We start from the raw sequence: 54729 nt of genomic DNA, 5'->3' as shown, positions 1-54729 counted from the left end.
GCGCAGCCGACGGCAGCCTGCAGAGGCGTCGTCGACACGCCATGGCCGAAGGCGATGGTGAACGAGTTGACCTGTTTCCAGACCTTGGGTTCGGTCGGGCGGGCGACTTCCGGCAGTTCGGTCTGCATCCTGTCCAGAATGCCGAGGCGGTGCAGGAATTCGCGGTGCCCCTCGATGCCGACCAGTTCGGCCTCCCTGGCCGACCCGATGTTGGACGAATAGAGGAACACTTCCGGCAGCGACAGCACCCGGTTCTTGCCATGGAAATCGTGGATGGCCTGATGGCCGACCCGGATCGGATGCGACGCGTCGAAGCGGCTGTTCATCGTCGCCTTGCCCGAATCGAGCGTCATGGCCGAGGTGAAGCTCTTGAAGGTCGAGCCCATCTCGTAGAGACCGGCCGACATACGGTTCAGCCGGTCTTTTTCCTGGGCGTTGTACGGATTGTTCGGGTCGAAGTCCGGCACCGAGGCCATGGCCATCACTTCGCCCGTCTTGATGTTCAGCACGACGGCGCCGGCGCCCAGTGCGCGATAGCGCTCCAGGCCGGCGGCGATCTCGTCGCGCACCACATGCTGGACGCGCAGATCGATCGAAAGCTTGACCGGCTTGAGATCCTTGGCCACCGCGAGCCCCGACGCCTGCAGGTCGCTCAGCCCCTGCTCGTCGATATACTTCTCCATGCCGGAGATGCCCTGGTTGTCGATGTTGGTGAGGCCGACGATATAGGACGACGTCTCGCCGCTCGGATAGAAACGGCGCTTTTCGGTGCGGAAGCCGAGGCCGGGAACGCCGAGCGCCATGATGTCGGATTGCTGCTTCGGCGTCAGCTGCCGCTGCAGCCAGACGAAGCCGGCGCCACTCTTGAGCTTGCGATAGGTCTGCTCGTAATCGATCTCCGGCAGCACCGTCGAGAGTTTCTCGATCGCTTCGTCGGCGTCGACGATGCGGCGAGGCTCGGCAAACAGCGACGCCGTCTTGATGTCGGTCGCCAGCACCTCGCCATTGCGATCCACGATATCCGGACGCGATGCCGTGACCCGGTTCTCCGGGCCGCCGGAAAGATCGGGATTCTGCATGCCGAGATAGACGAGCCTGCCGGCAATGGTCGAATAGATGGTGAAGAACACCGCCATCGTCATGACGATGCGCGTCTTGGCCTTGCCGCCAGTCGCCTTGCGCGCGGCGTCGACGACGATCGAGCCATCCTCAGCCTGCTTCTTCCGGCGCTTCAGCAGGTTGCCGATCCTTGGAAGCCCACCGATCATTGAACGGTGCTCCCGGTGACCACCGGATCCTTGTCTTCAGATGGCTCCTTCCCGGAATTGTCGGCCATGCCGCCAAGCCGCTGCGAGGAGAGGTCCTCGATGGTCAGGGGTTTCACGGGGATGTCGTCGAGGCTGCCGATCTGGTGCGCGTTGACCGGTTCGAGCCCGAGCTGGCTCTTATAGACATCGGCAAGCTTCTGCAGCCGCGACGGCTGGGTGAGCAGGCTCCAGTCCGCCTTGAGGAGATCGATCGTCTCTTCCTCGTAGTGGATCTGCGCCTGGATCTTCTGCACAGCCGCCTGTTGTTCTTCGGCTTCGCGCTTCGTCTTGTAGGTCAGGGCGGCGGCCGAGACCATGACGGCGATCAGGACTATGTCGCTGGTACGAAACACGTGCTCACCTCTCTCCCGGCCGCTCGACGGCGGGAAGCTTTGGAAGGCCGAAAATCGAAAAGTCGCCGGCGCGCGCCGGGGCATCGGTGCGTATCGCCGCGCGCAGCCTGGCCGAGCGCGCGCGCGGATTGGCCTCCGTCTCGGCCTCTCCCGGCGTCACGCCGCCGCCGGCCTTGCGGAAGGTGGCAATGCGCACGGGCGCGTCGGGCATATGCCGCGAGCCGCTGGCTGCTTCGGAACGATCGGCGATGAAGCGCTTGACGATGCGGTCTTCCAGCGAATGGAACGTCACCACGGCCAGCCGTCCGCCGGGCTTGAGCACCCGTTCGCCGGCAAGCAGCGCCCGCGCCAGTTCGCCAAGCTCGTCATTGACGAAGATGCGCAGCGCCTGGAAGACGCGCGTGGCCGGATGGATCTTGTCCTTCGGCGCGCGGCCGATATGGGTGGCGATGGCGTCGCCCAGATCGAGCGTGCGCTCGAAAGGCCTCTTCTCGCGCCGGCTTTCGATCATGCGCGCGATGCGGCCGGCATGGCGCTCCTCGCCGAGAAAGCCGAAGATACGCGCAAGGTCGCCCGCCTTGAAGGTGTTGACGACATCGGCGGCGGAGAGACCCGCCTGCGCCATGCGCATGTCGAGCGGCCCGTCGGCGCGAAACGAAAAGCCGCGCTCGGCTTGGTCGAGCTGCATGGAGGAAACGCCGATGTCGAGCACCACGCCATCGGCGCTCTCGACATGCTCGTCCAGCGTCGAGAACGGCGCCTGGACAAGCCTCAGTCGGCCGCCTGCCCGTTCTTCGAGCGCCCTGCCCGCCGCGATTGCGTCCGGGTCGCGGTCGATGGCAACGACGGAAGCGCCGCGATCGAGGATGGCGCTGGTGTAGCCGCCGGCGCCGAATGTCCCGTCGACGATCGTCTCGCCGGCCTTCGGTGCGAGCGCGTCGAGCACCTCGGCAAGGAGGACCGGAATGTGACGGGCCAGTCCGCCAACGGCGTGAGGGTCATCGCCGTGGCCAGCCATCATTCCGATCGCTCCCCGGGCTTCGTCCCCTGCCGAAGCTGCAAAAGCCTGGCCCGCGCCTGCGCCCCATAGGCGGCAAGCCGTCCCGGCTCCCAGACTTGAAAGAAATTGCCGCGGCCGACAAAGGCCACCTCGTTCGAGATGCCCGTATGCTCGCGGATGAAATCGGTCATGGTGATGCGGCCGTCCTGGTCCAGCTTCAGAAACGTCCCGTCGCCATGGCAGAAGAACGACATGTCGTCCGCCGTCTGCAGGAACGGGTCCTCCAGCGCGATCCGCTGCTCGTAGCGGTCGAGCAGGTCGAGCCCACCGACATCCATCGCCGACAGGTCCAGGCAGCGCAGCGCGTAGAGTTCCGAATAGCCGCGTTTCTGCACCACGGCGCGGAAATGCGCCGGAACGGACACCCGTCCCTTCGCATCGATCCTGCTCACCGTGTTCGACAGAAACCGGTCCAATAGACTCTACAGCCGCTGGCGCCGCTGCACCCCTCATGTTGTTCTCCGCGCCCTCGCCGCGCTTGCGGCAAATCGCTTCATTCACCGGGGCGAAAACCGACAAACGCACAGCCGCCGCGGCTGCCCGATTGGCGTACGCTTCACCCTGACGCGGAACGAAAGCTTGATGATGCGAATGGGATATCATGGGGCACTATGGGCGTCAACGGGAATAGGTATCACAAACGCGCACCACAACCACAAAGCGCAGGCTGAAGGCACGTCTCGTCTTTATCGTCTATTAAGCCTAACGAAGCGTTTAGAGCCCTCTGGCCCAAAAAGACGCGGCTTGATGCGCACAGCCGGCGCGCATAGCGTCCGTTGAGGTTTTCTGCCCTAGCCAAGGATCCAACTGATGTCCGACACTGCGAAGTCACGCGCCGCGACACTTGCCCATCTGCGCAGCGCCGATTTCGCCAAGGGCGATCCCATCCCCTTGCCGCTGACCATGGCTTCGATCTTCCACGCGCCGGGCGACGCGACGGGCTTCGATCAATACGGCCGCTTCAGCAACCCGACCTGGCATGCGGTCGAGCATGCGCTTGGCCATCTGGAAGATGCGCAATGCGTTGCCTTCCCGTCGGGAATGGCCGCGATTTCCGCGGCTTTCTTTGCACTCGTCAAATCGGGCGACCGCATCCTGTTGCCATCGGACGGCTATCACACGACGCGCGCGCTGGCCGAGCGTTTCCTGAAACCGCTCGGCGTCGCTTATGACGTAAGGCCGACGGCAAGCATGCTCGATGGCGGCTTCGCCGGCTACCGGGCGGTCTTCGTCGAAAGTCCGTCGAACCCGCGGCTGGACATCTGCGACATCACCGCGGTCGCCAAAGCCGTGCATGCGCAAGGGGGGACCTTGATCGTCGACAACACGACCATGACGCCCTTCGGCCAGCGCCCGCTCGACCTTGGCGCGAACATTGTGGTTTCGGCCGACACCAAGGCGATCAATGGCCATTCCGACGTGCTCTTCGGCCATGTCGCCAGCCGCGATCCGGACATTGTCGCCAGGGTGAAGGATTGGCGCGAGACGGCCGGCGGCATCCCCGGTCCGTTCGAGGCCTGGCTCGTGCATCGCGGCCTCGAAACGCTGGAAGTGCGCTTCGACCGCATGTGCTCGTCGGCCGAAACGATCGCGCGCCGCCTGAAGGACCATCGCGCCGTCAGCGGCCTGCGCTTTCCGGGACTCGAAGGCGATGCCTCGCACAATCTGGCGCGCGCCCAGATGGAGCGCTTCGGCTTCCTGATTTCCTTTGAACTCGCCTCCGAAGAACAGGCCGAGGCGTTCATCGACGGCTGTCGGCTTATCGAAGCGGCAACGTCCTTCGGCGGCGTGCACACATCGGCGGAGCGGCGCTCGAAACGCGGCGATGCCGTGCCGCCCGGCTTCGTTCGCCTGGCGATCGGCTGCGAGCCGGTCGAGGAACTGTGGCAGGCGATTGAGGCGTCGCTGGATAGGATCGGCGCCTAGCCTGCCCATCACGTCAGATCGCCAGCCTCGATTTCGCGCCGGCCATGAAGGACGCGGAGAATTTGGACCGTGTCCTCGCCGACACGGTAAAAGGTGAGATATTCGCCAACGATGAGATGGCGAATGCCCGGAGCAATATCGTCGCGTAAGGGACCAGATGACGGATAGATGGCGAGTTGCTGCCAACGGTTTTCGATGCGATCGAGCAATCGGTCCGCTGCGGCTTCGCTATCGCGCGCAACATACTGCCAGATCGCGATCAAATCCTCTTCGGCGTGCGAGGTTCGAACGATGCGCAGCAAGTGTCATACCGCTCCGCCAGACCGAAAGCGCTTGCGCGCCTCAGCTTTGATTTCTTCCATAGATTCGAACCGGCCGGGCCCGCTGTCGATCCCCTCCTGCACCAGTTTCCGCAGCTCTTCGACGCTGTAGCCGAGCAGATCGCGCCGCTCCTTCCATTGCCTGAGCGCATCGCGGATCACTTCGCTGGCCGAGGCGTATTCGCCAGCCGCGACCACATCGTCAACCGCGGCTGCCAGCTCCGGCGAAAGTGTGATGCTGCGTTTGTCGACCTGGCCCATGATGCGCTCCTGTTCCTCCTTCAAGGTACGATTTAATCGCACCAGCTTCAAGGAACAGGTCATCGCGTTCAGGGCGATTGCGCCGCACGTTGAATCAAAAGGCCCGCCTTCCGGCGTAACCTTCTGATTTCGTGCCGCTACCGCACTTTGGAAAAATGCCAGCTGGCCTGTAAGCCGGGTTCTGTATGGCCCTCACCTTGCGGCGAGAACGTGGCGGCCATTCATCTTGGGCGCATGTTGCCATGCGCCTCACGCAACCTACCCGGACGGTGGGCCGGAAACAGCCCTCGAAGGTTTCCCCTCGCACCGCCCCTATTCGGTTTTGCTCCCGGTGGGGTTTGCCCTGCCGCTCCTGTCGCCAGTCGCGCGGTGGGCTCTTACCCCACCCTTTCACCCTTGCCCCGGCAAATGCCGTGGCGGTTTGCTTTCTGTGGCACTTTCCCTGGGGTCGCCCCCGCCGGCCGTTAGCCGGCACCGTGTCTCCATGGAGCCCGGACTTTCCTCACCCGCAACCTTTCGGTTCTCGCGGGTGCGGCCGCCCGGCCAGCTGGTAAGCGCGTATAAAGGTGTTCCCGCCCGAAAACGCAAACGAAAAAGCGCCCGGATGCGCGGCGGTTTGGGACAACGACGTGCACGAAGCAGATACGCGTTGCCCAAATCCACTTCGGTGGGCCGGCTTAAGCCGGCGAACCCAGCGCCGCCATCTGCACCTTCACCTTGCTGCAATAAGCGGCCGAAACCGGATTCATCCGCCTGGCGCCGTGACCGGCATTGTATTTCAGGATTGTGCCGCAGGTGGTGCCGCCGCCGAGACCCTGCGCCATCGCAAGATACTTCATGCCGAATTTGATGTTGGTGTCGGGATCGAACAGTCCCTTGGTCGAACCGGTATAACCCATCATGCGCGCCGTGGCCGGCTTGATCTGCATGAGGCCGATCTCGCCGGCGCTTCCGACCATGCTCGGCCTGTAGTTGCTTTCGATCTTGATGACGGCTTTGGCCAGCGACACCGGCACGCCGTAGCTTGCGGCATAGCGGGCAACGATCGCCGAATATTGGCCCCCGCCGGCCGCGGCGGGTGCCGCCGGTGCGATCTTGCCGGTGTTGATCGAAGCGGTCGTGGTCAGATCGATCGCCTTTCTGCCGCGTCTGGCACGCTTAGCCGTCGATTTCCCCGCCCTGATCGCGGCGGCTTTCTGCACCTTTGCCGGGGCTCTCTTGATCTTTGGCGTTTTGCTGCCCGGTACAGCCTTGCTCGTTAAGGGGGCAGCGGCAAGGCCATTATCCGCCCGAAGGCTTAAAGGGGCGCTGCTTGCCGGATTGAAGGCAAAACTTATCACTCCGGCAGCAACAGCTGCCGCTACAACGGTCAATTTTTGCATGTAGTCCTGTTCTGTTAGAACCGCGCGAAGAACTTCTCGCAGTTGTGCCAATTCAACATCGGATCATCCGGGGGGATAGATGCCCGACGACTTGCGGGAGAGGCATTTGAAGGCGGAATTGGCGGCAATGAAGGCGACGCAATTCACTTTAAATGACAGATTGTAATTTAAGGAACTTATCGCGACCCTTTGGCGGGGGCTGCCTTTACGGAAGCGAGGAGCCTTTCCAGCGTGCGGAGCGTCGAATTGTCCGCTGCACCATCCACCAGCCGCCGCCGGAAATGTCGCTGGAAGGCCGCTACCACGATTTCCGTCCGCTTGTCGTAGACACCCGACATCTCGACGCCATAGCCATAGAGCGCCAGCATCGATTGCAGCGCCTCGACATCGGCGCCTATGTCGCCGGCCTTGAGTGCGGCGCCGGGCTTTATAGGCGCCGCCGGCACGAGGTGGCCGACGCCCGCCACGAACAGCGCCTTCCACGGAAATTTTTCGCCAGGGTCGACCTTGCGGCCCGGGGCCACGTCCGAATGCGCGAGCACCCTTGCCGCGGGGATCGAATAACGGTTCACGATGCCCGCGCACAACTCGACCACGGCATCGATCTGTCGCTTCGGAAAAGCCTTGTAGCCCAGCGAATGCCCGGGGTTGACGATCTCGATGCCGACCGAACAGGAGTTGATGTCGGTACGCCCGAGCCAGGAACTCTTGCCGGCATGCCACGCCCGGTCGCTCTCGCGTACCATTTGGACGATGCGGCCGTCCTCATGAACGAGATAATGCGAGGATACTTCGCTCGCCGGGTCACACAGCCACGCCTCGGCGCCGGCCCCGCTTGCCATGCCGGTATAATGCAGCACGATCATGTCGGGTCGAAGCGTCTCGCGGCGCGGACCGAAATTCGGCGACACCCGGACCTCGGCGCCTGGCTGGTCGGGCAGGAACCCGCTCATACGTGTCTGAGGCCCCGCTCGATCATCTCATAGGCGGCGTTGATCGCCGCGACCCTGGTCGTGGCGATCTTGATGAATTCCTGCGGCAAGCCGCGTGCGATCAGCCTGTCGGGATGATTGTCCGAGATGAGCTTGCGGTAGCGTTTCCTGATCTCCTCGAACGGCTTGCCGCGCTCGATGCCCAGAACGACATAGGGGTCGGCGGCGCCGAGATCGACGTGCCGCGACAGGATCGCTTCGTAATGCGCCTCGTCGATCCGGAAGATCTCGGCGATGCGATGCAGGAACTGACCCTCATGCTCATGAATGAGGCCATCCGCCTTGGCGATATGGAACAGGCCGTCGAGGATATCTTCCAGCATCATGCAGTTGGCATGGCCGGACCCGCAGAGCTGCGCCATGCGCTGGGCATAGATCTCGAAGCCGGCGACGTCCTGCTTGGCGATGTCGTAAAGCCGCGCCACGTTGCGTGTCTCGCTCGGCGGCACTTCGAAGATTTCCTGGAAGGCGCGAACCTCATCCTGCGTGACGATGCCGTCGGCCTTGGCCATCTTGGCCGAGAGCGCGATCATGGCCACGGAGAAGGCCACGCGCCGGCGCAGATCCGGATCGCCCGAAAACACGGTGCGCACGGCTTCCACGACATCCGCGACGCCCGAGGACGCCGACGACGAAACACGAGCGATGAAGTCGCCAAGACGGTCCCAAATCGACATGCCGGCTTCATAGTGCGAACCGGGCGGTTCTATCAAGCCTGGACGATGCCGCAGGCGATCCGCTGCGCGGGATCGAGGGCGAAAAGGGAAGGCCGGCAAGGCCGGCCTTCCTCGATATTGTCTGTCAGGCTCTTACTGCGCAGGCGCGGCAGGAGCCGGATTTGTTGCCGGAGCCGGTTCAGCGGGCTTCGAAGCGTCGGGCGAAGCCGGCTTCATGGGCTGCTCGTTGGCCGGCGGATTGGTGCTTTGCGTGGTGGTATTGTCGGTGCCGGTGCCACTGTCGCTGCAAGCCGCGACCCCCAGCAGGGCGAGCGCCGAAACAGACGCCAGAATGAGCTTCTTCATGATATCTCTCCTTCAACAGACGCTCACATTTCGGTGAGCGGTCGCAAGAGAAATGCATCAGCAGGCCCGCCGGTTTCGTAACGTTGCATTTCCATGTGTAACATCAACTTGCGATTGCTGGCGCCGAAATCCCGAACTAACAGAACATACGCTCGAAGACATGGTGGATAAGCAAAATGCCGGCAGCCGTGGGGACTGGGAAATGGGACTTCTGGATCGACCGCGGTGGCACCTTCACCGACGTCATCGGCCGTGACCCGCAAGGCCGGCTGCATCCCCGAAAACTCCTGTCCGAAAATCCCGAGGCCTATGCGGACGCCGCCATCCAGGGCATCCGCGACCTGTTGGGGTTGAAAACCGGCGCCGCCATTTCCGCAGACGCGATCGGCGACGTCAAAATGGGCACGACCGTTGCCACCAATGCACTGCTCGAGCGCAAGGGCGACCGCGTCCTGCTGCTCATCAGCAAGGGTTTTCGCGACGCATTGCGCATCGCTTACCAGGCGAGGCCGGACATCTTCGCCAAGGAGATCATCCTGCCGGAGCAGCTTTACGAGCGCGTCATCGAGATCGACGAGCGCGTGCGCGCCGACGGCTGCGTCGAGCGCCTGCTCGACATCGCGGCCTGCCGCCCGGCGATCGAGCAGGCCAAGGCCGACGGCATCGACGCGGTCGCCATCGTCTTCATGCATGCCTGGAAATATCCGGATCACGAAAAGGCCGTGGCAAAAGTCTGCCGCAAGATCGGCTTCAGCCAGATATCGGTCTCTCACGAGGTCTCGCCGCTCATCAAGCTGGTCGGCCGCGGCGACACCACCGTGGTCGACGCCTATCTGTCGCCGATCCTGTCGCGCTATGTGCAACGGGTGGCCGGCGAACTTGGCGCCGGACCGCGCCTGATGTTCATGATGTCGTCGGGCGGTCTTACCGCCGCCGACCTGTTCCAGGGCAAGGACGCGTTGCTGTCCGGCCCGGCCGGCGGGGTCGTCGGCATGGTCGAGACGGCGAAGCTCGCCGGCTTCGAAAAGGTCATCGGCTTCGACATGGGCGGCACCTCGACCGACGTCGCACATTATGACGGCGAATACGAACGCGCCTTCGACACCGAGGTCGCCGGCGTGCGCATCCGCGCGCCAATGATGCGCATCCACACCGTCGCCGCCGGAGGCGGCTCGATCCTGCACTATGAAGCGGGCCGCTTCCGCGTCGGTCCGGATTCCGCCGGCGCCAATCCCGGCCCCGCCGCCTATCGGCGCGGCGGTCCGCTTGCCGTCACCGACGCCAACGTCATGCTCGGCAAATTGCAGCCCGATTTCTTCCCGGCGATCTTTGGTGCGGGCCAGGACCAGCCGCTCGATGTCGGCACGGTTGGCGAAAAATTCGCCACACTTGCCGCCGAAATCGGCGACGGCCGGACGCCTGAGGCGGTGGCCGAAGGTTTCGTCACCATCGCCGTCGAGAACATGGCTAACGCCATCAAGAAGATCTCGGTGCAGCGCGGCTACGACGTCACCGAGTATCTCCTCAACTGCTTCGGCGGCGCCGGCGGTCAGCATGCTTGCCTGGTTGCCGATGCGCTCGGCATGGAAGCCGTGCTCATCCACCCCTTTTCGGGGCTGCTTTCCGCTTATGGCATCGGCCTCTCGTCGGTCTTCGCCTCGCGCCAGCAGGCGCTGCTGGAGCCGCTCGCGGACGCATCCAGGCCGGCGATCGAAAATCTCATAGCCGCCCTGCGCGGAGTTGTGGTCGCCGAACTTGTGTCTCAGGGCATCGCCGAGAGCGGGATTACCGCCAGGCCAATCCTCCAGATCCGCTACGATGGCACCGACACGACTCTGCCGGTGAATTTCGAGCACGGCTCGATCCTGCGGGCGAAGGACGATTTCGAGGCCGCGCACAAGTCGCAGTTCGGGTTCGTCTATGAAAACAAGCCGATGATTATCGAGGCTGTAGGGGTGGAGGGCAGCGATGCCGGCGGCGCGGGCCGCGCGGAAACCGAAGCGGAGTTGCAGGATCTTGCCGTTGTTCCTTCCGAGAAGCGGAAAATATTCGCCGAAGGCGAATGGCGCGAGGCCGGCGTCTTCCGTCGCGAAGCCCTTGGGCAGGGCAACAAAGTTGCCGGCCCAGCCCTGATCATCGAACCCAACCAGACCGTTGTTGTCGAACCGGGCTGGCAGGCCGAGATCACCGCAAAGGACCATATTCTCCTGCGCCGAACGAGCAAGAAACGACGGCAGGCCGCACTCGGAACCGAGGCCGATCCGGTGATGCTTGAGGTCTTCAACAACCTCTTCATGTCGATCGCCGAGCAGATGGGCGTGACGCTGCAGAACACCGCCTATTCGGTCAACATCAAGGAACGGCTCGATTTTTCCTGCGCCGTGTTCGACCGCCATGGCGCACTGGTCGCCAATGCGCCGCACATGCCGGTGCATCTGGGCTCAATGGACCGCTCGGTCGAAACCGTCATCCGCCTGAATTCGGCCGACATCCATCCCGGCGACGTCTTCGCCCTCAACGCGCCCTATAATGGCGGAACGCATTTGCCCGACATCACCGTGGTGACGCCTGTCTTCGACGATGCGCGCAAGGAGATCCTGTTCTGGGCTGCCTCGCGCGGCCATCACGCCGATGTCGGCGGCACCGCGCCCGGCTCGATGACGCCGCTTGCGACAACGGTCGATGAGGAAGGCGTGCTGTTCGACAATTTCCGCATCGTCGACCGCGGCCGCTTCCGCGAGACGGAGCTGGAGACGCTGCTGACCGACCACCCCTACCCCGCGCGCAATCCGGCCCAGAACACCGCCGACCTGAAGGCACAGATCGCCGCCAACGAAAAAGGCGTGGCGGAGCTGCGCAAGATGGTCGCGCATTTCGGGCTCGAGGTCGTCGAGGCCTATATGGGCCATGTCCAGGACAATGCCGCCGAGAGCGTGCGCCGCGTGATCGAGCGGCTCCCCGACAGCGCGGCATACGAATACCCCACCGACACCGGCCAGGTGATCAGGGTGAAGATCACCGTCGACCGGCAAAAACGCGAGGCGACCGTCGATTTCACCGGCACGTCGCCGGTGATGAAGAACAACTTCAACGCGCCGGAGCCCGTCGCCCGCGCCGCCGTGCTCTACGCCTTCCGCGTTATGGTCGAGGACATGATCCCGATGAATGCCGGGTGCCTGAGGCCGATCAACATCGTCATCCCCGAAGGCTCGATGCTGAAGCCCGCCTACCCGGCCGCCGTCGTCGCCGGCAATGTCGAGACCTCGCAGCACGTCACCAATGCGCTGTTCGGCGCGATGGGTGCGATTGCCAACGCGCAAGGCACGATGAACAACCTCACCTTCGGCAACAAGAAATACCAGTATTACGAGACGATCTGCTCCGGCTCGCCGGCCGGCCGGATGAATTCGGGATGCGGCTTTGCCGGCACGTCCGGTGTCCATACCCACATGACCAATTCGCGCCTCACCGACCCGGAAGTGCTGGAACTGCGCTTCCCCGTCGTATTGGAGGACTTCCACATTCGCGAGGGCTCCGGCGGCAAGGGCAAGTGGAACGCCGGCGACGGCACCAGGCGCACCATCCGCTTCCTCGAAAAGATGGAATGCGCGATCCTGTCCTCGCACCGCAACCGGCCGCCCCAGGGCCTCGACGGCGGCGGCGATGGCGAGGCGGGCTCGACCAAGGTCAGGCGCAATGACGGATCGGTCGACGTCTTGAAGGCCTGCGACCAAACCACGCTCGATGCCGGCGAGACCGTCATCGTCACCACGCCGACGCCGGGAGCCTTCGGAAAAGCGTGAAATCAACGTCAGCTTGCCGTCAACAGGCTGTCACCTGCCTGTCATGCCGCTGCGCTACCCGCTTGCGCCAACGCAAACGGGGAATCACCTTTCCATGTCGGACGTATCCGGAGAACTCGTTTATCGTCGAGGCAAGGAAGTCGGAAAGGCGGTCTACCAGAACCGGGCATTGTCGAAGGACGGCATTTCCGAGCGGTTGTTCGCCTTTCTGTTCTCCGGCCTCGTCTATCCGCAGATCTGGGAAGACCCGGATGTCGACATGGAGGCCATGCAGCTCGGCGCGGGCCACCGCATCGTCACAATCGCCTCGGGCGGCTGCAACATCCTGGCCTACCTGACCCGCTCGCCGGCCAGGATCGATGCCGTCGATCTCAATGCCGCGCACATCGCGCTGAACCGCATGAAGCTGGAAGCGGTGCGCCACCTGCCGTCACAGGGCGATCTCTTCCGCTTCTTCGGCGCCGCCGGCACCAGCCACAATTCGGATGCCTATGATCGCTTCATCGCGCCGCATCTCGATGCGGTCAGTCGTCACTATTGGGAGCGCCGCAGCTGGCGCGGTCGTCGCCGCATCTCGGTCTTCGACCGCAACTTCTACCAGACCGGCCTGCTCGGCCTCTTCATCGCCATGGGCCATCGCGTCGGCAAGCTGTTCGGTGTCGACCCGGCCGGCATCATGAAGGCCGAGAACATCGGCGAGCAGCGCCGTTTCTTCAACGAGGAGCTGGCGCCTGTTTTCGACAAGAAGCTGTTGCGCTGGGCGACGTCGCGGAAAGCCTCGCTATTCGGCCTCGGCATCCCGCCGGCGCAATACGACTCGCTGATTACGTCTGGCGACGGCTCGATGGCGAGCGTGCTCAAGGCGCGCCTTGAAAAGCTCGCCTGCGACTTTCCGCTCAAGAACAATTACTTCGCCTGGCAGGCCTTTGCCCGTCGCTATCCGCAACCTGGCGAGGCAGCGCTGCCCGCCTATCTGGAACAGAGCAACTACAAGACGATCCGCGCCAACATCGATCGCGTCGCCATCCACCACGCCAACCTGATCAAGTTCCTGGCTGCCAAGGATGCGGGCAGCGTCGACCGCTTCGTGCTGCTCGACGCGCAGGACTGGATGACCGACGACCTGCTCAACGCACTGTGGACCGAGATCACCCGCACGGCCTCGGCTGGCGCGCGCGTCATCTTCCGCACCGCTGCCGAACCGAGCCTCCTGCCCGGCCGTGTCTCCAGTTCGCTGCTCGACCAGTGGGCCTACGAGAGCGATGCCTCACGCGAATTCTCCGCAAAAGACCGCTCGGCCATCTATGGCGGCTTCCACCTCTACGTGAAGCGCGCCGCATGAGCACGACGGAACTGCCGGCCAGCCATGCCGAACTGATGGACGGCGTCTACCGCTGGCAGCGCCACATCTACGACCTGACCCGCAAATACTACCTGCTCGGCCGCGACCGGCTGATCGACGGGCTGGACGTGCCGCAAGGCGGCACCGTGCTGGAGCTCGGCTGCGGCACCGGCCGCAACATCGTTCTCGCCGCCCGCCGCTACCCGGACGCCCGCTTCTTCGGTTTGGATATCTCGACCGAGATGCTGGAGACGGCGAACGCGACCGTCGCTCGCGAAGGTCTCACGGACAAAGTCAACCTCGCACACGGCGACGCCACCGATTTCGACGCCAAGGCTCTCTTCGGCATCGAGCATTTCGACCGGGTCTTCGTCTCCTATTCGCTGTCGATGATCCCCGGCTGGGAGAAGACCGTATCGGCTGCCCTGGCCGCGCTCGCGCCCGGCGGCTCGCTGCATGTCGTCGATTTCGGCCAGCAGGAAGGCCTGCCACGCTGGTTCAGGGCGTTGCTGCGCGGCTGGCTGCGGAAATTCCATGTCACGCCGCGCGCCTCGCTGCGCGACGTGCTTGAATCGGAATCCGAGCGCACCGGCGCAACCTTCCGTTTCAGAACGCTTTATCGCGGCTATGCCTGGCTGGCGGTGATCAAGATCGCCCACTGAATTTCGCAATTTGAGGCGCCTGTGGCTGTATCGAACGCAATTAACTGAACAATTGCACCCATGACCCAAGGAGTGGTACACTGACCCTGCTTGGAAACATGTGATGATCGTTGGATTTAGAGATGGATGGCTGCGAGCCTTCTTCGTGGATGATACCCACTCCGGCAACATTCCGTCCGATCTCGAAAGCCGCTTGTTTCGCAAGCTCCAGATGATCGACGACGCTGCTACCGACCAGGATTTGCGAGTGCCGCCCAGCAACCACTTCGAAAAGCTGCGCGGCAATCTCGAAGGCTTTCATTCCATACGGGTCAACAAGCAATGGCGGTTGGTTTTCCGCTGGGATGGCGGCCGGGGTGAGGCGTCGGACATCTACTTGGACGACCACAGCTATAAGTGAGGTGAGACATGTTGATGACCGCACGCAAGCCCGCAACGGTTGGGGAAATCCTCACGGAAGAATTCATGCAGCCGCTCGGTCTGACGCAGGCCGCTTTGGCCGAGGCGATGGGAGTCCCGCGCAAGCATGTGAACGAATTGTGCAACGATCGCCGCAGCATTACCGCAGCGACCGCTCTCATTTTGGCGCGGGTGTTCGGCAACAGCCCGGATTTCTGGCTGAACGTCCAGCGCCGCAGCGATCTTTGGCAAGTCATGAACTCGCCTGACGAGCGGGCGCGCGTGGATCGCGCCAAACCTTTGCCGACCGCCGCATAGAGGCCGGCGATTGACCGCCACGCCTCTAATGGAGCGCTTTTGCGAGCGCCCCAACCATCGCTTGTGGACGATAACCGAACTTGCCCGGCGTCAATCCAAGCCGCACCACCACCAACTGCTCCGACGGAATGATCGCCACCGTCTGGCCGTCATGGCCCTCCATCCAATAGGTGTCCTTGGGCAGGCCTGCAGCGACGCCTGCGCCGGGATTTTCCTCATCGCCCGGGCCTTCGATCCAGACCTGGCCTTTGCCGTACACCTTTGAAGCCGGCGCGGGCTCCCGCATCCAATCGACGAAACCGGGGGGCAGGATCTGGTTGCCATTCCAGGTCCCGCCCTGCAGCAGGAACTGGCCGAACCGCGCCCAGTCATGCGCCGTCGCGTAAAGATAGGACGAGCCCACGAAAGTCCCCTGCTCGTCGGTCTCGAGCACCGCGCTGTGCATACCGAGCGGCTCGAATAGCGCCGTGCGCGGCCAGGCCAGCGCCTTGGCCTTGTCGCCGATCGCGTCCTGCCACAGGCGCGACAGCATCACCGCGGTGCCGCTCGAATAGGAAAACGCCTTGCCGACCTCGCCGCTCAGCGGCTTGGCCTCGGCGAAGCCTGCCATGTCCGGCTCGAGATAGAGCATGCGCGTCACGTCGGCGACGTCGCCATAATCCTCGTTGAATTCGAGCCCGCTCGACATCGCCATCATGTCGGCAAGGCTGATGGCGGAGCGCCCATCGGCCTTCCACGGCGCGAACAGGCCCTTGTTGTCCATGGCCATCTTGCCGTCCTTGACCAGCGTGCCGACGATCGCGGCATTCACCGTCTTGGTCATCGACCAGCCGAGCAGCGGCGTCTTGGTCGAAAAGCCCTCGCCATAACGCTCGGCGACGACGCGCCCGTTTTTCACCACAACGATCGCTCGCATACCCGTACCTGCCATGGCGGCATCGTCGACGATCTTCGCCACGTCCGGGTTCTGGGAAGCGTCCACGCGCTCGCCATCGGGCCAAAGCGCGTCCGGCTGCGCCGGCGTGGAGGCCGCGGCGCGCAGCGACGTCTGCCTTGCCTTGCCGGTGTCACCATCGGGAAGCGACGCGCAGCCGACGCCGTCGCGCTCGACCGCGACGCTCTTGCCCAGAACCCAGAACAGGCCGGCCGAAACCAGCCCCCTCTCCTTGTCGACGGAGACCTTCATCAGCTTGAGCAGCGGATGGCCCGGCGCCTGCACGTCGACAGCCAGCACCTGCTTGGCGTCGCGGCCGGCGATGAACACGTTCGAGCACACGATCTTGGCCGAATAGCCGGAACCGACACGGATGAGTTCCGGCGGGGCGAAATAAAGCCAGGCAACAAGCGCGACCACGGCCAGGATCACAAGGCCAAGCAGCCATTTGATGAACTTCACGACAGCCCGCATCATTCCGCCCTTTGGAGTCTTCGGCTCGATTTATGTCATCGATTTGCCGCCATTGCTTCCGCAAAATCATCGGTGTTGTCGAGCGCCGTCAATGGATTATCAACCATGTTCGGCGATCAACGGAGGAGCCGGATAGTCTCGTGGGGCGACAATCCGGAAGGGGCTTGCGCAAGCGACCACCACCAGTGAAGGACCCATCAGCGGCCGGCTGAACCCGGCTTGGGAAATGCCATGCGCCGTCTTGCGGCCATCCTGATGCTTACGCTGCTGGGCGCTTGCTCCACGGTGGACGATCTTTCGCCATTGTCGCCGTCTACGCAGACGGTGGCCGTGCGCGCGCCTAAATTCGAGGACTCAAAGCCGCATGAATGGGACAGCGGCGCGCCGTGGAATTACGCCATCCACGGCACGGATGTCTCCAAATACCAGACCTCGGTCGACTGGCCGACGGCCAGGGCCAGCGGCATCTCCTTCGCCTTCATCAAGGCGACCGAAGGCGGCGACCGCTTCGACGAATATTTCAACGAGCACTGGTCGCGCACCAGGGCCGCCGGAGTTCCGCGCGCGGCCTATCATTTCTTCTATTTCTGCACGCCGGCCGAAACCCAGGCGCGCTGGTTCATCGCCAATGTCCCAAGGGACCCGTCGGCGATGCCGCCGGTGCTCGACATGGAGTGGAACCCGAAATCGCCGACCTGCAGGCTGCGCCCCGATCCGGCCACTGTGCGCAGCGAAATGACCGTCTTCCTGCAAATGGTCGAGCGCCATTACGGCAAGAAGCCGATCATCTACACCTCGCTCGACTTCTTCGACGACAACCAGTTGGCGACCTTCCGCGGCTATCCCTACTGGCTGCGCTCGGTCGCAGGCCATCCGCGCGAGAAATACGGCAGCCACCCCTTCACCTTCTGGCAGTACACCGGAACCGGCATCGTGCCCGGCATGACCGGCAAATCCGACATCAACGTCTTCAACGGCTCGGAAGCCGCCTGGAAGAAGTGGCTGCGGCAGAACACCCGTTGACATCGGCCGCCCCGCCTGCTTTTCGACACGGCGGGCGGCGAAACATGCAACCGCTGGTAATCCGGGGCGGCGCACTCACGCGAGTGCCTGGCGCGGCTCCTGGGCTTTGAAATCCTCGCATGCGCCTGTCCGATCCCGTCCGGGGTCACGATGGGGCCATGCGCGGTCTCGAGAGGAAAGCGATGCGATTGCGCGTTGAAATCCTGGCGGCGCTCTTTGTCGGCGCGCTTGCACTGCCTGCGGCGGCGCAGGAATGCGGCGGCGATTTCGAGACCTGGAAGCAGGGCGTGGCGGCCGAAGCCAAGGCCGCCGGCGTCGGCGCCGTCGGCCTCGCCGCGCTGGAGGACGCCACCATCGACGAGCGGGCGCTGGCGCGCGACCGCGCCCAGGGTGTCTTCACCCAGACTTTCACCGAATTCTCCAACCGCATGATTTCGGCCTACCGCCTGAAGCAGGGCGCGGCCAATCTGAAGAAATATGCCGAGGTCTTCGACCGCGCCGACAAGGAGTTCGGCGTCCAGCCGGCCATCATCGCCGCCTTCTGGGGGCTGGAGACCGACTTCGGCGCCGTACAGGGCGACTTCCATACGCTGAATGCGCTGGTGACGCTCTCACATGACTGCCGCCGCCCGCAGCTTTTCCGGCAGCAATTGGTGCCGCTGCTGATGCTTATCGACCGCGGCGTGCTGCCGGCTGACGTCAAGGGCGCCTGGGCCGGCGAGATCGGCCAGACGCAGATCCTGCCGACCGACTATCTGGCCGAGGGCGTCGATGGCGATGGCGACGGCAAGGTCGATCTCAGGGGCAGCGTGCCGGACGTCATCATGACAACCGCCAACAAGGTCATGTCGCGCGGCTGGAAGCGCGACCAGCCCTGGATCCAGGAAGTGCGCGTCCCCGACGACATGCCCTGGGATCAGACTGGCCGCACCAACAAGCTGCCGCTGTCGCAATGGGCGCAATGGGGCGTGACCAACCCGAACGGCACGCCGCTCGTCGACAACGGACTGAAAGCCGGCCTGGCGCTGCCGATGGGCCGCAAGGGGCCTGCCTTCCTGGCCTACGACAATTTCGACGTCTACCTGGAATGGAACCAGTCCTTCACATACGCGCTGACCGCGGCCGTGCTTGCCACGCGCCTTGCCGGCGCACCGCAATTCGACCCGCGTATGCCCGAGCAAGGTCTGAGCGGCGACCAGATGAAGGCGCTGCAGACCAAGCTCGAGGCCAAGGGATATGACGTGGGCACCGTCGACGGCATCCTGGGCACCAACACGCGCGAAGCTGTCCGCAAGGAGCAGACGCGGCTCGGGTTGCCGGTCGATGGTTGGCCGACGCCGGAATTGCTGGCGAAATTGTGAGAATAGTGAATAGTAGGAAAATCTCACTACTCACTACTCACTACTCACTACTCACTACTCACTACTACTCACTACTCACTATTCCCCATTCACTAATCCGCCATCGTCTCCAAACTCGCAAAGCCCTGCGGCGCGTCGCCTTCGTCGAACGGCGTCGTCACCTCGACGAAAGTGTCGGGATAGAACCCATTGAAACGCGTCCTGAGCGACAGCGAGTAAGCGCCGATATGGCCGATCTCGATCCAGTCGCCGGTGTCGACCGTTTCCGGCAGCCAGAATGGCCGCGACAGAATGTCGACGGAATCGCAGGTCGCGCCGCAGACCTTGAACGGCACGATGTTTTTTTCCGCGCCGTTGCGCGTGCGGATCGCCGGATCGGGGATGAAGCGCGCCGGCAGGGTGATCTTGCCGGTCCATGAATCCGACAGCGAGGCCCAGATGCCATCATTGATGTAGAGGCGCTTGCCCTTGCGCAACAGGACGCGAACAATCAGGGAAAGACAGCGCGCCACGATCACGCGGCCGGGCTCGGCCACCAAGGGCATCTGGTCGAACTGATACTCTTTCAGGTCGCCGGCAAGCCGCGACATCAGTTGGCCGAGCGACGGCATCTCGACCTGCTTGCGATTGGGATCGTGGCCGTATTCGGCGGGGAAGCCGCCGCCCACATCGAGCCCGGCAATGTCGAAGGTCAAGCGGTTGCGCACCCAGTCGGCCGAGGCGAGCGCCCGCTCATAGGTATCGGGATCCTCGATCTGGCTGCCGACATGGAAGCAGAGCCCCACCTTGTAACCGGTGCGGTTCAGCCGCTCGGCAAGCTCGACCGCGTTGGCCGGCCCGGCGCCGAATTTCTTCGACAATTCGTAAGCCGCATGGCCCTTGGTCTGGATGCGCACGAAGACGGTGATGGCTCCCGGGTCGATATCGAGCGCCCGCACAACGCGCGTAAGCTTGGTGATCTCGTCTTCATGGTCGAGCGAGATCACCCGGATGCCGTATTTCTCCAGCGCCAGCTTGATGTCCGACTGCGCCTTGACCGGATGCATGTAGAGCATCTCGGCATCCGCCGAGACCGCGCGCACGGCGGCGAACTCGCCCGGCGAAGCGACGTCGAAAGTGCTGACGCCGGCCTCGACCAATGTCTTCAGCACGATCTGCTCGCCATTGGTCTTCACCGCATAGGCGGTCTTGCCGGGGAACATCCCCATGAACTGCAAGGCGTCCGCCTTCAGCACCTGCGGGCGGAAACAGTAGACCGGGTCGTCCGGACGAAGCGCCAGTGCCGCCTCACGGGCATTTTCGAATCGCTGCATGGACGAATCCTCAGGTCTGGAGCGCGCACAATTAATCCTAGCTAGCTGCCAAAGAAAACAGTTCTGTGTCTCGCCATCGCGCGCGGCCGGCCGCACATTTTTGCCGACGCTAAACCACCGGTCAGGTTTCGGGTGGCCCTTGCCGCCGAACCCGATATCGGTTGTTGAGATGACGGGCTGAACTTGCGACCGGCCCGGGGAGGAACAGGACATGTCGATTACGGCCGGCGCCGCGCCGACGCGCGGACCGATGGCGCTCAAGGATTGGGCGCAGCTTCTCCTGCTCGGCGCGATCTGGGGCGGCTCGTTCTTCTTTGCCCGCATCGCAGTGTCGGAAATCCACCCACTGGCGCTGGTGCTGTTCCGCGTCGCCATCGCCGCGGCAGCGCTTCAGCTCTATCTGGCGGTCCGTGGCCCTTCGTTCCGGCTCGCCTTCCCGCATGCCGGCCTGTTCTTCCTGCTGGCGCTCACCAACAATGTCGTGCCGTTCTCGCTGATTTTCGCCGGCCAGACGCAGCTCGGCGCCGGCATCGCCTCGGTGCTCAATGCGACGACGCCGTTCTGGACGCTGATCCTGGCCAATGCGCTCACCACCGACGAGAAGCTGTCCTGGAACAAGCTGGCCCGCATCGCGCTCGGTGTCGCCGGCACCGCGGTGATGATCGGACCTGGCCTGCTTGCCGGGCTTGGCGGACCGGTCTGGGCCAAGTTCGCATTGATCGGCGCGTCGCTCTCCTACGCCGTCGCCCTGATGATCGCGCGCCGCTTCAAGGGCGTGCCTTCGCCGGTCATCGCCACCGGGCAACTGACCGCATCGACCATCATCATGATCCCCATCGTGCTGATTGCCTATGGTCCGGCGGGATTGTTCTCGGCCTCGCCACCCGTCTGGGCCGCGGTGCTGGGCCTGGCGCTGCTGTCCACCGCCTTTGCCTACATCCTCTATTTCAACCTCGTCGCCTCGGCCGGCGCCACCAATGCCTCGCTGGTGACGTTGATCGTGCCGGTCAGCGCGGTGCTGCTCGGCTTCCTCTTCCTCGGCGAGCGGCTGGCGCTGTTCGAGGTCGGTGGCATGACGCTGATCGGACTCGGCCTCATCACCATCGATGGGCGATTGTTCGGCAAATGGTAGCGGTGTCATGCCACACCGCCGCCACAATTTATTCACAGGCCCGGAGCCGGCTTTTGCCGAAGAGTTTCAACGGCTAATGGCAAATCCCCGGTCGCAAATTCCACAATCATGTCGCATTGCAGCACGTTTTCCGCTTGCCTGTGGCACAAATGACCCTAGACTCCTGCCATAGCTCTGAAGAGGAGGCTATGACATGGGACTAACGAGGCCGATCAACGCTTTGATGATTTGTGCCGCATTCGCATTCATCGGTGCCCTTATCATAGGCGTTCTTCCCTGACCCGCCAAAGCCGGGAAGACCAGCACCGAGAATAGTCCAAACAGTTCGAAAAGGCCGGGTTCTACCCGGCCTTTTCCGTTTCCGCCGGGCTCAAGCCGCGGCCGAACCGGCCGCCTCCGCCTCATGCGAGCGGATGCCGATCATGTGGCAGACGGCAAAGACGAGATCGGCGCGGTTCATCGTGTAGAAATGGAAGTCGCCGACGCCACGCTCGACAAGGTCGAGCACCTGTTCGGCCGCCACGGCCGAAGCCACGAGGGCATGCGTCTGCGGGTCGTTCTCCAGCCCTTCGAAGCGCTCGGCCAGCCAAGCCGGCACCAGCGCCCCGCAGCGCGACGAGAAATTGGCGACCTGGGTGAAATTGTGCACCGGCAGGATGCCCGGCACGATCGGGATGTAGATGCCGGCGCGGCGCGCCCGCTCGACATAACGCTCGTAAAGATCGTTATCGAAGAAGAACTGGGTGATCGCCCGCGTCGCGCCATTGTCGGCCTTGCGCTTCAGCATGTCGATGTCGGTGGCGAAGTCCGGGCTTTCCGGATGCTTCTCCGGATAGGCCGAGACAGAGATGTCGAAATCGCCGACGCTCTTCAGCGCACCGACCAGTTCGGCGCCATTGGCGTAGCCGTCGGCGTGCGGACGGTAGCTCGTCCCCACACCGGCCGCCGGATCACCACGCAGCGCCACGAAGCGTTTGACGCCCATGTCGGCGAACTCGCGGATGACCGTGTCGACCTGATCGCGGGCGGCATCGACGCAGGTCATATGCGCCGCGGGCGTCAGCGATGTCTCGTTGAGGATGCGCTTGACCGTGCGCGCCGTGCGTGAGCGGGTCGAGCCGCCGGCGCCATAGGTCACCGAGACGAATTTCGGCTTGAGCGGCTCCAACCTTGTGACCGTGTCCCAGAGCCTCGCTTCCATCTCGTCGGTTTTCGGCGGGAAGAATTCGAACGAAACCCGGACCTTGTCGCCGATGTCGGGACGGCGGGAAAAGCGGAACTGGTTCATCAGGCTGTTTCCCTCACTGGCAAGGAATCGTTGGATGGATCGGCGATCAGCAGCCGGCGGTCGCGGCCGAGCCAGAGCTTGACGGTGAGCCTTGCCTCGTTGCCGCCACGCGGCTCGAATTCCTGGCTGTCCTCGAGGTCGAGGCCGGCCTCCCCGAACCATTCCGAAATCTGCCGGTCGGAAAAGCCGAGCCGCATGTGAGCGTGCTGGTCGCGCAGGAATTCAAGCGCGTGTGGCGCGAAGTCGACGACGATCAGTCGGCCCGATGGCCGCAGCAGCCTCGCCGCTTCGGCGATCGCGCGGGCCGGATCGTCGAGATAGTGCAGCACCTGGTGGATGGTGACGAGGTCGAAGGCGTTGCGCTCGACCGGCGGCGAGAAGATATCGCCCTGGCGCACCTGTGCATTGGCGATGCCGGCCTTGTCGAGATTGGCGCGCGCCACAGTCAGCATCTCGCGCGACATGTCGATGCCGACGCCGCGCCGGTAGAGCGGCGCGAAGATTTCGAGCAGCCGGCCGGTGCCGGTGCCGAGATCGAGCATCGACTGGAACGGTCGCTTGCCGACAAGCTTGATGAGCGCCGCTTCCACCGCCCGATCCGGCACATGCAGCGAGCGGATGTGATCCCAGCTCGCGGCATTCTCGGAGAAATATTCGGCAGCCCGGTCCTGCCTTTTGCGCTTCACCGCCGCCAAACGCTCGAGATCGCGCACCACCTGCGGATCGGCCTCTCTTATGGCCGAGACCAGACGCTGTACGAAATCGCGCGAATTATCCGTATCGGTCAGCCTGAAGAAGGCCCAGGACCCTTCCTGGTAGCGGCCGATCAGCCCGGCATCGAGCAGCAGCTTCAGATGACGCGAGACCCGCGGCTGCGACTGTCCAAGGATCTCCGTGAGGTCGGAGACGGTAAGATCGCCGCGCGAAAGCAGCACCAGGATGCGCAGCCGGCTGGATTCGGCCGCCGCCTTCAATGTATCTACCATTGTGTCGAGCGAGACATGCATGAGCGGCTTCTCGTTGAAAGATATAAAGATATGTTTATGTCGATTTTGAAACCCTGGCAAGCGCTATGTCGCTTCCGGACAAGAAAATGGCGCAGCCGCGATTCGCGCCGGGCAAGCGGTTCTTCCGCGGGATGAACAGGATGTTTGAGACGCGCCAAGGCGAAACGCTTCTTGGAGCCGACCCGGCGGAGCTGCGGCCGGACGGTCATGTCGTCTTCATCGGCCGCATTGTCTCGCCCTGGGCGGTCCGCGAGGAGTGCCCGAAGAACATGCGCGCCGCCCGCGAAACCAGGCGGCCCGCGACAATCCTGATCGACGAGCCCTATCGCCCGGGGCTGCAAAACCTGGAACGCGCCAGCCACATCGTCATCCTGTCCTGGCTCCATCACGCGCCGCGGAATCTGATTGTGCAAAAACCGCGCCATGCGGCTGAACCGAAAGGCGTTTTCTCGCTGCGTTCCCCTGCCCGGCCGAACCCTGTCGGCCTGCATGTGGCGAAGCTCGTCGCTTTCGACATCGAGGCCGGCCGGATCGAGATCGACGCCATCGATGTGCTCGACGGCACGCCGGTCATCGACATCAAGCCCTACTACGCCTCGACCGACGCGTTCCCCGAGGCGACCATCGCCGGGCGCGACGAGAAATGAGCGCCCCCACCGGCCGCCGCCGCGCGATTGCCAAGGCGCTGACCGCACTGTTGCCGCTCGCCTCTTACGCCGACATGGAAAAGATCCGCGCCGACGCCGGTTCGGTGCATATGAAGAGCTTGCCGCCGACGATCGCGGTGTGGCTGGCCGCCATCGCCCATATCCGCCATGTCCACACCGATTACGAAAAGCTTCTGGCCGAAGGCTATGACCGGGATTCGGCGCGCTTCTTCGTCATCGAGCAGACCAATATGGTGCTGACCCGCTGGCGGGCAACGCGCCTGCTCGAGGAAGACGACGAGGACGAGTGAGGTCGGCGCGGACGTCTGATCGTGCTCTATCCCTGACCCGCCACCAAAAAAATCCGGCGGCGCCTCTGGAAAAACGGCCGAAGCGCCGTACATGCAGCAAGCGGAGCATCCTCCGCTTATATCCGGAATACATCGTCCCACCGCAATTCCAGGAAAAGCGCACAGCGGTTTTCCACCCGGAATTGCGCAAAACAACGACTTGGAGCGGCTCGCGATCCTGAGAGGCGCTGCACCGCTCTAAGGGCAAGGATCACAGATCATGACTGATAAGGTTTGGTTCATCACCGGATCGTCGAAGGGCTTTGGCCGCGTCTGGGCCGAGGCCGCGCTCGCCCGTGGCGACCACGTCGCCGCCACCGCCCGCGATGCCGGCACGCTTGCCGGTCTCGTCGAGGAATATGGCGACAAGATCGCTGCCATGCAGCTCGACGTCACCGACAAACAAGCGGTCGACGCCGCGATTTCCGAAGCGCACAAGCGTTTCGGCCGGCTCGACGTCGTCATCAACAATGCAGGCTACGGCCATTTCGGCGCCATCGAGGAAGTCACCGAGCAGGAAGCGCGCGACCAGATCGAGACCAACGTCTTCGGCGCGCTTTGGGTGACGCAAGCCGCGCTGCCCATCATGCGGGCGCAGCGTTCCGGCCACATCATCCAGATATCCTCGATCGGCGGCGTCAACGCCTTTGCCTCGCTCGGCCTTTATCACGCCTCAAAATGGGCGCTGGAAGCCTTCAGCCAGTCGCTCAGCCTCGAGGTCGCCGGCTTCGGCATCCACGTCACCCTTGTCGAGCCGGGCGGCTTCTCCACGGACTGGGCCGGGCCGTCGGCCAGGGTCTCCAAGCCGTTGGACGCCTATGAGCCGGTCCGCGCAGCGATGGCCGAGCGCCGCGGCCGTTCCGTCGCTGGCGATCCGCAAGCGACCGGCGCGGCGATGCTGGCGATCGTCGATGCCGCCGAGCCGCCGCTCAGGGTCTTCTTCGGCGATGGCGGCCTGCCGATGATCAGGCAGGAATATGCCAACCGCATCGCCACCTGGGAAAAGTGGGACAATGTCTCGGTGATGGCGCAGGGCACCAACAAGAACCGGAAACCCTAATCAAAACGCCGGCCACGCTGCTTCAGCGGCGTGGCCTCAAGCCGGGTAAATCCACTGCTCCGGCACCCGTACCGAGATCTCCTCGCCGGCCCTGATGACGCCCGGCTTCTCGACCCAGGCGACAAGGCCGCGCAGCCGTTTCGCCTCCTTGGGAAAGAGCAGCGCGGTGGCATTGTGATCCGCGGCGCCGACATGCTCGGCGATCGACTGTCCGGCAACGCGGCAGGGCTTGTTCTGCCCGTCGACCTTGAGCGTCACCCCGCCCTTGAAGAACAGCAACGAGCCGGCCGGCAGCATCGAAAGCTGCGGCACGCCTTCGACCAGGAGGTTGGCGCCGATCCACTCCGGCTTGATCTCATCGAGCCCCATGCGCTGGGCGACGATGGCAAGCTCGTCCGCCGCGACGAGCGACAATTGCCGCTCGTTGCGCATCTCGGTGCCGCGCGGGTACCAGGGCTCGCGTCCGCCGGAACGCCGCGTCGTTCCGCCATGGAAGTCGCCCGCGATACCGTCGAAGCCGAGCCGCAACTCCTCGACCGCCCTCGTTTCGAAATGATCGTGCGGAGCGGCATAGAGCGCCGCTGCCTCTGCCGTCAGCTTGCGGCCCGGCACGATGTCGACCGCCGGTTCCGCTACGGGAAAAAGTTCCAGGTTCGTTTCCTGCATGCCGCTGGTCTAATGATGCCGAAGAATGCGGTCCAGTCGAAAGCGCTGATGATCCGATCACGCCGCTTGATGGTGATCACGATTTTCTTACCGCAAATCCCTTTCGCCAGTCGCCGCAAGCCGCGATGCTGCCGCGACGGCTGCATGGACGGTCACGCGCGCAATCGGGAAGGTTCGATCATGCAGGTTGGACAAGCTGTCGCCGCACTCTGGCTGTTCTGGCTGGTTTCCTGGCTTCTTGCCGCCTCCTGGGCCGACCCCGCGCAAAAGCGCGCGGATCTCAAGTCGGAGGCACGCTACCGGGTCCTTTGGCTGGCCGGTACCGTCCTGCTGTTCGTGCCGGCGCACGGCTATGTCGGCCGGCTTCGGCTCTGGACGCCGACGCTCGCCGGAGCCTGGATCTGCGTTGCCCTGATCGCCATCGGCATCGCCTTCGCCTGGTGGGCACGGCTGCATCTCGGCCCGCTGTGGTCGGCCAACGTCACCGCCAAGGCCGATCATCGCGTCGTCGATACCGGCCCCTATGGCCTGGTCCGCCATCCGATCTATACCGGACTGCTGCTGTCCGTCCTCGCCACCATGGCGGTCAAGGGCACGGTCTGGGGCATTGCCGGCGCCGCCCTGTTGCTCGTCGGCGTCGTCGTCAAGGCGAGGCTGGAAGAGAGCTTCCTGCGCGGCGAGCTCGGCCCGGCCTATGACGATTACGCCAGGCGCGTGCCGATGCTGGTGCCTTTCGCACCCGCCTGATCGCCGGTTACAGCATTCTCAACAGCGCGCCGCCGATCGAATAGCCGGCGCCGAAGGCGCAGATCAGTCCGAAATCGCCGGCCTTCATGTCGGCATGGTTCTCCGACAGCGCCACGATGGCGCCGGCGCCGGCGGTGTTGCCAAGCCGCTCAAGCACCATCGGCGCGCGGTCATGGTCGACGTCGTGGCCGAAGGACAATTTCAGGATCATCGCATTCATGCGCGCATTGGCCTGGTGCAGCCAGAAGCGCCGGATGCCTTCCGGCGTCAGCCCGTGCTCGGCCAGGAATTCGACGATGAATTTCTGGCCGGCGACGGTGACTTCCTTGAACACCTTGTTGCCGACCTGCTTGATGAGGTTGCCTTCCAGGTTGATCATGTAGGGATCGTCCTGGGCCGTGCGCGTGTGGTAGCCGAGATTGGTGCGGATGTTGTTCGACATCTGCGTCCAGGTGCGCGTGTCGAGCACCTCGAAACGCCCCGGCCGCTTTTCGCCCTGCGCCAGTCCTTCGACGACCATGGCGACCGAGGCGTCGCCGAAGATGAAATGCGTCTGCCGGTCGCGGAAGTTGAGATGGCCGGTGATGATTTCGGGCGTCGACACCAGGATGCGCTTGTGTGCCCCCGCCCTCACCAGGTTGACGGCGACATGCAGCGCCGCCGCGGCGGAAGAGCAGCCAAGCCCCATGTCGAAGCCGGCGCCCTTGGTGCCAAGCGCCTCCTGCATCTCGATGGCGATGGCCGGATAGGGCCGCTGGTGATGCGAGGCCGAGCAGATCACCAGATCGATGTCGGACCCGTCGACCCCGGCATGGGCAAGCGCCTTCCTGGCCGAGGCGATGCCGAACTCCGCCTCCAATGACAGCGCGTCGTCCGGCCGTGCCGGAATGCGCGGCGACATGCGGGTCGGGTCGAGGATGCCCTCGCGCTCGACGACATGGCGGCTCTTCACGCCCGAGGCGTGGACGATGAAGTCGCTGTCCGATTTCTGCAAAAGCGGCTCGCCGGTGTCGGCGCGGCGCACATTCTCGGTGTCGACCCAGCTGTTGAAGCTTTCGACCAGTTCTTCATTGGTGATGACGGGTTCAGGGATTTCGGCGCCGATGCCGCTGATGATGACGCGATGCATGTCCAATCCGTCTAGAGCAATTCCAGGAAAAGTGGGAACCGGTTTTCCGTCCGGAATTGCGTTGAAACAAATGGCACGGGCCTTGCGGCTTTGATGTGGGCGCGGAAATGGCCCGGCGCAACCCTTGTCGCATTTGGCCGGTTTATGCCAGCTTAAACTCGTGACCCCACAAATCCGCGAGGGCGTTCACCAGGCGCAGACTTTGGTGTTGGTCTGCGGATTGTTCCAGCAGGCGCCGTCGTCGCGGCTGCGCACGAACTGCCCCGGCAGCGATCGGTTGCGGCTGCCGAACCTGGCATAGCCGAAGGCAAAGCCCGGCTGGTCGATTTCAAGCGTGATGGTGGGATAGCCTGGCGCCGAGACGCGGAAGCTGCCCTCGCCGTCCAAAGCCTTGTAGTTGCAGGGATAATAGCCGTCATCCGTGGTGAAGCAGCGCGCCGGCTTGGCCTCGGCTGCCGTTGAAAGAAGAACCACCGCAGCCACGCACACGCTGGTTGCGAGCGTCATCTTGCCCAGTGTCATCGCTTACCCCTACCCCGTGGACGAAGGACCATGGTCCACATCGATGAAATGCGCATGACGGCGCAAACCGGTCAAGGAGTGGGGCGAGCGAGGGGTGTTGAGATTCAGGTCAGGCCGAGTCGAAAATGGTGGCTTCCGAGAACCGGAGCGGAGCGTACTTGAAGTACGTGAGCACCGGAAGCGCAGGAAACCGCCATTTGCAGGCCGGCATCACCTGAATATCAACACACCCTATGCGCGTTTGGCGACGATGAAGATGCGCGGGAAGCGCAGCAGCACCTTGCCGTTCGCCATCTTTGGATAGGCCTTGGCGATCTTGGCGGTATAGCTGTCGAGGAACAGCTTCTTCTCATCCGCGTCGAGCGGATCGAGGAAGGGCTTCAGGCCGGTTGCCTTGACCCATTCGACGATCGCCTCGGCATCGGCCAGCGGATGGTTGTAGATGGTGTGCCAGATGTCGAGACGGTCGGCGAGCGGCGACAGAAGATCGTAATAGAAGGACACCGGCGGCAGCGGGGAGCGCGCGGCGCCCTTCAGCTTGGCCGCAAACGGCACTTCCGCCGCGGTCTCGCGCATCAGCTGATGCGAGGCTTCGCCGAGATTGTCCGGCATCTGGACGGCCAGGGCGCCGCCCGGCGCCAGAAGCCCCATCAGCCGCTGGAACACCGCCGGATGTTCCGGCAGCCACTGGAAGACGGCGTTGGCGAAGATGACGTCGACGGGATGCTCGGGCTGCCATCCGGCGGCGTCCGCTAGCTCGAAATTGACATTCGGCAGCCGCGCCCGCGCCTTCTCGATCATATCGGGCGAGGTGTCGAAGCCGCTGACCTGAGCATCCGGCCAGCGCTCGACCAGGAGCTCTGTGGAGTTGCCCGGCCCGCAGCCGATATCGACGACGCGGCGCGGAAAATCGACCGGCACTTGCGCCGCCAGATCCCGCGCGGGCCGCGTGCGCTCATCCTCGAACTTCAGATATTGGACGGCGGACCAGTCAGGCCTCGGTGCTTCGGCGGTGTTTGTGTTCATCGATAGATCTCGCGACGATTGCCGACTTCCACGACCAAAACCACAAGCCGGCTATCCTGGAATTGAGTGATGATCCTGTAATCGCCAACGCGAAAGCGCCAAGCGTCTTCCTTTGTCGCAACGAGCCGCTTGGCAAGGGTTTTCGGATTGGGATGCGACGAAACTCTTTGATGCAGGAATTCGAGGATACGTCGTTGGTCTTTTGTCGACAGCCGTTCGATGTCTTTCAAGGCACGTGGCGTGAACTCGACGCCCCAGTTCAATCAGCGGCGGGCTTCGTGTGACGTTCCTCGGCTTCACGAAGCTCAAGCTTCCGCATCACCTCTTCCAGCGGGATGCGAACACCATCGTCATCTTTCAGGCGCTCATCCGCGACCTTTGCGTCCTGCCAGTCCTCGATCGCCTCGAGGACGGCTTCAGTCACGACCTGATCGGTCGTGCGGCCGCTGGCCTTGGCCATGACGGCCAGCAGCTTCTCGGCTTTCCCGGGCAACTTCACGGTGATCATATGGAACGCTCCATCCGATCAATTTAGGCCAAACACGAGGCGCAGGCAACGGAACCCGGTCGTCCTACCGGGTCAGCCGCTTGTGCGTCATGCGGTGCGGGGCCGCCGCTTCGGCGCCCAGGCGGCGCAGCTTGTCCTTCTCATACTCCTCGAAATTGCCTTCGAACCATTCGACATGCGCGTTGCCTTCGAAGGCCAGCATGTGGGTCGCCATACGATCAAGGAACATGCGATCGTGGCTGATGATGACGGCGCAACCGGCATAGGCTTCGAGCGCGTCTTCCAGCGCGCCCAGCGTTTCGGTGTCGAGGTCGTTGGTCGGCTCGTCGAGCAGCAGCACGTTGCCGCCGCCTTTCAGCATCTTGGCCAGATGCACGCGGTTGCGCTGGCCGCCCGACAGGTTGCCGACCTTCTGCTGTTGGTCGCCGCCACGGAAGTTGAACGACGAGCAATAGGCGCGACTGTTGATTTCGTGCTTGCCGAGCTTGATGATTTCGGCGCCGCCGGAAATTTCTTCCCATACGGTTTTGCTGCCATCGAGCGCGTCGCGGCTCTGGTCGACATAGCCGAGCTTGACCGTCTCGCCGATGCGCACGGTGCCCGCATCCGGCTTTTCCTGACCGGTGAAGGTCTTGAACAGCGTCGTCTTGCCGGCGCCGTTCGGGCCGATGACGCCGACGATGCCGCCCGGCGGCAGCCTGAACGACAGGTTCTCGATCAAAAGCTCGTCGCCGAAGCCCTTGTTGAGGCCTTCGACCTCGATGACGACGTTGCCGAGACGCTCGCTCGACGGAATGACGATCTGCGTGTCGGTCGGCTTGCGGTTCTGCGACTGCTCGACCAACTCCTCATAGGCCTTGATACGCGCCTTGGATTTGGTCTGACGCGCCTTGGGCGAGGACTGGATCCACTCGCGCTCGCGCCAGATCGACTTCTGGCGGGCGTCGTCCTCGCGGCCTTCCTGGATCAGGCGCTTGGCCTTGGCGTCGAGATATTTGGTGTAGTTGCCCTCGTAGGGAATGCCGCGGCCGCGATCGAGCTCGAGGATCCAGCCGGTCACGTTGTCCAGGAAGTAGCGGTCGTGGGTGATGATCAGCACCGAGCCCGGATAGTCGCGCAGGTGCTTTTCCAGCCACGCCGTGGTCTCGGCGTCGAGATGGTTGGTCGGTTCGTCGAGCAGCAGCAGATCCGGCTGGCGCAACAGAAGCTGGCAAAGCGCGACGCGGCGGCGCTCGCCGCCTGAAAGGTTCGTCACCTCGGAATCGCCTGGCGGGCACTGCAGCGCGTCCATCGCCATCTCGACCTGCTGCTCGAGGTCCCACAGGTTCAGGCGATCCATCTCGTCCTGGAGCTTGGCCGACTCATCGGCCGTCTCGTCGGAATAGTTCATCATCAGTTCGTTGTAGCGCTCGATGATGGCCGTCTTTCTGGCGACGCCTTCCATGACGTTTTCCATCACGGTCTTGTTTGGATCGAGTTGCGGCTCCTGAGGGAGATAGCCGACGGTTGCGCCCTCTGCCAGCCACGCCTCGCCCTGGAACTCCTTGTCGAGCCCGGCCATGATGCGCAGGATCGTCGACTTGCCCGAGCCGTTGGGGCCGAGAATGCCGATCTTGGCGTCCGGATAGAAGGACAGGTGAACGTTATCGAGCACCTTCTTGGTGCCATAGGCCTTCGACAGGCCTGACATGTGATAGATGAACTGGCGAGCCACGCGCGCTTTCCCTGGAAACTGAAGTGTCAAGGTGAATGGGGGTTGCGCGCTATGTAGGCGATGAAGCGACGAACGGCAATCGCTTTCGGCACGCCGGCGGCCAAACGGTGCGCATTCGCCGGTTTGCGCTCCCGACTCCGCCCCCAGCTTTTCGCCGCCGCCAGCCATAGCGTGAAATCAGTGGTTAACCATTCGCCTTCAAAACGCTAATAGGTTGGGAAATCGCGGCCGTGCCGCGGTTTCGGGGAAGATCGGATCGACGACGTGCTGAACGGTATCCTGCTCCTTGCCGAAGCGGTTCTGTATTTCGGCGCCATGGTCACGCTTTTCCGCTTCCGGCGCCGCATCGGCCTTGGCGTGTTCATCTGCGCGCTCGGCGTCATGCATTTCCTCGAGACCTATCTCGCCAGCGTCTTCTATGTCGCGCTGCCCTTTGGCCTGGTCTCGCCAGGTTCAGCCGTGCTGTTTTCCGGCAAGCTGGTCATGCTGCTTCTGCTCTACATGAAGGAGGATGCCGCGACGGTCCGCCAGCCGATCTACGGACTTTTGCTCGGCAACGCCTTGATGATCGGCCTGGTGCTGATCCTGCGCCTGCACGCCGTTTCTCCGCTTCCCGACGGCAGAATGCCCAACATCGGCTTCATCGACGAGATGGGCTGGCTGATGGTGTGGGGCACCTCGTTGCTGTTCGTCGACGCCATCCTGATCATCCTGCTCTACGAGAAGCTCGGCGCCTATCTGCGCGCGAGGCCGTTCTTGCGCATCCTCGCATCGGTCGCCTGCGTGCTCACCTTCGATCAGGCCGGCTTCTTCACCGCGCTGCATTTCGTCGCCGGCGCGCCGATCGAGGTCTTCTTCGGCGGCTGGTTGGCCAAGATGGGCGCCGCACTTGCCTATAGCGGCATGCTCGTCGCCTATCTCAAATGGGTCGAGGACAGCGACATCGCCGTTCCGCGCGGCCTGTCCGACATCTTCGACACGCTCACCTATCGCGAGCGCTATGAAGCGCTGATCAAATATGTCGGCCGCGACGGCCTCACCGGCCTGCTGCATCGGGGCAGTTTCGACGCCGACGGCGAGTCCGCCGTGTCGGCCGCCATCAGGATCGGCAAGCCGCTCAGCCTGCTCATCGTCGACGTCGACCTTTTCAAGTCGATCAACGACCGCTTCGGCCATGCCGAGGGCGACAAGGTGCTGAAATCGATGGCTGTGCTGCTGGCCGAGACCGTCGGCGGCAACGATCAGGTGTTCCGGATCGGGGGCGAGGAGTTCGCCGTGCTGACGCAACAGTCGCACGCGCCCGCCAGGTTGCTCGGCGAGATAATCAGGAACGCCACCAAGACATCGGCGCACACCACCCGCTTCAACATCACCGTGAGTGCCGGCGTCTCCACCGTCGGCGAGACGACGCGCTGCCTCGCCGACATCTTCGCGCTGGCCGACCAACGCCTCTACAAGGCCAAGCTGAGCGGCCGCGACCGCGTGGTCGGCGAGCCCGGCAGCGAGGCGATCATCCTGCAGGCGGCCCCAAGGTCAGCCTAACCAAGATCGGCCTGGACCCGGGAATTCCCGCCTACTGGAATCCGATCGCGTCGACCGCGCCCTTCGGGCAACCGGCCTTGGCTGTCGGCGCGGAGGCCATCAAGAGATCGGTGAGCTTGCTGTCGGGACCGACCGGGCCGGACAGGCCGAGCGTGATCTCGCCGATCAGGCGCCGCCCACTCGACGGGTCGACCAGGCAGGACACGCGCACGCGGTCGCCTGCGCCGGGACCGAACGCTTCGTTGAAGGCGCCGCGGATCTGGTCCGAGGTCAATTGCTTGCCGATGTTCTTGTTGAAGAGGTCGCGCACCGGCGAGGCGTTCACCGCCCGCATCAGGTTGAGCGCGTCGGAGAAATAGTCCTGCTGGCTCTTGCCGTAGCAAGTACCATGCTTGATCCATTCGTGGCGCTCGAGCTTGGAAGCCGTGCCCGGCATCACCTGGTCGAGCTCGGCACGCGTCTTTGCGTCGAGCTCGACCGGTGGCAGGTCTGCCCAATGCGACGGATTGTCATTGGCCTTGTCGCTCGCCGAGACCTGGCAATAGAAATTGCCGTTCGGCTGCGGCCACAGCCCATGCAGCGTGAAATGCGAGGCATCGAACTCGCCCGGGCTCTGTGCCTTGCATTCGGGCTTGCTCGCCTTGGTCTCGCAGAAAGCCGGCTGCCAGCTCAGCGCAAAGACATATTCGGGTTTTCCGGAGGCAGACGATGACGGCTTGGTCTGGCCGGAAGGCGCCGGCGTGACCGACGCGCCGCCGCCGGTGACATGGCCGCAGCTGATCTTCACCCAGCGCCGCTCGGGATCGGCACCCGGCACCTGGATGAGGTAGTGCGTGGGCTCGTCCTTGTTGCCGGCAAGCAGCTCGTAGCTCTTGCCGGCCTCGGTCGAGACATTGCCGGGGTTCTTGCCGCTCTTGATGGCCTGCGTCGCCGGACAGGCGCTGTCGGCCACGAAGGTGCCGCTCATCTTCACGTCGGCATGCGCCACCCCGACACCGGCGAAAGCCAGCATCATCGAACCCCACAACGCCCAAACCCGCATCCCGCTCTCCCGGCGATCATTGAACCGTATTGGATTCGTCACACTAGAACAGCCGACGTGTCAGAATTGCGATCTTTTTCGTCGCGCGAAAAAACTATCCCCAGCTGAGCGCTGGCAATCCGCGCGCCCGCAAGCTGCCCGATCGCCTTGGCGATGTGACGGATTGCCGGCGTAGCATCTCGGCAAGCGCGCTCATCCTCTTGACGCCGGCAAACGCCTCGCCCAACAGTCGCCGAGGGAGCGAGACATGCCATTCGACAGAAAGACCAGGCTGGCTTCACCGACCGGGGCCGAGCTCAACCTTTATGTGAAAGAAGCCGCCGGAAATCCGCGCGCCGTGGTCCAGATCAACCATGGCCTGGCCGAGCATGCCGCGCGTTACGCCCGCTTTGCCGATTTCCTGGGGCCGCGCGGATTCCACGTCTATGCCCATGACCATCGTGGCCATGGCGCGACGAAGGCCTCCGACGCGCCCCTCGGCAAATTCGCCGACGGCGACGGCATCGCGAAGGTGATCGCCGACGTCGATGCCGTTCACGACCTGATCGCGGCCGAGCATCCGGGATTGCCGGTCATCATCTTCGGCCATTCGCTCGGCGCCTCGGTCGCGCTGAACTTTGTCCTGCGCCATTCCGATCGTGTCCATGGCGCAGCGATCTGGAACGGCAATTTCTCGCAGGGCCTGCTCGGGCAATTGGCGCTGCTCATCCTCGGCTGGGAGCGGATGCGGCTGGGCTCCGACGTGCCGTCTCGCCTTTTGCCCAAACTCACCTTCCAGGCCTGGGGCAAGGCGGTGCCCGACCACCGGACGTTGTTCGACTGGCTGTCGCGCGACCCGGTCGAGGTCGACAAATATGTCGCCGACCCGCTCTGCGGCTGGGATGCGTCGGTCTCGATGTGGCGCGATGTGGTCACCATGGCGCTTCATGGCGGCAAGGACCAGAGCTTTGCCGGCGTTCGGCGCGATCTCTTCGTCAATCTCGTCGGCGGCGAGAAGGACCCCGCGTCGGACTACGGCAAGGCCGTCCATCACCTGGCAAAGCGCATGCGGGCATTGGGCTTTTCGAATCTGGTTTCAAAGGTTTATCCGGAAACCCGCCATGAAAGCCTGAACGAGATCAACCGCGACTCCGTCATGAATGATTTCGCCGCTTGGGCCGACGGCGTGCTGAAATCCTGATCCGGCGTGGCCTATCGTATGGGTCGTGACACGGCCGGTGCGTGTTGCTAGAGCCTGCGTTTCGTTAGAACACGGTGATCCATGACCGCCCCTCCGCTGAAAGGCATCCGCGTTATCGAACTTGCCCGCATCCTGGCCGGTCCCTGGGCCGGGCAATTGCTGGCCGATCTCGGCGCCGATGTCATCAAGGTCGAGAGCCCCGACGGGGGCGACGATACCCGCAAATGGGGTCCGCCCTTCGTCATGAGCCATGACGGCGAGAACCTTTCGGCCGCTTATTATCACTCCTGCAATCGCGGCAAACGCTCTATCGCCGTCGATTTCTCCAAGCCCGAGGGTGCCGAGACGCTACGCAGGCTGATCGCCACGGCCGACGTGCTGATCGAAAACTTCAAGCTCGGCGGCCTGAAGAAATACGGCCTCGACTACGAAAGCCTGAAGGCGATCAATCCGCGGCTTGTCTATTGCTCGATCACAGGCTTCGGCCAGGACGGTCCCTATGCGCCCCGCGCGGGTTACGATTTCATCATCCAGGCCATGGCCGGCATGATGTCGATTACCGGCGAGCCCGGCCGTGAGCCGCAGAAGGCCGGCGTCGCCATCTCGGATCTCTTCACCGGCCTCTATTCGGTGATCGCCATCCAGGCAGCACTTCGCCATGCCGAAAAGACCGGCGAGGGCCAGCATGTCGACATGTCGCTCTACGACAGTCAGATTTCGGCGCTCGGCAACCAGAACCTCAACTATCTGGTCTCGGGCAAGTCGCCGGTGCAGATGGGCAATGCGCATATGAACATCGCCCCCTACGAAGTCCTGCCGGTGAGGGACGGCCACATCATCCTCGCGGTCGGCAATGACGGGCAGTTCGGCAAGTTCTGCGCCGCCGTCGGCATCGCCGATCTGCCCGCCAATCCGGATTTCGCCACCAACCCTGCCCGCGTCGCCAACCGCGTGAAGCTGCGCGAGCGGATCGTCGAGACGCTGGCGGCGTTCGATCGCGATCCGTTGCTGGCGAAGCTGGAAGCCGCCGGCGTGCCGGCGAGCCCGATCAACACGATCGGCCAGATGTTCGCCGATCCGCAGACCATCGCGCGCGGCATGCGGCTCGACCTCGACGACGGCCACGGCAATCGCCTGCCCTCGGTGCGCGCGCCGATGGTGATGTCGGGCACGCCGCTCGTCTATGAGCGCCCTTCGCCGCGCCTTGGCGAGCACACGGACGAAATCCTTGCCGAACTGGAGAGAGCAAAATGAAGACCGGCGGACAACTGATCGTCGAGGCGCTGGAAGCCAACGGCACCGACCGCATCTTCTGCGTTCCGGGCGAATCCTATCTCGCGGTGCTCGACGCGCTGCATGACTCTTCGATCCGCACCATCGTCTGCCGCCAGGAAGGGGGTGCCGCGATGATGGCCGACTGCCAGGGACGGCTGACCGGCAAGGCCGGCATCTGCTTCGTCACTCGCGGCCCCGGCGCGACCAATGCCTCGGCCGGTATCCACATCGCCATGCAGGATTCGGTGCCGCTGATCATGTTCATCGGTCAGGTCGCCAGCCACGCCAAGGAGCGCGAGGCGTTCCAGGAGGTCGACTACAAGCGCTTCTTCGGCGACATCGCCAAATGGGTGGTCGAGATCGACGATGCCGCGCGTATCCCCGAATTCGTCACCCGCGCCTTCGCGGTCGCGACCTCCGGCCGCCCGGGCCCGGTGGTCATCTCGCTGCCGGAAGACATGCTGACCAGCGAGGTCGAGGCTCCGGAAGCGCTGCCGCACACGCCTGTCGAGACGCGTCCAGGTAAGGACGAGCTCGATGCGCTGGAGATGTTGCTGAGCAATGCCAAGCGTCCTTTCGTCATTCTGGGCGGCACGCGCTGGAACGAGGAAGCGGTGGCGCATATGCGCACGATCGCCGAGACCTGGTCGCTGCCGGTCGGCTGCTCCTTCCGCCGCCAGATGCTGTTCGACCATCTCCATCCGAACTACGCCGGCGATGTCGGCATCGGCATCAATCCGAAGCTGGCGGAGCGGATCAAGCAGGCCGATGTCGTGCTCTTGCTCGGTGGCCGCCTGGGCGAGATGCCGTCTTCCGACTACACGCTGCTGAAGAGCCCCTACCCCGACCAGGCGCTGGTGCATGTCCATGCCGATACCGGCGAACTCGGCCGCGTCTACCGGCCGACAGTGGCGATCAACGCTTCGCCCGCCGCCTTCGTCGAGGCTTTCGCCAAGCGCAGGCCAACGGCCAAGCCCACCTGGGCGGCCGAGACGGAAAATGCGCACGCCGCCTATCTCGAATGGTCAACGCCCCCCCAGACCGGTCCGGGCGCCGTCCAGATGGGCCCGATCATAGACTATCTGGGAAAGGTTCTGCCGGAGGATGCCATCCTCACCAACGGCGCCGGCAACTACGCCACCTGGGTGCATCGCTTCTACCGCTCCCGCCGCTTCGGCACGCAGGCGGCGCCCACGTCCGGCTCGATGGGCTACGGCACGCCGGCCGCGGTCGCCGCCAAATCGCTGTTTCCGGATCGTACCGTGGTTGCCTTCGCCGGCGACGGCTGCTTCCTGATGAACGGCCAGGAGTTCGCGACGGCTGTCCAATATGACCTGCCGATCATCGTGATCGTCGTCAACAACGGCATTTACGGCACGATCCGCATGCATCAGGAGCGGGAATATCCAAGCCGCGTCGTCGCCACAGATCTCAAGAACCCCGACTTCGCCGCGCTGGCCCGCGCCTATGGCGGCCATGGCGAAACGGTCGAAAAGACCGCCGACTTCGCGCCCGCCTTCGAGCGCGCGCGCGCCAGCGGCAAGCCGGCGATCGTCGAGATCAAACTCGATCCCGAGGCGATCACGCCGACCCGCACGCTGACGCAAATCCGTGAGAAGAGCTGAGGCAGACTTTCTGCCGGCTGCACGACAAAAGGGGCGCCAAACCGCCCCTTTTGCGTCTTCACATCGCCTTCTCGATCTGGCCGCGGATCTCGCCGTCCTTGTTCTTGGCGGTGTGGACGTTGACGTAGTATTTGCCGGCCTCGAGGTCGGCTGCCTGCGCGTCGGTCAGCGTCGCCGACCCCTTGATCGGGCTCTTCAGCTTCTTGAACGGGATCACGGGATCCGCGTTCGCGCCCATGTCCGCCGGTCCGTGGATGTGGGCGGCCACGGCAGGTCCGCTGAGGCCGGAATATTTGACATTCCAGCTGAGCTTCTTGCTTGTGCTGTCGAAGGTGAATGTGGCGGTTCCCTTGCCCTTGGTGGCTACGGGCGGGCTCTGCTGGCTGCCGTCGAGCGTCGCCTTGAACTTCATCGTCTCGGCCATGGCCGGCGATGCGAGGAGAAAGGCGGTCGAGACGGCTAAAGCCGAAAGCATCGGCACGGATAGGATGCGCATGAGAACCTCCGTTGGTTGCAGCATCCTGCACGGCTCCCCGGCGCGCGGATGCATCAATGCAACGGTTGGGTGCCCGGATGTATCCCGGCACACAATTATTTTACCGCGACCAAAGAAAAAAGGGGCGGTCGCCCGCCCCTTTCCAGCTTCCGCGTCGAGAACGGAGCCTACTTGATCGCCTTGTCGGTGATCGCGGTCGTGTAGGCGCCGCTCGCCTCCTTGCTGATGATCTTCTGGTCGAGCAGCGCCTTGGCGGTGCGCTCGTAAGCGGCCGGGATCAGCTTGCCGTCGGCATTGTCGATCAGCTTGGCCACTTCCTTCATCATAAACTTCTGGTGGTTCTCGTCCTGGCCGCCGGCATCGACGACGATGCCGGCCGCCTCGTCGGTGTTCTCCGTGGCGTATTTCCAACCCTTCATCGAGGCGCGCACGAAGCGCACCATCTTGTCCTCGAAGGCCGGATCCTTGAGCTTGTCCTCGAGCGTGTAGAGCCCGTCCTCCAACAGGTCGTTGCCCATGGCGGAGTAGTTGAAGACGGTGAGGTCTTCCGGCTTGTAGCCGGCGTCCAGCACCTGGCCGTATTCGTTATAGGTCATCACCGAGATGCAGTCGGCCTGTTTCTGGATCAGCGGCTGTACGTCGAAGCTCTGCTTGAGCACGGTGACGCCGTCAGGGCCGCCATCGGTCTTGAGGCCGATCTTGTTCATCCAGGCGTAGAACGGATACTCGTTGCCGAAGAACCAGACGCCGAGCGTGTGGCCCTTGAAGTCGGCTTCCGTCTTGATCGGTCCATCCTTGGGACAGACCAGTTCCATGCCCGCCTTCTTGAACGGCTGGGCGATGTTGACGAGCATCACGCCCTTGTCGCGGGCGGCGAGCGCCCCGCCCATCCAGTCGACGATGACGTCGGCGCCGCCGCCGGCGATCACCTGCTCAGGCGCGATGTCGGGACCGCCCGGCTTGATGTCGACGTCGAGGCCTTCGGCGTCATAGAAGCCCTTGGCCTTGGCAACATAATAGCCGGCGAACTGGGCCTGCGTGACCCATTTCAATTGCAGTGTCACCTTGTCGGCGGCCATCGCCTGGAAGGCGGCCAGCGACATAGCGCCGGCCAAAGCAGAAATCAGCAGTCTTTTCATGTTATTACCCTCTGAAGTTAGCACCCAAACCCACCGCCCCTATCCACCTCGGACAGAGGGATGCCAAAACGTGACGGCTCTCTCGATAAGAGCGACCACGCCATAAAAGACCGAACCCGCAAGTGCTGCAACTGCGATTTCGGCCCACACCATGTCGATGTTCATCCGCCCGACTTCCGTCGAGATGCGGAATCCCATGCCGACCACGGGCGTCCCGAAGAACTCCGCGACGATGGCGCCGATCAGCGCCAGCGTCGAGTTGATCTTCAGCGCATTGAAGATGAACGGCATCGCCGCCGGCAGCCTGAGTTTCAGCAAGGTCGGCCAATAGCCCGATGCATAAGTGCGCATCAGGTCGCGCTCCATATGCCCGGATGCGGCAAGGCCTGCCACCGTGTTCACCAGCATCGGAAAGAAGGTCATGATGATGACGACCGCGGCCTTGGACGGCCAGTCGAAGCCGAACCACATGACCATGATCGGCGCCACGCCGATGATCGGCAGCGCCGAGACCATATTGCCGATCGGCAGCAGGCCGCGCCGCAGGAACGGCACGCGGTCGGCGAGGATGGCAACGGTGAAGCCGGCGAGGTTGCCGACGACATAGCCGATCAGCACCGCCTTGAAGATCGTCTGGCGCACGTCCGACCCCAGGATCGGCAGCGAGTTGGCGATACGCGCCCCGATGGCGCTTGGCGGCGGCAACAGGATGAAGGGGATGCCGGCGCCGCGCGTCACCGCTTCCCAGATGATCAGGATCCAGGCGCCGAAGATCGCCGGGATGATCAGGCGCAGCGCCGTCTTCGCCCAGCCCTGCGTGGGGCGTAGTGACGACAGCAAGGCGACACAGCGCCAGGCAAGCAGCCAGGCCGCGGCAAGCAGCAGGAAATACGGCGCCAGCGCGCTGCCTTCGAACCCGGCTATGCCCTTGATCAAGAGCCAGGCGGCCGCATGCGCGCCGACGAACAGCAGGATAGCCTCAACGATCGGCGTGAGCCTCACCATCGAGACCAGTGCCGCGATGAGCAACAGCCCGATGATCAGCCCCTTCGCGCCCATATAGGGATAGGCCAGCGTTGCGGCCGGCTCCGCCAGCGCGGCTGCTTCCGGCTTCGACATTGCGCCGAGCGCGAAGGCGATAAGGCACAGCGCGATCGCCAGCACCGGTTGCCAGGACGGTTTCAACCAGCTCATGCCGGCCTCCCGCCCATGGCGCGGTCGACGAGGCGTCCGGCAATGCCGACGACCATCACCAGCAGCGCCGCGACGATCGAGCCCGCAACCAGGGCTGACCAGATATCGATGGTCTGGCTGTAATAGGCGCCGGCGAGCAGCTTCGCGCCGATACCGGCGACCGCTCCGGTCGGCAGCTCGCCGACGATGGCCCCGACAAGGCTTGCCGCCACCGCCACCTTCATCGAGGTGAACAGGAACGGCACCGAGGCCGGCACGCGCAGCTTCCAGAATGTCTGCGAGGCGCTGGCGTTATAGGTATGCATAAGATCGAGATGCATGAGCTCGGGGGAGCGCAGGCCCTTCACCATGCCGACGGCCACCGGGAAGAACGACAGATAGGTCGAGATCAGCGCCTTGGGGATCAGGCCGGTGATGCCGATCGCCGCCAGCACCACGATGATCATCGGCGCCACCGCCAGGATCGGAATGGTCTGCGAAGCGATGATCCAGGGCATCAGGCTGCGGTCGAGCGTCGCCACATGCACGATACCCACCGCAATGACGATGCCAAGCGCCGTGCCGAAGGCAAAGCCGAGCAGTGTCGACGACAGCGTCACCCAGGCGTTGTAGACCAGGCTGCGGTTCGACGTGACGGATCGCAAAAAGGTGTTTTCGAAGAAGTTCACCGCCACCTGGTGCGGCGCCGGCAGCGTCGGCTTCGGCTGCGCCAGCGTCTTGCCGATGAATTCGACAGTGCCGGGCGTCTCCTTGGCACGGCGGTCGAGATCGCGCTGGAACGGCGCGTTGAGGATGACGGCGAAGACGTACCAGAGCACCACCACGCCGGCGAGGATGGTGGTGACGGGGATGACTTTCGAGCGGAAGGTGTCCATCTAGCGCTGCCCTTCTCCTCTCCCCAGCGGGGAGAGGGTGGCCGGAGCGAAGCGAAGGCCGGGCACGTTCGACTGGAGTGCTGCGGCGCTGGTATTTTTGGTCATCCTAGGGCGGAGCAAGGAGCGAAGCGACGCGGCGCAGACCCTAGGATCCATTCCGTTACTTCTGAGCTCCGCAACGTTCCAGAATACAGCTCCCTGCGCCGCGCTCTGCTCGTCGGGTATTCTGAGCCGCTTACGCCCTTCGACCAGCGTCACGGAATGGAGCCCAGGGTCTGCGCTCCGCTTCGCGTCGCTACGCCCTAGGATGACGAAGGCGCGAGTGGCCGGCCCCTCACCCGGCCGCTGCGCGGCCACCCTCTCCCCGGAGAGGAGAGGAGAGAGCTCATCCTCCCGCCCCTCAATCATCATAGCTGTGCCCTGCCCTCAAGCCATCCCGCACCCGCGCGGCGATCGCCAGGAATTCAGGCGTCTCGCGGATGTCGAGCGGCCGTTCCTTTGGCAGCGTCGATTCGATGATGTCGGTGACGCGGCCGGGCCGCGGCGACATCACGACGATGCGCGTCGACAGATAGACCGCCTCGGGTATCGAATGGGTGACGAAGCAGATCGTCTTGTTGGTCCGCGCCCAGAGATCGAGGAGCTGCTCGTTCAGATGGTCGCGCACGATCTCGTCCAGCGCGCCGAACGGCTCGTCCATCAAGAGCAGGTCCGCATCGAAGGCTAAAGCGCGCGCGATCGAGGCGCGCTGCTGCATGCCGCCGGATAGCTGCCAGGGGTATTTCTTCTCGAAGCCGGAAAGGTTGACCAACTCCATCGTGCGCTTGATGCGCTCCGCCTGCTCGACCTGGCTGAGGCCGATGATCTCCAGCGGCAACGCCACGTTGCGCTCGATCGTGCGCCACGGGAACAAGGCCGCCGCCTGGAAGACATAGCCATAGGCGCGTTTCTCGCGCGCCTGCTCCGGCGTCATGCCGTTGACGGAGATCGCCCCGGCGGTCGCCTTCTCCAGATCGGCGATGACGCGCAGCAAGGTGGTCTTGCCGCAGCCGGACGGGCCGATGAAGGAGACGAATTCGCCCTTGCCGATGGTCAGATCGACATTGGAGAGCGCCTGCACCGGACCGTCATTGGTCTGGAAGGTGAGGCCGAGCTTGCTTGCCGAGACGACGGCTGGCGGCTGTTCGGTCATTGGCTGCAGCCTGCCTTTCGCAGCCGCTGCCGCGCCGTCCGCAATCCGGTTGATTTTATGATAGCGTTGCTTTCCACTCGTCCTGTCCCACCCGATCGACGCCGCCCGGAGCCTTGCCGATGTCGCCTAAACCCACCTGTCATCTCGTTCGCCCCGAAAGCACCTATCAGGGCAAGCAGGGGCTGAGTTATTTCGCCGGCATCGCCGCCGAAACCGTCGGCTCGTCCGGCATCTGCATGCATCTTCTCACCATGCCGCCCGGTGCCCGCGCCAAGGCGCATATGCATGAAAGCCACGAGACGGCCATCTACGTGCTCTCCGGCGAAGTCCACACCTGGTACGGCGACCGGCTCGAGCACCACATCGTCGTCAAGGCCGGCGACCTGTTCTACATCCCGGCGGGAGTGCCGCATCTGCCGGCCAATCTGAGCAACGCCCCGTCCTCGGCCGTCATTGCCCGCACCGATCCCAACGAGCAGGAAAGCGTCGTCCTGCTGCCGGAACTGGATGCTCTGGTTGCCTGAGGCTGGTGGGACCGCCGTTACTTGCATCGCGCGACTTCGCCCATCACATTGCCGTCCTCGTCGGCCACCACCAGCTTCTCCGCGTTCTTCGCGCTGCGCTTGATGGTGAACTTGGCCGGCACCTGTCCCTCTTCGCCTTCAGCCTCGCATTTTGCCGTCACCACGAGCGATCCATCAGCCTGCGCCTGGCTGTCGCTGAAGGTGCAGGCGCTGGCCGCCGTGATCAGTTCCTTGTCGGTCAAAAGCAGCATCTTGTCGGCGGCGACCTCCTGGCCGTTCCGGTTGATGCAGCCATATTTGTCGCCATAAGGCTTGGACAGGTCTATGCCCGCCGCCTGGGCATGGCGAGCGGCCAGCATCGCGGCCGCCGCCAGGAGCAGGTAAGGAGCCCGCATGGTCAGACCCCGGTGGCCGGGATGCCGGTACGCTCCACCTTGCGCGGCGCGGAGATCTCCTTCCAGGTCGACAGCGCCCGGTTGACCGCGGCGTTCGGCTCGCGGGCGACGAACTCGCCATGGCCGGCCTTGGCCTTGACGTCCGCCTCCTCGATCGACAATTCGCCGCGCGAGAAGACGAAGCGCGGCAGGCCCGTCACCTCGACGCCCTCGAAGACATTGTAGTCGATCACCGACTGCTGCTTCTTGGCCGAGATCGTCTTCTTGCGCTTCGGATCCCAGACGATGATGTCGGCATCGGCGCCTTCGACGATCGCGCCCTTCTTCGGATACATGTTGAGGATCTTGGCGATGTTGGTCGAGGTCACGGCGACGAACTCGTTCATCGTCAGCCGCCCGGTGTTGACGCCTCTCGTCCACAGAACCGGCAAGCGGTCTTCGAGCCCGCCGGTGCCGTTCGGGATCTTGGTGAAGTCGCCGACGCCGTTGCGCTTCTGCTTGGTGGTGAAGGCGCAATGGTCGGTCGCCACCACTTGCAGCGATCCGGCCTGCAGGCCGGCCCACAGCGAATCCTGGTGCAGCTTGTTGCGGAAGGGCGGGCTCATCACGCGGCGCGCCGCATGGTCCCAATCCTTGTCGAAATATTCGCTCTCGTCGAGCGTCAGATGCTGGATCAGCGGCTCGCCGAACACCCGCATGCCCTTCTGGCGCGCGCGGCGGATCGCCTCGTGGCTCTGCTCGCACGAGACATGCACGACATAGAGCGGCACGCCCGCCATGTCGGCGATCATGATGGCGCGATTTGTCGCCTCGCCTTCCACTTCCGGCGGGCGCGAATAGGCATGGCCCTCGGGGCCGTTGTTGCCGGCGGCAAGCAGTTTTTGCGAGAGTGCGGCGACCACGTCGCCGTTTTCGGCATGGACCAGCGGCAGCGCGCCGAGATCGGCGCAGCGCTGGAACGACGAATACATCTCGTCGTCGTCGACCATCAGCGCTCCCTTATAGGCCATGAAGTGCTTGAACGAGGTGATGCCCCGGTCGACGACTTGAGCCATCTCGTCGAACACCTGCTTGCCCCACCAGGTGATCGCCATGTGGAAGGAATAGTCGCACGACGCCTTCGAGGTCTTGTTGTCCCACATCTGCAGCGCTTCCAGGAGCGACTGCTGCGGCGCCGGCAGGCAGAAATCGACCACCATGGTCGTGCCGCCGGAGAGCGCCGCGCGCGTCCCGGATTCGAAATCGTCCGCCGAATAAGTGCCCATGAAGGGCATTTCGAGATGGGTATGCGGATCGATGCCGCCCGGCATGACATAGCAGCCCGTGGCGTCGAACTCGTGGTCGCCGTGCAGGTTGGAGCCGATGGCGACAATCTTGCCGTGCTGCATAAGCACGTCGGCCTTCCAGGTGCGGTCGGCTGTGACGACGGTGCCGTTCCGGATGACTTTGGTCATTCTCTGTTCCCCTGTTCTTTCGCGCTTCTTTGCGAGCGGCGTTGCGAGGCAATTGGTCTAGGCGGTCATTCGACGATTCCAGCCGTCTCGACCACCGCATGGAACAGCACATCGGCACCCGCCGCCGCCCATTCCTTGGTGATCTCCTCAGCCTCGTTGTGGCTGAGTCCGTCAACGCAGGGGCACATCACCATCGCGGTCGGCGCAACGCGGTTGATCCAGCAGGCGTCGTGGCCGGCGCCGGAGACGATGTTGCGATGCGAGTAGCCCAGCCGCTCGGCGGCGTCGCGGATCGCCTTGACGCAATTCTTGTCGAAGGTGACCGGATCGAAATGGCCGACCTGCTCGATCTCGTATTTGATGTCGAGCGCGTCGCAGATCGTGTCGATGCCCTCGCGGATGCGGCCATCCATGGCGTCGAGCACTTCCTTTTCGGGCGAGCGAATGTCGATCGTGAAGACAGTGCGGCCGGCGATGATGTTGCGCGAGTTCGGATAGGCCTGCATGTGGCCGACCGCGCCGACGGCGTCCGGCTGGTAGTCCATGGCGATCTCGTGCACCAGCTCGATCACCCGCGCCATGCCGAGCCCGGCATTGCGGCGTTTCGGCATCGGCGTCGAGCCGGTATGCGCTTCCTTGCCGGTCAGCGTCACCTGCAGCCATTTGAGGCCCTGGCCGTGCGTGACGACGCCGATGTCGATGCCTTCGTCCTCGAGGATCGGCCCCTGCTCGATATGCAATTCGAAGAAGGCATGGATCTTTCGGTCGCCGACCTTCTCCGTGCCCTTCCAGCCGATGCGTTCGAGCTCCTCGCCGAACTTTTTGCCGTCCTTGTCGACATGCTGGTAGACGTCGGCCTGGTCGAGCACGCAGGCGAACACGCCGGACGCCATCATGGCCGGCGCGAAGCGCGCGCCTTCCTCGTTGGTCCAGTTGGTGACGACGATCGGATGTCTCGTCTTGATGCCGAGATCGTTGAGCGAGCGCACGACTTCCAATCCGCCGAGCACACCGAGCACGCCGTCATATTTGCCGCCGGTCGGCTGCGTGTCGAGATGGCTGCCGACATAGACGGGCGGCAGGCTGGGATCGGTGCCCTCGCGGCGGGCGAACATCGTGCCCATCTCGTCGACGCCCATTTCGAGCCCAGCGGCATCGCACCAGCGCTTGAAAAGATGGCGGCCCTCACCGTCCTCGTCGGTCACGGTCTGGCGATTGTTGCCGCCGGCAATGCCGGGGCCGATCTTCGCCATCTCCATGATGGAATCCCACAAACGGTCTGAATTGATTCGCAGATTTTCGCCGGGTGCGGCCATTTGCGGTTCCCATTTTCACCAGGGGTCTTGTCGCCCCTTGAGTGGTTTGCATCCTGACCGTATGGTCAGCTTTCAGACTACACAAGCTGACCAAGCGGTCAACGATAATCTTGGGGGAGACATGACCGAATCCACCCGCCCCATGCGGAGACAGGACATAAGGCGGGAGAATGAAAAAGCCATTCTGATCGCCGCTGAAAAGGTGTTCGCGGAGGCAGGGTTCGGCGGCGCCACGATGCAGCTGATCGCCGATCTGGCGGGGCTGCCGAAGGCAAATCTCCACTATTATTTCGCCACCAAGGAAGAGCTCTACCGGTCCGTCGTCCAGAATATTTTCGAGATCTGGCTGCAGGCGGCCAATTGCTTCGACGCGGCGCGCGGCCCGGTAGACGGCATCAGCGCCTACATCGACGCCAAGATGGAAATATCGCGTCGCCACCCGGACGGCTCGAAGGTCTGGGCCTCGGAAGTCATGCACGGCGCGCCCGTGCTTCAGGATTATATGGAATCGACGCTGCGCGAATGGACCGACGGTCGGGTCGAGATCATCAGGCGCTGGATCGAGGAGGGCAAGATGGACCCGGTCGACCCGCGTCATCTCCTCTACATGCTCTGGGCCACGACCCAGCATTACGCCGATTTCGGCCACCAGATCGAGACGCTGAACGGCGGCAAGTCGCTCTCCGACCGGCAATGGCGGGAAGCTAAGGAAAACATCAAGCGGGTGATCCTGACCGGCATCGGCGCGCAGCCCGCCTGAATCGGACTGCGCTTGAGGTCGGCGCCGGCGCTGACCCCACCCGGCCGTGCCACGGACACCCTCCCCTCGACGGGGAGGATATCCGCTCCGGCTTGTCAGTCGATCGACCTCAGAACATCGCGAACATGGTCGATCAGCTCGTTGATCTGGCCCTTGGTGATGATCAGCGGCGGCGACAGCGCGATGATGTCGCCGGTGGTGCGGATCAGCGCGCCGCGCTCGAACGCCTTCACGAAGGCCGAGAACGCCCGCTTGGTCGGGCTGCCGGCGATCGGCGCCAGCTCGATCGCGCCGATCAGGCCGATGTTGCGGATGTCGATGACATGCGGCTCGCCCTTCAGCGAATGCAGCGCGTCTTCCCAGTAGGGCGCCAGTTCCTCGCCCCGCGTCAGCAGGCCCTCTTCCTTGTAGGTGTCCAGCGTGCCGAGCGCCGCGGCGCAGGCGATCGGATTGCCCGAATAGGTGTAGCCGTGGAAGAACTCGATCATGTGCTCCGGGCCGGTCATGAAGGCGTCGTGGATCTCCTTCTTGACGAACACCGCGCCCATCGGGATGACGCCGTTCGACACGCCCTTGGCCGTGGTCATGATATCCGGCGTGACGCCGAAATAGTCGGCCGCGAACGGCGCGCCAAGGCGGCCGAAGCCGGTGATCACTTCATCGAAAATCAACAATATGCCGTGCTTCGTGCAGATTTCCCGAAGCTTCTGCAGATAGCCCTTCGGCGGCAGGATGACGCCGGTGGAGCCGGCGACGGGCTCGACGATGACGGCGGCGATGGTCGAGGCGTCATGCAGGGTGACGAGACGCTCCAGCTCGTTGGCGAGCTCGGCGCCATGCTCGGGCACGCCCTTCGAGAAGGCGTTCTTCTCCGGCAGGTGCGTGTGCGGCAGGTGGTCGACGCCGCCGAGCAGCGTGCCGAACATCTTGCGGTTGGAGACGATGCCGCCGACCGAGATGCCGCCGAAATTGACGCCGTGATAGCCGCGCTCGCGGCCGATGAGGCGGGTGCGCGAGCCCTCGCCCCTGACCCGGTGATAGGCGATCGCCATCTTCAGCGCCGTCTCGACCGATTCCGAACCGGAATTGGTGAAGAAGACATGGTCCATGCCCTTGGGCGCGATGTCGACCAGGCGGTTCGCCAGTTCGAACACGATCGGGTGGCCCATCTGGAAGGCTGGCGCATAGTCGAGTTCGGCGGCCTGGCTCTGGATCGCCTCGGTGATCTTCGGCCGGCAGTGGCCGGCGTTGACGCACCACAGGCCCGCGGTGCCGTCCAGCACCTTGCGGCCGTCGCTGGTCGTGTAGTGCATGTCCTTGGCGGACACGAACATGCGCGGCGCCTGCTTGAACTGGCGGTTTGCCGTGAACGGCATCCAGAATGCGCTGAGATCGTTCGGCGTGACTTTCAGCCGGTTGGACATGACCAGGACTTCCCCTTGTAAGCGTGTTTCGGTGCGGCCAACGCTTGGTCTTTGCTGCGTTTTCGTGCTACGCAAAATTTTGACCGGTTGGACAAACGTTAGTGCCGCCTGTCGGCGGTCAAGGGATTACTAGCGGAAATGCGGCATCGAAATCGCGCTCCACAGCCCAAGGAAAAACTGGTCCAGACAATTGGTCCAGAGAGCCCACGCGAAGACGGCCTGCAAGGATGACGGACACGATGGAAAGCTCCGCTCCCCGCCGCACCCGCATCCAGCAGGAAAAGCGCGAGCTCATCCTGGAAGCCGCGCTCGAAGTCTTCTCCGCCAACGGTTTTCGCGGCTCGACCATCGACCAGATCGCCGAAGCCGCCGGCATGTCGAAGCCGAACCTTCTCTATTACTTCCGCCGCAAGGAAGACATTCACGAGACGTTGATGCAGCGCCTGCTCGACACCTGGCTGGCGCCGTTGCGCGAGCTCGACGACATCGGCGATCCGCTGACGGAGCTCAGAAGCTACATCCGCAGGAAGCTCGAAATGGCGCGCGACTTCCCGCGCGAAAGCCGGCTGTTCGCCAACGAGATCCTGCAGGGTGCGCCGCGCATCAAGCCGATGCTGGAGGGTGAACTGAAGACCCTGGTCGACGAGAAGGCCACCGTCATCAAGGGTTGGATGCGCGCCGGCAAGATCGCCCGCACCGATCCCTGGCACCTGATCTTCTCGATCTGGGCGACGACGCAGCACTATGCCGATTTCGACGTCCAGGTCCGCGCCGTGCTCGGCGCCGATCGCGGCGGCGACGGGCGCTTCGAGGACGCCGCGCGCTTCCTGGAGCAGCTGTTCCTAGATGGGCTGAAGCCGAAGGGCTGACGTCTCGGCAAAAGGAGCCTAACGGACGGGCCAACTTGCCGGCCGTCTAGTTGTTGCTGTCCATCGAGATTAGCCGCAGCCCCCTCAGTTTCGTCATCCACGGGCGGAGCAAGGAGCGAAGCGACGCGGCGCAGACCCGAGGATCCATTCCGTGACCTTGGAGCGCCGCTACGGTGCAGAATTCTGCACCGCTGCACTCCATCGCAAAAGTAACGGAATGGATCCTCGGGTCTGCGCGTCCGCTTCGCTCCCGCTGCGCCCGTGGATGACGAAGCTGAGGGGACCTCACGCGCTGCGCCGTTCGCCCGGAAGCCCCTCAAGCAATTTCCGCAGCTTCGCGACCGAGTTCTGCTCGGCAAGCGGCGTGTAGACGATCAATCGCATGTCCGAGCCGTCGTCGATCGACAGGCTCATATGCTCGAACGTCATGACGCCGGCGATCGGATGGCGCAGATGCTTCAGGCCGGAGAGCCGGTGCACGACATCGCGCTGCGGCCACCATTCGCGGAACTCGGGACTTGAACGCATCATCAGCGCAATCAGCCGCTCGAAGTCCGGATCGCCGGTGTATTTCGCGCTCTCGGCGCGGAACGCGGCAAGGGTCGCGCGCGCCAGCTGTTCCCAATCCACCAGCAGGTGCCGCCGGTGCGGATCGGTGAACACCCCGTGGATGATGTTGCGGGCATCGCCCTCCAGCAGGCCGTAGTCGCCGAAGATGGCGACGGCCGCGTCATTCCATGCCAGCACGTCCCAGCGCGGGCCGACGACATAGGCGGGCTGCAGCACCAGGCTCTGCAGCATGTGCAGCAGGGGCCCCTCGACCTTTACCTGTACGATTCGCCGCCGCTCCGGCTGCTGGCGGCCGGCGAGCGTGAACAAATGCCGCTGCTCGGCGCCGTCGAGCCGCAGCGCCTGGCAGAGCGCGGTGAGCACCTCGACCGAGGGCCGCACGTCCCTGCCCTGCTCAAGCCACGTGTACCAGGTCGTGCCGACACCGGCGATCATCGCCACTTCCTCGCGCCTCAGCCCGGGCGTGCGCCGCCGCTGACCGGCGGCGATGCCGGTCTCCGAGGGCGAAAGCCGCTCGCGGCGGGAACGCAGGAAGGCGCCGAGTTCGCGCCGGCGGTGATCTTCGGGGGAATGGGCGATGGCATCCATGCATCTATTATAGCAGTACCGATACCAGGATAAAGTTTGAACTGTTTAGGCCTCGCACTATGCCCCATCTTTCCGTTCAGAGCAGCGCAAGGAGGCTCTGGACATGGAACTCAAGGACAAAACCATTCTCGTCACCGGTTCGACCGACGGCGTCGGCCGCGTGGTCGCCGAGCGGCTCGGCGCGGCCGGCGCGCGCGTGCTGGTGCACGGCCGCGACGAAGGACGCGGCAAGGCGACCGCGGCCGCCATAGAAGCAAAAGGCGGCAAAGCCGAATTTCTCGCAGCCGACCTCGCTTCGCTTGTCGAAGTACGCCGCCTCGCCGAAGCCGTGCGCGCAAGGACCGACCGGCTCGACATCCTGATCAACAATGCGGGCGTCGGCACCGGCAGCCAGGGCGCGAAGCGGCAGGTCAGCATTGACGGCTATGAACTGCGCTTCGCCGTCAACTATCTCGCCGGTTTCCTGCTGACCTCGGAACTCTTGCCGCTCATCAAGGCAAGCGCGCCGGCGCGCATCGTCAATGTCGCCTCGGCCGGCCAGCAGGCGATCGACTTCGACGACGTGATGCTGACGCATGGCTACAGCGGCGTGCGCGCCTACTGCCAGAGCAAGCTGGCGCAGATCCTGTTCACCGTTGACCTGGCTCAGCAGCTCGATGGCACGGGCGTCAGCGTCAACGCCTTGCACCCGGCAAGCTACATGGACACCACCATGGTCCGGCAGGCCGGCGTCACGCCGTGGAGCTCGGTCGAGACCGGCGCCGACGCCATCCTCAACCTCGCCGCGTCGCCCGCGCTCGAAGGACGCAGCGGCCGCTACTTCGACGGCCAGCGGGAATCGCGCGCCGAGGCCCAGGCCTATGACGAAAAAGCCCACCGCCGATTGCGGACCTTGAGCCTCGAACTGATCGAGCGTCCATCCTCCAAATCCAAGGAACAACATTCATGAGCGAGACCATCGAACATTGCGTCATCATCGGCGGCTCATCCGGCATCGGCCTTGCCACGGCCAAACGGCTGGTCGGCCCCACCATGAAAGTGACCATCACCAGCCGCAACGAGGAGAAGCTCAAAGGCGCGTGGAAGACCCTTGATGGCACCGTCGGCAAGGCCGCCTTTGACGCGACGAAGCCGGACGAGGTCCGGCATTTCTTCGACGGTCTCGGGCCGTTCGATCACCTGGTCCTCGCCGCGAGCGGCGGCAAGGGATTGGGGCCGTTCGCAACGCTCGACCTCGCCGATATCGGCAGCGGCGTCGAGGAAAAGATCCGGCCGCAATTGTCCTGTCTGCAGGCGGCCCTGCCGACCATGAACAAGGCCGGATCGGTCACCTTCATCTCGGCCGTCTCGGCGCAGATTGCAGCGCCCGGCGTCGCCGGCATCGGCGCCATCAACGGCATGCTGCTCACCGTCGCGCCGATCCTGGCTGTCGAGCTGAAGCCGCTGCGCGTCAACGTCGTGGCGCCCGGCGTCATCGACACGCCCTGGTGGGACTTTTTGCCGGACGATCAGCGGCAGGCGGTGTTTGCCGAATATGCCGGCAAGACACCGGTCGGCCGCATCGGCCGCGCCGAGGACGTCGCCGAGGCGATAGCCTTCCTGGTCTCCAACGGCTTTATGACCGGCCAGGTGCTGACTTGCGACGGTGGTTTGCGCTTTGCGGCGTGAGTGGTGACTAATGCATGTCGCTCAGAAGTGTGCAGCGGTTCTGGGACAACGACATGCATCAAAACAAAGACCTAAAAGCGCGTCGCCTGAATCCGTTCCAGCGCGACGCGCTTTAGGCGAAAATCCGACGTCAGCGCCGCGACCAGCCATTTCTCCCCGTTCATTCACGGGGAGAAATGCCCGGCAGGGCAATGAGGGGCAGCGCTGACATCAGCAAATAGCTCGCCGACAACTGAACCGCCCCGCGCGCCGCCCCCTTCGCTCAGGCGGCCTTGGCTCTCTCGACCGGGTGGATGGCATGGAAGGAGACGCTGAGCCGGTTCCAGGTGTTGATCATGCCGACAGCCACCGTCAGCTTGACCAGTTCCTCCTCGGAGAAATGTTCGAGCGTGCTGGCATAGAGGTCGTCCGGAACGCCGTTCTCCGAAATCTTCGTCACCTTCTCGGTCCAGGCAAGGGCGGCGCGCTCGCGCTCTGAAAACAGCGGCGATTCCTTCCAGGCGGCGACCAGATAGAGCCGCTGCTCGGTCTCGCCGTCGCGCCTCGCCTCGCGGCTGTGCATGTCGACGCAGTAGGAACAGCCATTGATCTGCGAGGCCCTGAGCTTGACCAGATGCATCAGGCTTTCTTCCAGCCCGCACTCGTCGACCGCCTTGTTGAGCGCCGTGACCGCCTTCAGAAGCTCCGGAGCCTTGGCGTAGAATTGCAATCTCTGTTTCATCGTCTTTCCTTCCAGGTTTTTGGGTGGGTCTATATCTGCTTGGATGAAGCGGATTTCTGCGGCCGCTGGTGCCGCTCGACGAAGGCGCAACTCGCGGCATAGGATCGCGGATCGCCTTCGGCCGCGTACTCCGCCACGATGTCGGAAATCTTCACTTCGGCGAGCGCTGCCCGATAGGCGCGCTCGGCCTTGAGCATCGCGGCATTGATGCCGCAGGGTTTGACATAGGCCGAGGCATCGATCTTGACCGGGCCACGCTGGCGGATCTCGCCGCAGCGGAACGCCGGCTCCCGTCCCTCGACGGCCAGCACGACATCGAGCAGCGTGATCTGTTCCGCCGCCCGCGCCAGCCGATAGCCGCCCGCCGGCCCTGGCACCGATTCCAGTATGCGCGCCGCCGTGAGCTGGTTGAGATGTTTCAGGAGATAGCTCGGCGACAGCCCGAAGCACTCGGCGAGCGCGGCGCCAGGCATGGTGCTGTTGCCATCGACGCTGGCCAGCGTCGCCGCGCAATGGATGGCTGCCTCAACGCCCTCGCCCAGCTTCATCGTGCCGATCTCCAGTTCGTGGATAGAGAATATCGTGGATAATTTTTATCCGCAATAGGTAAAACGAGAATTGCTCGCCAATTAACAACAACGGCAATGTGAGCGACAACGTCTGGTGATTTCCGACACACGCCGCTTCGACGAACTAGGCCGTAGTGACGATTTAAGGAATTGGGATTCCCACGGGCCGGCAAATCAGATTCAACACTGATTTTTGGGGATCAGTGATGAACTGCGACGCGCTTCGGGACGACCAGTGGGACCGGATCAAGGGCTTTGTTCCG

At 63.7% G+C, this 54729-nt stretch carries 56 protein-coding genes and 1 other RNA gene (1 of these 57 only partly in view); 22 read left to right on the top strand and 35 right to left on the bottom strand.

Going from position 1 to position 54729, the window contains the following annotated elements; all coding sequences use genetic code 11:
- The 4 genes in view from FJ424_RS14220 to mraZ are tightly spaced (at most 4 nt apart) and all read right to left on the bottom strand, a layout consistent with a single transcriptional unit that may run on beyond the window.
- Positions 1-1268, bottom strand: partial view of a penicillin-binding protein 2 gene (locus FJ424_RS14220; RefSeq protein ID WP_140657443.1) — the 5' portion only. The gene continues 457 nt to the left of window position 1, outside the view; 1268 of the gene's 1725 nt are visible here — the first part of the coding sequence; the start codon lies at positions 1266-1268; its stop codon lies beyond the left edge, outside the window.
- The gene (locus FJ424_RS14215; protein ID WP_140657445.1) at positions 1265-1660 is read right to left on the bottom strand and encodes a hypothetical protein; all 396 of its coding nucleotides are present in this window, start codon (positions 1658-1660) and stop codon (positions 1265-1267) included. Before FJ424_RS14215 ends, FJ424_RS14220 begins: the two co-directional genes overlap by 4 nt.
- Before the next feature lie 4 nt (positions 1661-1664).
- Positions 1665-2681 (bottom strand): 16S rRNA (cytosine(1402)-N(4))-methyltransferase RsmH, encoded by a 1017-nt coding sequence (gene rsmH / locus FJ424_RS14210; protein WP_140657447.1) that lies wholly within the window; start codon positions 2679-2681, stop codon positions 1665-1667.
- Entirely contained in the window at positions 2678-3136 is a 459-nt protein-coding gene (gene mraZ, locus FJ424_RS14205; protein ID WP_140644023.1) for a division/cell wall cluster transcriptional repressor MraZ, read from the bottom strand. The genes rsmH and mraZ overlap by 4 nt, the downstream gene beginning before the upstream one ends.
- A gap of 394 nt (positions 3137-3530) precedes the next feature.
- Here mraZ and FJ424_RS14200 point away from each other — a divergent pair, with 394 nt between their 5' ends.
- The gene (locus FJ424_RS14200; protein ID WP_140657449.1) at positions 3531-4646 is read left to right on the top strand and encodes a cystathionine gamma-lyase; all 1116 of its coding nucleotides are present in this window, start codon (positions 3531-3533) and stop codon (positions 4644-4646) included.
- An 8-nt stretch (positions 4647-4654) separates the two neighbouring features.
- Here FJ424_RS14200 and FJ424_RS14195 read toward each other — a convergent pair whose 3' ends face one another.
- From FJ424_RS14195 to FJ424_RS14165, 7 genes are all read right to left on the bottom strand, one after another.
- A complete protein-coding gene (locus FJ424_RS14195) occupies positions 4655-4948 on the bottom strand; it encodes a type II toxin-antitoxin system RelE/ParE family toxin (RefSeq protein ID WP_140657451.1) in 294 nt (97 codons plus the stop codon).
- 3 nt (positions 4949-4951) lie between these two features.
- Positions 4952-5227 carry a type II toxin-antitoxin system ParD family antitoxin gene (locus tag FJ424_RS14190; RefSeq protein WP_140657453.1) on the bottom strand — a complete coding sequence of 92 codons (276 nt, stop codon included), beginning with the start codon at positions 5225-5227 and terminating at the stop codon, positions 4952-4954.
- A gap of 154 nt (positions 5228-5381) precedes the next feature.
- Positions 5382-5778: RNase P RNA component class A (gene rnpB / locus FJ424_RS14185), an RNA gene on the bottom strand.
- Positions 5779-5904: 126 nt separating this feature from the next.
- Entirely contained in the window at positions 5905-6609 is a 705-nt protein-coding gene (locus FJ424_RS14180; protein ID WP_140657455.1) for a transglycosylase SLT domain-containing protein, read from the bottom strand.
- Between the two features lie 176 nt (positions 6610-6785).
- Positions 6786-7562: an N-acetylmuramoyl-L-alanine amidase gene (locus tag FJ424_RS14175; protein WP_140657457.1), complete on the bottom strand. Its 777-nt coding sequence runs from the start codon at positions 7560-7562 to the stop codon at positions 6786-6788.
- Positions 7559-8278: a DnaJ family molecular chaperone gene (locus FJ424_RS14170; protein WP_140657459.1), complete on the bottom strand. Its 720-nt coding sequence runs from the start codon at positions 8276-8278 to the stop codon at positions 7559-7561. Before FJ424_RS14170 ends, FJ424_RS14175 begins: the two co-directional genes overlap by 4 nt.
- A 132-nt stretch (positions 8279-8410) precedes the next feature.
- On the bottom strand, positions 8411-8623 hold the full coding sequence (locus FJ424_RS14165) for a hypothetical protein (protein ID WP_027168700.1): 213 nt from the start codon (positions 8621-8623) through the stop codon (positions 8411-8413).
- Between the two features lie 176 nt (positions 8624-8799).
- Between FJ424_RS14165 and FJ424_RS14160 the strand changes: the two genes are divergently transcribed.
- The 5 genes from FJ424_RS14160 (at position 8800) to FJ424_RS14140 (ending at position 15147) form a co-directional block, all read left to right on the top strand.
- Positions 8800-12426: a hydantoinase B/oxoprolinase family protein gene (locus FJ424_RS14160; RefSeq protein ID WP_140657461.1), complete on the top strand. Its 3627-nt coding sequence runs from the start codon at positions 8800-8802 to the stop codon at positions 12424-12426.
- A gap of 43 nt (positions 12427-12469) precedes the next feature.
- Positions 12470-13768, top strand: coding sequence for a DUF3419 family protein (locus FJ424_RS14155; protein WP_140657463.1), 1299 nt, complete (start codon positions 12470-12472; stop codon positions 13766-13768).
- A complete protein-coding gene (locus tag FJ424_RS14150; protein ID WP_140657465.1) occupies positions 13765-14430 on the top strand; it encodes a class I SAM-dependent methyltransferase in 666 nt (221 codons plus the stop codon). The genes FJ424_RS14155 and FJ424_RS14150 overlap by 4 nt, the downstream gene beginning before the upstream one ends.
- Before the next feature lie 103 nt (positions 14431-14533).
- The gene (locus FJ424_RS14145; protein ID WP_140657467.1) at positions 14534-14830 is read left to right on the top strand and encodes a type II toxin-antitoxin system RelE/ParE family toxin; all 297 of its coding nucleotides are present in this window, start codon (positions 14534-14536) and stop codon (positions 14828-14830) included.
- Positions 14831-14838: 8 nt separating this feature from the next.
- Positions 14839-15147: a HigA family addiction module antitoxin gene (locus tag FJ424_RS14140; protein ID WP_140657469.1), complete on the top strand. Its 309-nt coding sequence runs from the start codon at positions 14839-14841 to the stop codon at positions 15145-15147.
- Between the two features lie 25 nt (positions 15148-15172).
- On the opposite strand, the gene FJ424_RS14135 is transcribed toward FJ424_RS14140, so the two are convergent.
- Positions 15173-16555, bottom strand: coding sequence for a serine hydrolase (locus tag FJ424_RS14135; RefSeq protein WP_140657545.1), 1383 nt, complete (start codon positions 16553-16555; stop codon positions 15173-15175).
- A gap of 231 nt (positions 16556-16786) precedes the next feature.
- Between FJ424_RS14135 and FJ424_RS14130 the strand changes: the two genes are divergently transcribed.
- The gene (locus FJ424_RS14130; protein ID WP_140657471.1) at positions 16787-17578 is read left to right on the top strand and encodes a GH25 family lysozyme; all 792 of its coding nucleotides are present in this window, start codon (positions 16787-16789) and stop codon (positions 17576-17578) included.
- 182 nt (positions 17579-17760) lie between these two features.
- Positions 17761-18939 carry a lytic murein transglycosylase gene (locus FJ424_RS14125; protein WP_140657474.1) on the top strand — a complete coding sequence of 393 codons (1179 nt, stop codon included), beginning with the start codon at positions 17761-17763 and terminating at the stop codon, positions 18937-18939.
- A gap of 92 nt (positions 18940-19031) precedes the next feature.
- Here the strand turns inward: FJ424_RS14125 and FJ424_RS14120 are convergent, their stop codons facing one another.
- Positions 19032-20252: an alanine racemase gene (locus FJ424_RS14120; protein WP_140657476.1), complete on the bottom strand. Its 1221-nt coding sequence runs from the start codon at positions 20250-20252 to the stop codon at positions 19032-19034.
- Positions 20253-20463: 211 nt separating this feature from the next.
- Between FJ424_RS14120 and FJ424_RS14115 the strand changes: the two genes are divergently transcribed.
- On the top strand, positions 20464-21384 hold the full coding sequence (locus FJ424_RS14115) for a DMT family transporter (RefSeq protein ID WP_140657478.1): 921 nt from the start codon (positions 20464-20466) through the stop codon (positions 21382-21384).
- Positions 21385-21754: 370 nt separating this feature from the next.
- On the opposite strand, the gene metF is transcribed toward FJ424_RS14115, so the two are convergent.
- Together metF and FJ424_RS14105 are read right to left on the bottom strand one after the other, a co-directional pair.
- Complete coding sequence (gene metF / locus FJ424_RS14110; RefSeq protein WP_140657480.1) at positions 21755-22672, bottom strand: methylenetetrahydrofolate reductase [NAD(P)H]; 918 nt, start codon at positions 22670-22672, stop codon at positions 21755-21757.
- Entirely contained in the window at positions 22672-23679 is a 1008-nt protein-coding gene (locus FJ424_RS14105; RefSeq protein ID WP_140647576.1) for a metalloregulator ArsR/SmtB family transcription factor, read from the bottom strand. The genes metF and FJ424_RS14105 overlap by 1 nt, the downstream gene beginning before the upstream one ends.
- A 140-nt stretch (positions 23680-23819) precedes the next feature.
- Between FJ424_RS14105 and tsaA the strand changes: the two genes are divergently transcribed.
- The 3 genes from tsaA to FJ424_RS14090 all read left to right on the top strand — a co-directional run bounded on the left by tsaA (position 23820) and on the right by FJ424_RS14090 (position 25736).
- Positions 23820-24326 (top strand): tRNA (N6-threonylcarbamoyladenosine(37)-N6)-methyltransferase TrmO, encoded by a 507-nt coding sequence (tsaA, locus tag FJ424_RS14100; RefSeq protein ID WP_140657483.1) that lies wholly within the window; start codon positions 23820-23822, stop codon positions 24324-24326.
- The gene (locus tag FJ424_RS14095; RefSeq protein ID WP_140657485.1) at positions 24323-24637 is read left to right on the top strand and encodes a DUF2293 domain-containing protein; all 315 of its coding nucleotides are present in this window, start codon (positions 24323-24325) and stop codon (positions 24635-24637) included. Before tsaA ends, FJ424_RS14095 begins: the two co-directional genes overlap by 4 nt.
- Before the next feature lie 259 nt (positions 24638-24896).
- Positions 24897-25736 (top strand): SDR family oxidoreductase, encoded by an 840-nt coding sequence (locus tag FJ424_RS14090; protein WP_140657487.1) that lies wholly within the window; start codon positions 24897-24899, stop codon positions 25734-25736.
- 36 nt (positions 25737-25772) lie between these two features.
- Here FJ424_RS14090 and FJ424_RS14085 read toward each other — a convergent pair whose 3' ends face one another.
- Positions 25773-26402 carry an MOSC domain-containing protein gene (locus tag FJ424_RS14085; protein ID WP_140657489.1) on the bottom strand — a complete coding sequence of 210 codons (630 nt, stop codon included), beginning with the start codon at positions 26400-26402 and terminating at the stop codon, positions 25773-25775.
- Positions 26403-26582: 180 nt separating this feature from the next.
- Between FJ424_RS14085 and FJ424_RS14080 the strand changes: the two genes are divergently transcribed.
- Complete coding sequence (locus tag FJ424_RS14080; protein ID WP_140657491.1) at positions 26583-27149, top strand: isoprenylcysteine carboxylmethyltransferase family protein; 567 nt, start codon at positions 26583-26585, stop codon at positions 27147-27149.
- Between the two features lie 7 nt (positions 27150-27156).
- Here the strand turns inward: FJ424_RS14080 and FJ424_RS14075 are convergent, their stop codons facing one another.
- From FJ424_RS14075 to ettA, 6 genes are all read right to left on the bottom strand, one after another.
- On the bottom strand, positions 27157-28278 hold the full coding sequence (locus FJ424_RS14075; protein ID WP_140657493.1) for a beta-ketoacyl-ACP synthase III: 1122 nt from the start codon (positions 28276-28278) through the stop codon (positions 27157-27159).
- Positions 28279-28464: 186 nt separating this feature from the next.
- Positions 28465-28800: a hypothetical protein gene (locus tag FJ424_RS14070; RefSeq protein ID WP_140657495.1), complete on the bottom strand. Its 336-nt coding sequence runs from the start codon at positions 28798-28800 to the stop codon at positions 28465-28467.
- Positions 28801-29031: 231 nt separating this feature from the next.
- Complete coding sequence (tam, locus tag FJ424_RS14065) at positions 29032-29826, bottom strand: trans-aconitate 2-methyltransferase (protein ID WP_140657497.1); 795 nt, start codon at positions 29824-29826, stop codon at positions 29032-29034.
- Positions 29823-30089 carry a type II toxin-antitoxin system RelE/ParE family toxin gene (locus FJ424_RS14060; protein WP_140657499.1) on the bottom strand — a complete coding sequence of 89 codons (267 nt, stop codon included), beginning with the start codon at positions 30087-30089 and terminating at the stop codon, positions 29823-29825. The genes tam and FJ424_RS14060 overlap by 4 nt, the downstream gene beginning before the upstream one ends.
- Entirely contained in the window at positions 30086-30334 is a 249-nt protein-coding gene (locus FJ424_RS14055) for a DUF6290 family protein (RefSeq protein WP_140657501.1), read from the bottom strand. Before FJ424_RS14055 ends, FJ424_RS14060 begins: the two co-directional genes overlap by 4 nt.
- Positions 30335-30398: 64 nt before the next feature.
- Positions 30399-32048: an energy-dependent translational throttle protein EttA gene (ettA, locus tag FJ424_RS14050; protein WP_140647586.1), complete on the bottom strand. Its 1650-nt coding sequence runs from the start codon at positions 32046-32048 to the stop codon at positions 30399-30401.
- A gap of 264 nt (positions 32049-32312) precedes the next feature.
- Between ettA and FJ424_RS14045 the strand changes: the two genes are divergently transcribed.
- Complete coding sequence (locus FJ424_RS14045) at positions 32313-33590, top strand: GGDEF domain-containing protein (RefSeq protein WP_140657503.1); 1278 nt, start codon at positions 32313-32315, stop codon at positions 33588-33590.
- 31 nt (positions 33591-33621) lie between these two features.
- Here FJ424_RS14045 and FJ424_RS14040 read toward each other — a convergent pair whose 3' ends face one another.
- A complete protein-coding gene (locus tag FJ424_RS14040; protein WP_140657505.1) occupies positions 33622-34632 on the bottom strand; it encodes a ribonuclease in 1011 nt (336 codons plus the stop codon).
- A gap of 247 nt (positions 34633-34879) precedes the next feature.
- On the opposite strand from FJ424_RS14040, the gene FJ424_RS14035 reads away from it, so the two are divergent.
- From FJ424_RS14035 to FJ424_RS14025, 3 genes are all read left to right on the top strand, one after another.
- Complete coding sequence (locus FJ424_RS14035) at positions 34880-35812, top strand: alpha/beta hydrolase (RefSeq protein WP_140657507.1); 933 nt, start codon at positions 34880-34882, stop codon at positions 35810-35812.
- An 81-nt stretch (positions 35813-35893) separates the two neighbouring features.
- Positions 35894-37066 (top strand): CaiB/BaiF CoA-transferase family protein, encoded by a 1173-nt coding sequence (locus FJ424_RS14030; protein ID WP_140657509.1) that lies wholly within the window; start codon positions 35894-35896, stop codon positions 37064-37066.
- Positions 37063-38712: a thiamine pyrophosphate-binding protein gene (locus FJ424_RS14025; RefSeq protein WP_140657511.1), complete on the top strand. Its 1650-nt coding sequence runs from the start codon at positions 37063-37065 to the stop codon at positions 38710-38712. Before FJ424_RS14030 ends, FJ424_RS14025 begins: the two co-directional genes overlap by 4 nt.
- A 58-nt stretch (positions 38713-38770) precedes the next feature.
- On the opposite strand, the gene FJ424_RS14020 is transcribed toward FJ424_RS14025, so the two are convergent.
- From FJ424_RS14020 to FJ424_RS13995, 5 genes are all read right to left on the bottom strand, one after another.
- On the bottom strand, positions 38771-39208 hold the full coding sequence (locus tag FJ424_RS14020; protein WP_140657513.1) for a CHRD domain-containing protein: 438 nt from the start codon (positions 39206-39208) through the stop codon (positions 38771-38773).
- 167 nt (positions 39209-39375) lie between these two features.
- Positions 39376-40347 (bottom strand): ABC transporter substrate-binding protein, encoded by a 972-nt coding sequence (locus FJ424_RS14015; protein ID WP_140657515.1) that lies wholly within the window; start codon positions 40345-40347, stop codon positions 39376-39378.
- A gap of 39 nt (positions 40348-40386) precedes the next feature.
- Positions 40387-41541 (bottom strand): ABC transporter permease, encoded by a 1155-nt coding sequence (locus FJ424_RS14010; RefSeq protein WP_140657517.1) that lies wholly within the window; start codon positions 41539-41541, stop codon positions 40387-40389.
- Positions 41538-42416 (bottom strand): ABC transporter permease, encoded by an 879-nt coding sequence (locus FJ424_RS14005; protein ID WP_140657519.1) that lies wholly within the window; start codon positions 42414-42416, stop codon positions 41538-41540. Before FJ424_RS14005 ends, FJ424_RS14010 begins: the two co-directional genes overlap by 4 nt.
- Positions 42417-42816: 400 nt before the next feature.
- The gene (locus tag FJ424_RS13995) at positions 42817-43608 is read right to left on the bottom strand and encodes an ABC transporter ATP-binding protein (RefSeq protein WP_140657521.1); all 792 of its coding nucleotides are present in this window, start codon (positions 43606-43608) and stop codon (positions 42817-42819) included.
- 113 nt (positions 43609-43721) lie between these two features.
- Here FJ424_RS13995 and FJ424_RS13990 point away from each other — a divergent pair, with 113 nt between their 5' ends.
- Positions 43722-44132, top strand: coding sequence for a cupin domain-containing protein (locus FJ424_RS13990; RefSeq protein WP_181177654.1), 411 nt, complete (start codon positions 43722-43724; stop codon positions 44130-44132).
- Positions 44133-44149: 17 nt separating this feature from the next.
- Here FJ424_RS13990 and FJ424_RS13985 read toward each other — a convergent pair whose 3' ends face one another.
- The 3 genes from FJ424_RS13985 to FJ424_RS13975 form a co-directional block, all read right to left on the bottom strand.
- Positions 44150-44527, bottom strand: a complete 378-nt coding sequence (locus FJ424_RS13985; RefSeq protein WP_140657525.1) for a hypothetical protein — start codon at positions 44525-44527, stop codon at positions 44150-44152.
- 2 nt (positions 44528-44529) lie between these two features.
- Positions 44530-45981 (bottom strand): dihydropyrimidinase, encoded by a 1452-nt coding sequence (hydA, locus tag FJ424_RS13980; protein ID WP_140647600.1) that lies wholly within the window; start codon positions 45979-45981, stop codon positions 44530-44532.
- Between the two features lie 65 nt (positions 45982-46046).
- Entirely contained in the window at positions 46047-47297 is a 1251-nt protein-coding gene (locus FJ424_RS13975) for a Zn-dependent hydrolase (RefSeq protein ID WP_140657527.1), read from the bottom strand.
- Positions 47298-47418: 121 nt separating this feature from the next.
- Between FJ424_RS13975 and FJ424_RS13970 the strand changes: the two genes are divergently transcribed.
- Positions 47419-48057, top strand: coding sequence for a TetR/AcrR family transcriptional regulator (locus tag FJ424_RS13970; RefSeq protein WP_140657529.1), 639 nt, complete (start codon positions 47419-47421; stop codon positions 48055-48057).
- Between the two features lie 95 nt (positions 48058-48152).
- On the opposite strand, the gene FJ424_RS13965 is transcribed toward FJ424_RS13970, so the two are convergent.
- A complete protein-coding gene (locus tag FJ424_RS13965; protein WP_140647603.1) occupies positions 48153-49481 on the bottom strand; it encodes an aspartate aminotransferase family protein in 1329 nt (442 codons plus the stop codon).
- A 239-nt stretch (positions 49482-49720) separates the two neighbouring features.
- Here FJ424_RS13965 and FJ424_RS13960 point away from each other — a divergent pair, with 239 nt between their 5' ends.
- Complete coding sequence (locus FJ424_RS13960) at positions 49721-50350, top strand: TetR family transcriptional regulator C-terminal domain-containing protein (RefSeq protein WP_140657531.1); 630 nt, start codon at positions 49721-49723, stop codon at positions 50348-50350.
- Positions 50351-50635: 285 nt separating this feature from the next.
- On the opposite strand, the gene FJ424_RS13955 is transcribed toward FJ424_RS13960, so the two are convergent.
- Positions 50636-51508, bottom strand: a complete 873-nt coding sequence (locus FJ424_RS13955; RefSeq protein WP_140657533.1) for a helix-turn-helix transcriptional regulator — start codon at positions 51506-51508, stop codon at positions 50636-50638.
- A 103-nt stretch (positions 51509-51611) separates the two neighbouring features.
- On the opposite strand from FJ424_RS13955, the gene FJ424_RS13950 reads away from it, so the two are divergent.
- Complete coding sequence (locus FJ424_RS13950; RefSeq protein WP_140657535.1) at positions 51612-52457, top strand: SDR family oxidoreductase; 846 nt, start codon at positions 51612-51614, stop codon at positions 52455-52457.
- A complete protein-coding gene (locus FJ424_RS13945) occupies positions 52454-53176 on the top strand; it encodes an SDR family oxidoreductase (protein WP_140657537.1) in 723 nt (240 codons plus the stop codon). Before FJ424_RS13950 ends, FJ424_RS13945 begins: the two co-directional genes overlap by 4 nt.
- A gap of 262 nt (positions 53177-53438) precedes the next feature.
- Here FJ424_RS13945 and FJ424_RS13940 read toward each other — a convergent pair whose 3' ends face one another.
- On the bottom strand, positions 53439-53897 hold the full coding sequence (locus FJ424_RS13940) for a carboxymuconolactone decarboxylase family protein (RefSeq protein ID WP_140657539.1): 459 nt from the start codon (positions 53895-53897) through the stop codon (positions 53439-53441).
- 29 nt (positions 53898-53926) lie between these two features.
- Positions 53927-54445 carry an Rrf2 family transcriptional regulator gene (locus FJ424_RS13935; RefSeq protein ID WP_140657541.1) on the bottom strand — a complete coding sequence of 173 codons (519 nt, stop codon included), beginning with the start codon at positions 54443-54445 and terminating at the stop codon, positions 53927-53929.
- Between the last annotated feature and the right edge of the window lie 284 nt (positions 54446-54729).

Source organism: Mesorhizobium sp. B3-1-8, assembly GCF_006439495.1.
Lineage (GTDB): Bacteria > Pseudomonadota > Alphaproteobacteria > Rhizobiales > Rhizobiaceae > Mesorhizobium.
Note: the sequence above shows the minus strand (reverse complement) of the source record. Positions and strands in the feature narration are given on the sequence as shown.

Coding starts and splice junctions, on each gene's coding strand:
- rsmH (WP_140657447.1), bottom strand. CDS start 2,681: ATGATGGCTGGCCACGGCGATGACCCTCACGCCGTTGGCGGACTGGCC.
- FJ424_RS14200 (WP_140657449.1), top strand. CDS start 3,531: ATGTCCGACACTGCGAAGTCACGCGCCGCGACACTTGCCCATCTGCGC.
- FJ424_RS14190 (WP_140657453.1), bottom strand. CDS start 5,227: ATGGGCCAGGTCGACAAACGCAGCATCACACTTTCGCCGGAGCTGGCA.
- FJ424_RS14180 (WP_140657455.1), bottom strand. CDS start 6,609: ATGCAAAAATTGACCGTTGTAGCGGCAGCTGTTGCTGCCGGAGTGATA.
- FJ424_RS14175 (WP_140657457.1), bottom strand. CDS start 7,562: ATGAGCGGGTTCCTGCCCGACCAGCCAGGCGCCGAGGTCCGGGTGTCG.
- FJ424_RS14170 (WP_140657459.1), bottom strand. CDS start 8,278: ATGTCGATTTGGGACCGTCTTGGCGACTTCATCGCTCGTGTTTCGTCG.
- FJ424_RS14165 (WP_027168700.1), bottom strand. CDS start 8,623: ATGAAGAAGCTCATTCTGGCGTCTGTTTCGGCGCTCGCCCTGCTGGGG.
- FJ424_RS14160 (WP_140657461.1), top strand. CDS start 8,800: ATGCCGGCAGCCGTGGGGACTGGGAAATGGGACTTCTGGATCGACCGC.
- FJ424_RS14155 (WP_140657463.1), top strand. CDS start 12,470: ATGCCGCTGCGCTACCCGCTTGCGCCAACGCAAACGGGGAATCACCTT.
- FJ424_RS14150 (WP_140657465.1), top strand. CDS start 13,765: ATGAGCACGACGGAACTGCCGGCCAGCCATGCCGAACTGATGGACGGC.
- FJ424_RS14145 (WP_140657467.1), top strand. CDS start 14,534: ATGATCGTTGGATTTAGAGATGGATGGCTGCGAGCCTTCTTCGTGGAT.
- FJ424_RS14140 (WP_140657469.1), top strand. CDS start 14,839: ATGTTGATGACCGCACGCAAGCCCGCAACGGTTGGGGAAATCCTCACG.
- FJ424_RS14135 (WP_140657545.1), bottom strand. CDS start 16,555: ATGCGGGCTGTCGTGAAGTTCATCAAATGGCTGCTTGGCCTTGTGATC.
- FJ424_RS14130 (WP_140657471.1), top strand. CDS start 16,787: ATGCGCCGTCTTGCGGCCATCCTGATGCTTACGCTGCTGGGCGCTTGC.
- FJ424_RS14125 (WP_140657474.1), top strand. CDS start 17,761: ATGCGATTGCGCGTTGAAATCCTGGCGGCGCTCTTTGTCGGCGCGCTT.
- FJ424_RS14120 (WP_140657476.1), bottom strand. CDS start 20,252: ATGCAGCGATTCGAAAATGCCCGTGAGGCGGCACTGGCGCTTCGTCCG.
- FJ424_RS14115 (WP_140657478.1), top strand. CDS start 20,464: ATGTCGATTACGGCCGGCGCCGCGCCGACGCGCGGACCGATGGCGCTC.
- metF (WP_140657480.1), bottom strand. CDS start 22,672: ATGAACCAGTTCCGCTTTTCCCGCCGTCCCGACATCGGCGACAAGGTC.
- FJ424_RS14105 (WP_140647576.1), bottom strand. CDS start 23,679: ATGCATGTCTCGCTCGACACAATGGTAGATACATTGAAGGCGGCGGCC.
- tsaA (WP_140657483.1), top strand. CDS start 23,820: ATGTTTGAGACGCGCCAAGGCGAAACGCTTCTTGGAGCCGACCCGGCG.
- FJ424_RS14095 (WP_140657485.1), top strand. CDS start 24,323: ATGAGCGCCCCCACCGGCCGCCGCCGCGCGATTGCCAAGGCGCTGACC.
- FJ424_RS14090 (WP_140657487.1), top strand. CDS start 24,897: ATGACTGATAAGGTTTGGTTCATCACCGGATCGTCGAAGGGCTTTGGC.
- FJ424_RS14085 (WP_140657489.1), bottom strand. CDS start 26,402: ATGCAGGAAACGAACCTGGAACTTTTTCCCGTAGCGGAACCGGCGGTC.
- FJ424_RS14080 (WP_140657491.1), top strand. CDS start 26,583: ATGCAGGTTGGACAAGCTGTCGCCGCACTCTGGCTGTTCTGGCTGGTT.
- FJ424_RS14075 (WP_140657493.1), bottom strand. CDS start 28,278: ATGCATCGCGTCATCATCAGCGGCATCGGCGCCGAAATCCCTGAACCC.
- FJ424_RS14070 (WP_140657495.1), bottom strand. CDS start 28,800: ATGACACTGGGCAAGATGACGCTCGCAACCAGCGTGTGCGTGGCTGCG.
- tam (WP_140657497.1), bottom strand. CDS start 29,826: ATGAACACAAACACCGCCGAAGCACCGAGGCCTGACTGGTCCGCCGTC.
- FJ424_RS14055 (WP_140657501.1), bottom strand. CDS start 30,334: ATGATCACCGTGAAGTTGCCCGGGAAAGCCGAGAAGCTGCTGGCCGTC.
- FJ424_RS14040 (WP_140657505.1), bottom strand. CDS start 34,632: ATGCGGGTTTGGGCGTTGTGGGGTTCGATGATGCTGGCTTTCGCCGGT.
- FJ424_RS14035 (WP_140657507.1), top strand. CDS start 34,880: ATGCCATTCGACAGAAAGACCAGGCTGGCTTCACCGACCGGGGCCGAG.
- FJ424_RS14030 (WP_140657509.1), top strand. CDS start 35,894: ATGACCGCCCCTCCGCTGAAAGGCATCCGCGTTATCGAACTTGCCCGC.
- FJ424_RS14025 (WP_140657511.1), top strand. CDS start 37,063: ATGAAGACCGGCGGACAACTGATCGTCGAGGCGCTGGAAGCCAACGGC.
- FJ424_RS14020 (WP_140657513.1), bottom strand. CDS start 39,208: ATGCGCATCCTATCCGTGCCGATGCTTTCGGCTTTAGCCGTCTCGACC.
- FJ424_RS14015 (WP_140657515.1), bottom strand. CDS start 40,347: ATGAAAAGACTGCTGATTTCTGCTTTGGCCGGCGCTATGTCGCTGGCC.
- FJ424_RS14010 (WP_140657517.1), bottom strand. CDS start 41,541: ATGAGCTGGTTGAAACCGTCCTGGCAACCGGTGCTGGCGATCGCGCTG.
- FJ424_RS14005 (WP_140657519.1), bottom strand. CDS start 42,416: ATGGACACCTTCCGCTCGAAAGTCATCCCCGTCACCACCATCCTCGCC.
- FJ424_RS13995 (WP_140657521.1), bottom strand. CDS start 43,608: ATGACCGAACAGCCGCCAGCCGTCGTCTCGGCAAGCAAGCTCGGCCTC.
- FJ424_RS13985 (WP_140657525.1), bottom strand. CDS start 44,527: ATGCGGGCTCCTTACCTGCTCCTGGCGGCGGCCGCGATGCTGGCCGCT.
- hydA (WP_140647600.1), bottom strand. CDS start 45,981: ATGACCAAAGTCATCCGGAACGGCACCGTCGTCACAGCCGACCGCACC.
- FJ424_RS13975 (WP_140657527.1), bottom strand. CDS start 47,297: ATGGCCGCACCCGGCGAAAATCTGCGAATCAATTCAGACCGTTTGTGG.
- FJ424_RS13970 (WP_140657529.1), top strand. CDS start 47,419: ATGACCGAATCCACCCGCCCCATGCGGAGACAGGACATAAGGCGGGAG.
- FJ424_RS13965 (WP_140647603.1), bottom strand. CDS start 49,481: ATGTCCAACCGGCTGAAAGTCACGCCGAACGATCTCAGCGCATTCTGG.
- FJ424_RS13960 (WP_140657531.1), top strand. CDS start 49,721: ATGGAAAGCTCCGCTCCCCGCCGCACCCGCATCCAGCAGGAAAAGCGC.
- FJ424_RS13955 (WP_140657533.1), bottom strand. CDS start 51,508: ATGGATGCCATCGCCCATTCCCCCGAAGATCACCGCCGGCGCGAACTC.
- FJ424_RS13950 (WP_140657535.1), top strand. CDS start 51,612: ATGGAACTCAAGGACAAAACCATTCTCGTCACCGGTTCGACCGACGGC.
- FJ424_RS13945 (WP_140657537.1), top strand. CDS start 52,454: ATGAGCGAGACCATCGAACATTGCGTCATCATCGGCGGCTCATCCGGC.
- FJ424_RS13940 (WP_140657539.1), bottom strand. CDS start 53,897: ATGAAACAGAGATTGCAATTCTACGCCAAGGCTCCGGAGCTTCTGAAG.
- FJ424_RS13935 (WP_140657541.1), bottom strand. CDS start 54,445: ATGAAGCTGGGCGAGGGCGTTGAGGCAGCCATCCATTGCGCGGCGACG.